Origin of the sequence: Limosilactobacillus mucosae, from assembly GCF_046939755.1 — a bacterium.
GTDB classification, from domain to species: domain Bacteria; phylum Bacillota; class Bacilli; order Lactobacillales; family Lactobacillaceae; genus Limosilactobacillus; species Limosilactobacillus mucosae_A.
The window spans coordinates 57,672-98,444 of the sequence record NZ_JBKZAY010000006.1 but is presented as its reverse complement, the minus strand read 5'-3'; the positions used below and the strand labels follow the sequence as shown (position 1 = coordinate 98,444).

Genomic DNA, 40,773 nt, shown 5'->3' with positions numbered 1-40,773 from the left:
GGTCAGTCGTAAAGTTGGCGCTGGATGGGTAGATGCCCTTTTGGTCCTTGCCTTCGGATTCACCGGCCAGCTGCTTCCACCATTCGGCAAACATCGTCATGTTTGGCTCGTAGTTTTCCAGCAGCTCCGTCGTAAAGCCCTTGCGGTACAAAATGTTGCGGTAGGCGGCGTATTGGTAGGCCTCGTTTTGCGTCAGGTCAGGGTTGGCGTATGCCTTTTCAGCATCCGCGGCCCCTGCCATCAGTTGATCAATGTCCGCACCCGAGGCAGCGATTGGCAACAGACCAACGGCACTCAAAACGGAGTAGCGACCGCCCACGCCATCTGGAATGACAAACGTTTCCCAGCCAGCCGCGTCGGCTTCGGTCTTCAAAGCTCCGCGCTTGGCATCAGTCGTAGCGTAGATCCGCTGGTTGGCACCGGCCTCGCCATACTTCTTGACCAGCAGCTCGCGGAAGATCCGGAAGGCAATGGCTGGTTCCGTGGTCGTACCAGACTTGGAGACTACGTTGACGGAGAAGTCGCGGTCGCCGATCAGCTGAACCAGATCATGCAGGTATGATGAACTCAGCGAGTTGCCGGCAAATAGAACCAGTGGGAATTTACGGTCTTCTGGCTTTTGCGAGTAGTAGAACGAGTTATGCAGAAAGTCGATGGCCATTCGCGTCCCCAGGTAGGAACCACCAATCCCAATGACAACCAGGACTTCAGAATCGGATTGAATCTTTTGGGCCGCTTTTTTGATACGAGCAAATTCTTCCTTGTCGTATTCGCTTGGCAGATGCAGCCAGTCGCGAAAGTCAGCGCCGGCCCCCGTGCCTTCGCGCAGCTCGCTGTCGGCCGCGTTGACCATGGCCTGCATTTCACCCAGTTCGTTTTCGTGCACGAATTTCTTCAGTGCACTGGCGTCAAATGATAGCTCTGTCATGATTAAACATCCCTCTACGTTTTTTTATTTTCTAACTTTTCGCTTATTTAAGCGCTTTTTTAATATAAAACCGTTTTCTTTTTATTTCAACCGGTTAAAACAAAACTGGCGAATGGTATAGCCCGTTGAAAACGTTTTACACAATGATCTTATCTAATTTTATATTTTTTTGGCATATTTTTATAATATAATTTCAATATGACTAATTTAAAGGAGTTGGGCAATTTTGAATAACCATCGCGCCCCCAAATTAGAGGATGTCGCCAAACTAGCTGGCGTTTCTAAGGCAACTGTTTCCCACGTATTGAATCGTCGCGGCTATCTAAGCCAAAAAACGATTACCAAAGTCGAAAATGCCGTCCGTCAGCTAAACTACCATCCCAACACCGTTGCCCGCCAGCTGTACAAACAAAAGACCAACATCATCGGCATGATTTTTCCGAGTGTTGACAATCCGTTTTTCTGTCAGTTGGAAGCCGAGATTGAGCATTGTCTTGATAAAGAAAACTATCGGGTTTTAATGTGCAACAGCAAGAATGATCCCGAAAAAGAAGAACGTTATTTAAAAAATCTGCTGACCCATCAAATCGATGGACTGATCATCGGTTCGCACAATCAGCATCTGCAAGGATATCAGCACCGCGAGCTGCCAATCGTTGCCATTGACAAGAATATCAACGAAAACGTTCCGGTTGTTTCTTCTGACAACTATCAAGGCGGCATGCTCGCAACACGCCGGTTAATCGCCGATGGGTGTCGGCATATTTTCCATACCAACGGTCCACTCGATTTTGATTCACCTACCCAAGAACGACGCCGGGCCTTTGAACAGGTTATGGCGGAAAACAATCTGCCAGCTATTACCTACCATCTGGACTTTACCGCGCCCTTTGAAGAAAAAGTACGCGTCTTTAGTCAGCTTTTCATTGAACATCCGGAAGTGGACGGTATCTTCGCGGCTAACGACATGGATGCCAGCCTTTTGATCTCACTTGCCAAAAAATTTGGCAAGCAGGTACCAGAGGATCTTAAAATTATCGGCTATGACGGTGCCAATACGACCCGCTTTCTGCGTCCTGAATTGACGACCATCAAACAGCCCATTAATCAAATCGCCCAGGTATCGGTTCAACTGCTACTGGCCCGCATCGATCACTGCCCGGTTCAATCAGTCGTCTTACCAGTTTCAATCGTTAATGGAACGACCGCATAACATTTTAATAATTTTTATTTCTCCATCTTAATTTGACAGTAATTTGATCCATTTCAATTTGGTAAGCGCTTGACATTCAAAATGTAAGCGTTATAATCCATTTCGTAAATTGATTCAAGTTACTTTTTTATTTGATCAATGTTTTAACCGGTTGAAACAAAGATGCTAAAAATTGATATTGGAGTGTTATTTATGACCCAAACACCTATCAAAGTTAATAATCAGCGCTATCGTCTCGGATATCATCTAATGCCTGCCAGTGGCTGGATGAACGATCCAAATGGCTTTTCATATTTCAAAGGCTACTACCACCTGTTCTATCAATATTACCCATACGCTTCTGAATGGGGACCAATGCACTGGGGACACGCTCGCAGTAAGGATCTGATCCATTGGGAAACGCTGCCCGTTGCCTTAAAGCCGACTCGTCCGCAAGATGGCTGTTTTTCCGGCAGTGCCGTCGTTTACCAAGACAAGCTCTGGCTGATTTATACTGGTCATCACGTGCTTGATGCCGAAAAAGACATCAACCGCCAAGATCAAAATCTCGCTTACAGCACCGATGGCATCCATTTTGAAAAATACGAGGGCAACCCAGTTATCGCCCACGCGCCAGAGGAAGAAAGTTCAGCTGACTTCCGTGATCCAAAGGTTTGGCAAGAAGATGATCATTTCAAAATGGTCGTTGGCAGTCGCGATCAAGCCGGCTTGGGGCGGGTACTGCTGTACGAATCACAAGATCTTAAGCATTGGGAATATGAAGGCACGGTTTCTGGTGCCAAAAGCGTTGATGAAGAAGGATTTATGTGGGAATGTCCCGACTTTTTCCGGCTCAATGGCCAAGACATTTTGCTGACATCGCCACAAGGCATCAAAGCAACCCAAGAGCAATTCCTTAACCAACACAACACCGGCTATTTTGTCGGCCAGTACTCGGCTACTGAAAAGCAGCTTGAACGCAACTCATTCACTGAACTTGATAATGGTCATGATCTCTACGCAACGCAGACATTAGTTGTTCCGGATGGTCGTCGCGTAATGGTTGCCTGGATGAATGCTTGGGATTCACCAATGACGGAAAAACCTGATGGCTGGTGTGGCGCAATCACTTTGCCGCGCGAACTGACCATTAAAAACAATCGGCTCTACCAGCATCCGGTAGCTGAAGCCCTGTCTTTGCGCGAAGCTGAAGTTATCAATCAAGAAATTGCTGAACCGCTGAATTGTTCATTAGGCCGCCACACCGAAGTCAAGTTAGACTTGGACGAATTGCCAACCGGAACAATTTTAAAGCTAGCCGATAAAAACAATGCCGGCTTTAGCATCGAAGCCGATCAAGACGGTCATCATTTGATCCTTACCCGCAACAGCGATCCCGAAAACAAGCGTTACGCCATGCTTGACGCAGCGGATAAAAAGCTAAGTCTGCGGATCTTTATTGACTCCAGCTCAGCTGAAATCTTTGTCAACGATGGTGAGGTTGTCTTTACCGAACGGATCTACTGGCAAGATAAGCCGGTACTTTCTTTGAACGGTTCGACCGGACATCTCCAAGCGTTTGAGCTGTCCTCGCAGACTAATAGCTACTAGAAATTTAAAGCAAATAAAGGAAATGATTGATTATGAGTGATGCAAATAAAAACGAACGCTCGGGGCAACTCAAAAACCCTTTCTACGTAAGCAATTCTCTTAATATTCTGTTATTCTTTGCCGGTTGGGGCATTTGGTGGTCATTCTTTCAAATTTGGCTGACCACCAAAGAAGGCTTTTCTGGTGCCCAGGTTGGTGAAATCTACTCATTCAACTCGGCTTTCACATTAGTTATGAACCTGGTTTACAGTAATATCCAAGATCGGCTCGGTATGCGTCGGAATCTGTTGATCTTCTGTGCTATTCTGCAAGTCTTTCTTGGACCTTTCTTCACTTTCTTATTCGTGCCAATGCTGCGGGCTCATTTCTTGATGGGCGCTCTGATTGGATCATGCTATCTAACGCTTGCCTACCTGTCAGCATCCCCAATGTTTGAAGCCTTAACTGAACGGGTAAGCCGTCGTTTCAACTATCAATATGGTTCCGCTCGTGGCTGGGGATCATTCGGTTACGCCGTTTCAGCATTAACAGCTGGTTTTCTGTTCACGATTGATCCGGCCCTGTTGTTCTGGCTTGGATCTGGAATTGCCGTAGTTCTGCTGATTTTACTTTTGTGCTGGAATCCAGCTCGTAACGAAAAAGATGTCGCTAAGTTTGAAAATCCAATGGTTAAGGAGCGTGAAAACACCAAGCCAGGTTCAAAGGACTTCTTAAACATCTTTAAGATTCGTAGTTTGTGGGAAATTGCAATTTTCTTAGTTTTCAGTGGTACTTTCTACACGATTTTTGACCAACAGATGTTCCCGCAATTCTTTACGCAATTCTTTAGAACTCAAGCTGTTGGTGACCATATGTATGGGATTCTAAACTCAGTCGAAGTGTTCCTGGAAGCGATCATGATGGGCTTGGTTCCGCTGCTGATGAAGAAAATCGGTGTACGGCGGACCATCTTGGTTGGGGTCACCTTTATGTTCATCCGAATCGGCGGCTGTGGTCTGATCACCAATCCGGTTGGCGTTTCGATCATCAAACTGCTGCATGCTCCAGAAACTGCGATCTTCTGTGTCGTTATGTTCCGTTACTACACGCTGCACTATGACCCACGGGTATCGGCTACCATCAACATCGTTACCGGGATCGCCGGTTCCTTTGGTCAGATTCTGCTTTCTACTCCTCTTGGTATTTTGCGCGACCACATCGGCTATCAGCCAACCTTCCTGGTCATTGCCGGCATTGTCTTTTGCGCTGGTATATACGGCTACTTTATCATTCGAAAAGACGATCAGGAAGTCAACGGCGAGAAGTTTTAAATGTGCGTCAAATTAAGGAGGTGGTGCTATAAAAATTTCTATAATTAATATCAACACCTTACAATTTCATCATTGATTATCAGAAATGCTCCCCTCATAAATTTTCTGATGGTCCACTTTGTTTTCCTAGCAGTCGAAGCATGCCCGTCTCCTTGCCGGCACGCTTCGACTTTGGCATTTTATTTTCAGCTGAGGCTTTTCAATGAGCAAATCACAACGGACTATTTCAACTACTGCATCGATCGGATATTTCATTATTTCATTGATTCTAAACGCATTTGGCAACGTCTTAACTCTCGAGACGAGTAGTCATATTCATCCAGCTATTTTAGGATCAGCATATTGGACAGCTGCTGAGGCTGATCTTGGTCATGCTGTTTTAGGCAACAATTCTTGGGTTTTATTTTGGGCCTTTTTCCTTCTAGGCGTCTTGATTGCCTTTTTAAATGCTATCTTGATGCATAAGCTCGATTGGCGACGAATTGGCGGCAATATCGTTTTTATGCTGCCATTTGCCCTTTTGATTCAATGGTTCAGCAACCTCTGTGATGCCTTCTTTCCACAATCAAACACCTTTTATTCAAACATCTGCTATATTTGCTTAAACTTTTTCGGCGTCTTTTTAATTGGAGTTGCAATCTCAATTTATCAACGGGTCAATATCGTCCTGCACGCCCAAGATGACCTCTTTCAAATTATTCGTTTTCGCTATACTAAAGGAAATGCTACCATCGCCATGTGGCTTTCCTATCTGCCACCAACAGTCATGGGCATTTTGGCCTGGATGCTTACCGGCCGAATTGAAAACATCGGTATTGGTACGATCTTTGCTTTCATTTTCCAAGGGTATTTTACCGGTTGGGCTGACCGGCACGTTTTTCCAAGATTGAAGCATCAAGCTCTAGACGTCGGCAACTAAATCCAACTCAATCGTCCAGCTGAGTTTAGTTTAAGAATGGAACCCATCAATGTCATTAATCGTTATATTTAAAATTTAAAACTGCCTCACAATTGCCGGAATCCCTCCAGCAATCATGGGGCAGTTTTTCAAATCTGATCAAGTTAGGCTTTTAAGAAGTTGGGATCTTCATAGGCCGGGTGCGGATAAGTATAGAATCCTTCACCTGCCTCAACGCCATAGTGACCGGCATCGATCATGGCCTTAAGCTTGTCGGCAATTGCCTTTTGCTCTGGCGTATCAGCATGGGAGCTGAAAATTGCCCAAACCGTCCGCAGACCAATCACGTCCATTGACATAAATGGTCCCATCGGCGCGCCGGTTGAATTCATCCAGTCTTTATCAATCGTAATCGGGTCAGCCACACCCTTTCCCCAAAGACCCAACGCCGCGTTCAGAAATGGCACGGACAGCGCGTTCATAATGTAGCCGTGCTGTTCTTTTTTCAAAACGATCGGCAGCATCTTGATTCCTTTGGCAAAAGCCACGACTTCTTGAATGATGGCCGGATCAGTCTGAGGCGTGCCGACGATCTCAGCCGTGTTAAAGACCCAGATATGGTTGGCAAAGTGCAGATGAAGAAACTTTTCAGGACGATCCACCAGTTTGACCAGCTGACTCGGTACATAGGTCGATGAGTTGCTGGCAATAATTGCTTCTTTAGGGAGAACCTGGCAGAGCTGCGCGTAGAAGTCCTTTTTCGTGTCTAGATTTTCGGGCACGGCTTCAATAACCAAATCGGCGTCCTTAAATGATGTTTCCCATTCATTGGTAATCGAGACAATGTTTTTCAAGCCGGCATCAAACTGCTCGTCGGTCAGCTTTAAGTCGTGCTTGTAAAATGGCCGCAGCGCCGCGATTCGCTTTTCGGCCCGTTCCGGATGTGGATTCCAGATGCGAACCTGGTAGCCGCACAGCGCACTTTGATAGGCAATCTGACTGCCCAGCGTTCCGGCCCCGGCAATCGTTACGTTTTTGATTGACATAATTAACAACCTCGCCTTCTTTTGATACTTCTAAATGTATTTTTATTATAAACTACTTTGTGATTTTTTGAAAGCGCTTCATAAGATACGAAATGTTGATAATCGATTGCCATTGTTGACTTTTTCTTCTTAAACCAGGTTGACAAACTTTGTGAAAAATAATTATTTTTGATATTTATCCTGACTTGCGATTATGTGATCCGCTTTTATCTTGGGGATGTCAACCACCATCGGCTAAAATCAATGGCTTGTGAGCAAACTATGCTAAAAATGCCGGCCAAGCGAATTTAATCAGCCTTTTAAAAATTTTTTGACTTTTTTCTGTTTTTTACTGGCATTTTCTAAATTATGTGTTAATATAATTAAGTACTTATTTGTTAAGTCATTCCGGCATAGCTCAGTTGGTAGAGCACCTGACTGTTAATCAGGTTGTCGTCAGTTCGAGTCTGACTGCCGGAGTAATTAGAAACAGCAGCGTCTGATTTGGCGCTGCTGTTTTTTTATTGAATCAAACTCTAAGCAGCGCCTTTCGACAAATAATCATTAGCCAACTAATCGTTCGTTTAAGAATCTTTTGATGCAACTTCTTGGTTTCAGCTATTTCGTTGGGAATTGGCCCCTTTTGTAATGTATAATCAATGCGGGATTCATTAGGATTTTCTTAATGATCAGTGCCGCATTCAAAATTCAGTATTCTAATATTAAGGGGAAAAACTCAATGCAGACACCAAGATTGCCAAAATACTTAATGCTGTCCAGTTTTGCACTTTTAACGACAACCACCAGCTTGATTTTCAACGATTCTGAAATCAAGGCTGACACTGCTGAGGATACGTCAGCTGCTTCCGTGAGTACAACCGTCAGCAATACCGTTGTCTTAAACCGTCCCGCGCAAACGGACGCCTTAAACAGCACGGTCGCCGATGCTGCCGCTAACTTCAGCAACTCTGCCGCGTCAGCAGTCGATGAGCAGAATGCCATTTCCTCAGCCAACGTCCCGACTGAGGTTACGACACCGGATACCGGCAACGTAATCCAGTCCGATGCCAGCTGGACGTTAAAAGGACTTGGCAATTACACCTTTGCTCAAGTTGATTACTACAATACCGACCAGACTGCCCAGCCAGCCGGTCAATTAACAATTAATGCCAGCGGTCAGCCGCACAGCTACTTTCCTAACGCTCAGTATGCCCGCGTCACGGTCAGTCGCGGCTCAGAAACGCTTTTTGATCAAACCTTTATCGGCGATCAGAGCTATCGATTCAATCAAACGCTACAGCTCCAAGCTGGCGATATTTTAAGTATTGAGCACGCAGAAGCCAAGACGCGCTATACGACCAATGATGATGCAACGATGAAGACCTCGGCTTTAGGTGATTTGAGCCGGTTCGTTTTCGTTGTAGCCAATAATCTTTCGTTAAAAAACATCAGTGACTATGCCTATCTGGATTCCAAGACCAAAAAGCTGATTGATAATGGCGCGTTGGCTTTTGGCGCGTCCGCCAGCGATGTTGCGACCCTGCAGAATCAGCTTGATAACCAGCAGGCTGATTTGACGACTGAACAAAGAGCCTTACTGCAGACACGACTGGATCAAGCTAAAGCACTGCTTGCCAGCACCACCAACAGCATTAACGTTGGCCAGACCATGACCTATCAAGGTTTCGTACTGTCACCTGATGCCAGCATTACGCAGACCAACAAAGAAGGCCGTTATATGGGGACCTACCATGATCGGCAGTCTTTGGGCATGGTACTGACGGATGGCGCTACAATCAAGATCCGGCGCCTTGACAACGGTTACTCAGGCAGCGTTTCAATTCAGCTGATTGGCAATTCTTCTAAAAAGATCGTGACTCAATCAGTAGGCACCGACTGGGTCGAGATTACAGCCAATGGCGATGCCGCGGTTTTCATGCGTACGCCTGAAAATGCTCAGACGACCGGGCCGCTGCTGGAATATGAGCTGGTTTCCGGAACGGCCAAGGAGCTGCCCGTCTTTACTGCTGACAGTGACCAATCTGCCGTCTTAAAACAATGGGACCAGAGCAAAGCCGCTTTTGCCTTGATGGATGCCAACAACATTGAGATTCTGATCCCTTATCAAGACATCAATACGGTTAAAAATACCGATATGAACAGTCTGATTGATCAATATGACAATCAGGTCTTCAAGCTTTACGATGAACTGACTGGCATCCCAACCAATACCATTCGCGACCAGCCAGTCAAGGGACGCTATTTTGCTTTTGCCGATCAAGATGGTATCGGCGCGGCCTACTGGTCAGTCAACTACACGGCTACCAACAGCAGCTCGATTGCTTCTTATCTGACGATCAACTGGCTGCCGCTGCATGAAATCGGCCACGGCTATGAGATCCCAGCCAGTGATATGTACATCATTGATTCATTCAATAATATTTACGGTACGCTTTATCAAAGTCAGTACAACAGCAACTTCACCACTGGAAGCTGGATCTTCGGAACTTCCAAAGACAGCACCGTGCAAAGCGTGGTGGATTCTGTACTGACCAAAAAACAAAGCTGGGCCGACCTTGGCTATCGAGAACGCCTGGTACTGTGGATGAATCTAGCCTACAACCTAGCAGGCACGGACGCGTTCAAGTACTTCAACGCTGATCATCGCACCAATGCCGTTGCTGGAAAGACAGTCAACCAGATCGGCAAGGATTGGATCAACGTCTATGCCCAGCATTATCAGCTTAACGTGACGCCTTTCTTTGAGACGATGGGCGTAAACGTTGATGACGTAACGGCGCTCAACTCATTGAACTATCCTGCCGTAGCCATGCTTACTCAAGTCGTGCCGGACGATCAATTGACGACGGTCATGCAAAAGCTGGGCTGGGATCAGGATTTTCTAAAGTCTAAGGTCGCCTTGATCACCAATGAACAGCTCGCGCCAACCGGTCTGACCAGCCACATTGTCCTAAACCTGACTGATGCCGATAAACTGATTGGCTCTTCCATCAAACTGATGAACGGTCCGCAGACGATTGTTACGATCCCCGTCACCTCAAATACCGTCGATTTGGGAACGCTGGCCAACGGAATCTATACCCTGACTACCGACAATCCAAACGTCAAGCTGACCGATCAGTACCTTTACGTTAAAGAAGATGCCACGGTCAATGAAGCCGTTGAATCATCCAGTCAGATTCTGCCAAGCATTGCCAGTCTGTTTACCGACGATACCTATCAAAAGCTGGCCGATACTGCCACGATCGAGCTTATCAACAGCGCGCGCAGTATGCTTAACGACCTGCAAAACGAGACGATCAAAAACGCCAACGAGCAGCTTTTGGAGCGCGCGGCCAGCCTGATCGACCAATGGGAATTCAATGGCTATGGCGGCTCATTCGCCTCCTATCGCTATCTGAACAATGACGGCACGCTACTGGCGACATTTACCAATCGCCAGCCGAATACCAACTATGGCAGCAATACCTATGTTACGGTGACGGTGACTGACGCTAATGGCAATCAAACCTACGAAAAGATCTTCTATGGCAACGTTGCTGAAACTGCCGGTACGACTGAAATCAAGCTTAATGCCGGCGATATCTTGACGTTTGATACTCATGACGGCATGCAGCTGGTCGAACCGGAAAGTCTTAAGGGCAGCAATTCGCGCAAGTTCGTCTATGAGGTTACCAAGAATCTTCATCTGCGGCTGATTGGCACCAATTCCAAACCAATCATCACCGCTCCAGCTACAGTTAATATCAAACAGGGGAGCACGTTTGACCAGTTGGCAGACGTCACGGCAACTGATGCTGATGATGGCACGATTACCCTGACTGCCGCGAACGTATCCGGTGTTGTAGACGTTAATACGCCTGGTACCTACTCTATTACCTATACCGTTGCTGACAGCGATGGTGCGCTCAGTGATCCGGTCACGACAATCGTCACTGTGGAAGCCGTTCAGGCGCAAATTACGATCAATTATGTTGCTGACGATCAAAACAAGGCTCAGATTGCCAGTCAAACTCTAACTGGTGGTATTGGCACCACGCAGCCTTACTCGATCAGCATTCCAGAAAACTATGAACTGGTTGCAAGCAATCTGCCTGCAGACGGCTTGCTGACCTTTAGCAAGCAGCCGACTACCTACACCGTACATTTAAAAAACGTGATGAAGACAGCCGAATCGCCAGCTGTTCCTGAATCTAATACACCGAGCGATTCTGATTCTCCAAGCCCTGCTCTGCCTGACTCGACTCCAGCTGATTCAAACAGTTCAGCGGCTGACAACCCAAGCCAGCCCGATTCTAACAGCTCGGCAGCTAAAACGCCAGCTCTATCAGACATTACCGATAATCCAGCCGATATGACTGTAATTGCTGATCAAAAATCTGCGACCAGCACCTCGACCCAACCAGCTGACCAAGCCACCGCTAATCAACAACTGCCACAAACTGGTAATCAGAATTCAGCCTTACTTGGTTTAGGGCTTTCTGCTTTGGCTGTCATGCTGGGAATTGGCGGTAAACTATTGAAACGGGATTAAAAATATTAATAATCCAGCCTGAAATGAGTATTTATTGATGATTATGGGACCTAACTATGGCATTCTGAAGTCAGTGTGATATAATTCAAACATAAATCATGACGAACGCACCTCGTCTGGTTTGGGCATGGAATGATTGCCTGCTGATGCAGACAATATCGCGACGATTGGTTGACAACCCCTGTGATAGCTGTGAGTGGACAGTTTCATTCAACCAATCCTCCCCATAATAAATAGTCGCGCAATCCATTGTCAAAATTATCAGGACCCCCCCTGGTATGAGAAAGAGCCGCTAAGAAACTCCCCTGTTTCCTAGCGGCTCTTTTGTTATTTTTAAATCAACCCCCTGCCGCATAGATTCTGAGACAGGGGGTATGTACTTATCAGTTATTTTGATCCTCATCAAGCAGCCGTGCCAGTTTTTGAGCTAGATGCTGTCGCTGCAAGGGCGTCATTTTAACCAACAGCTTATCAATCAGTGCCGGAGTGTGGTTTAAGATGTCTGCCAATACATCAGCTAGCCGTTCATCATCGGCCAGTGCCATCAATTCCTGTACCAGCTTGTCCACCTGACTGCCTGCAATCTCTTGACGGCTGACTGGCGCATCGTCTTTTGCTTCCAGTTGCGCCTGTGCCGCTGCTGCCTTAAAAAAGGCCCGGACCCGATCACCGCCATCACGAACTGCTTGACGATACAGATTCTCGTCCAACATTGAATAAATGCCTGCCACTTTAACGAACGTGCCCAACGCCAACATGGCATCGATTACCAGCTGCAAGTTCTCAGCTTTAATCTGACCATGTTCCAGCAGCCATTCAAATAGATAGGCCGTGGGGGCGGTCAAGTCGCTGGTTAAGGTTTCTGGATGGCTGGCAATCAGATAACGATTCAGATAGATGTCAGCTAAACGCAGATACTGCTGCATCTTGGTATCGTCAACTATTTCCGTCTGTTTTAGATATTCATGATAGCTGCGCAAAAAGGCATCATTAACCTGACGCATTTCCCGTACAACTGCAGCATAGCCCGGCCAAGCAGGCGTTTTTTGAATCTGATCATCCCATTGATGGAACAGGCGATAATCAAACTCCCATACTGACTTTTCTGCCATGCTGCCCTTTCTTTGGGCCGGCAAACGCCATTCTTGATTGATCTGATCTTTAAAACGAACGGCCGGTGCGATTTTTGGCTCCCGCAGATCACAAAAAGCCTTGGTACTGCTGCCCAGCGTCAAGGAAAGAATCCCCAACTGATTGAGCAGCTGGTCATCATCCAATCTTTCAATGTCGATCTTGGCCAACTCTGGCGCATAGGCACGAAAAGCTTTTTCAGCCAGGAAGTCGCCCGTCATGTTTTGATAGCTGACCTCACCGTGTGCTATGCAGTTGACGTATTCAGTAAGCTTAATCGAACTGATTCCCATTCCGGCCATCACAAACATTAAAACCTGTCTTAAAACCGAAACGGGACTGACCTTTAAAAACTCGGCACCCGGCAGCACGATTGGCATTTGCGTATTGCAATTGATACACAGCAGCATGCCATAATCCTGCATGGCTACCTCACGAATGATCCAGTCGCATAAGGACGTTTCCGGAACATATTGCGGCTTTGGAGCACTAATCAGTGTCTTTTTAAATGCAGGGGTGAGTTTTTTGCTGACAATTAGCATTTGTTAACACCACCTCTTATTTGGTTTATCAAGATATTATTACCTATTAAGAATAACGCAATTTAGGAAACATTTTCAACCGCTTTCAGCAAAATCTGTCGGATATTCTGGTAAAAGAAAGACACAATCAGCTTTTAAGCCATTTTTTATTCCAACAAAAAAGCATCAGCAGCTTCAGCTGATGCTTTTGCATGTTGCTAATTAAACAAATGCAGCTTCTCGATTCGCTCAACGGCTTCAACCAGACGCTTAGGCTTAATCAACAGACCAATCCGGACGTATCCCTCGCCGTGCTCGCCAAAGCCATTGCCAGGTGCTACGGCCACGCCTGCCTTATCCAACAGCAGATCAGCAAACGTCTCGCTGGTAAAGCCTTTTGGTACCGGCATCCAAGCATAGAAGGTTCCTTTTGGCGCATAGGCATGCCAGCCAATCTTTTCAGCAGCTTCGACAAAAGCATTGCGCCGTTTTTCGTAACGACGCACGATCTTTTGAATCTCAGCATCACGCTCCGGCTTCTTTAAGGCATCGATTGCAGCATACTGCAGTGCGGGGAACAGACTGACAAACAGGTGATCCTGAATCAGATTCAAGGCATGAATGATATCAGCGTTTCCTACTGCAAAAGCAATTCGCCAGCCTGCCATATTGAAGGTCTTAGAATAGGTGTAAAATTCAATCCCAACTTCTTTGGCGCCAGGCGTTTCCATAAAACTTACCGGCGCTTGACCGTCAAAGCCCAGCGCACCATAGGCAAAATCGCTGATAATGCCCACATGATACTTTTTGGCCCACTCAACCAGCTTGGCATAAAATTCCTTAGTTGCCACGGCACCAGTTGGATTGTTAGGATAGTTCAGATACATAAACTTAGCCCGCTTTGCCGTTGCTTCTGGAATCTTGTCCAGATCTGGCAAAAAGTCGTTTTCAGCCAGCAAGGGGAAGGTTTCAAAATTAACTTCACCTAGAGCCGCTCCCGACCAATAGTCAGGATAGCCAGGATCAGGCAACAGCAACGTGTCGCCTGGATTCATCAGCGCCCATGGCAATTCAACCAGTCCGATCTTAGAACCGCCTAGGATAACAACCTCGGTATCAGGATCAATTTGTGCACCATATTTTTCATGATAAAAGTCAGCCGCAGCCTGCTTAAATTCAGGGAGGCCTTGGAATGGAGAATACTTATGCGTCTTAGGATCAGTTACCCACTTTTGGGTGCTCTTAACGATATATTCTGGGGTTGGCTTATCAGGATTGCCCTGTCCAAGGTTGATAACGTCCACACCTTCTGCTACCTTGGCATTCACCTTAGCAACCAGATTGGCAAAAAACTGTTTTGGCAGTGTATCCAGCAGTTTTGATTGTTGAAATTCCATTATAATCTTCCTTTCAAAGTTTAGTCATATCAACACAGCAAGATTCAGTCATACAGGTCAGGACGCCGATCCTTAAATACCGGAATCGGACCCCGCACCGTCTTTAATTCATCCAGATCCAGCTCAGCAAGCGTCAGTCCCGCTTTTTCACCCGCATTGGCAATTACGTTTCCCAACGGATCGACAACCAGCGAGTGCCCGTTGTAGCTGTTTTCGGCGTCATGACCAACGCGATTGACCGCAACGACAAAAGCTTGATTTTCAATTGCGCGGGCCTTAACCAGTGCCTCCCACTGTTCAATTCGCGGCGTCGGCCATTCAGCAACGACATAGATTACGTCCGCTCCCTGCTTGGCCACCGTCCGAAACCATTCTGGAAACCGCAGATCATAGCAGATAAAACTGGCACTCTTGACGCCTTTTAATTCAAAAAAACTGCCTTGGCTGCCCGATTGAATGAACTCATCTTCATGCATCAGACCAAACAGATGCACTTTGTCATAGCTGCCAGCCAGGTTCCCGTTTTGATCATAGATATAGGTCGTATTGTAATATTGACCGCCAGCACGCACGGTGGCTACCGATCCACCCACGATGGCAATCTGATTTTCTTTGGCGGCCCGAGAAAGCGTCTGCTTGGTTCGCCAGCCATCTTGATCAGCCAGGCGTGCCAACTCAGTCAACGCATAGCCGGTATTCCACATCTCTGGAAATACCACTACGTCTGCGCCTGCTTTAGCCGCGTCTTTAACTGCTTGCGTGACCGTCTGATAGTTGCGGTCGGGATCGCCCAATGCAATGTCAATCTGTGCAGCTGCTACCTTAAACGTCATAAAATCACTCCTTAATAAAAAAGCTCGCCCCTAGTTAAAGGACGAGTTTTTCGTGATGCCACCTTTATTTGCCATCTTGTCGCCAAAACAGCCTTATCAAGTCATTGACTCAGCGAGATAACGGTCGCTTGCCGGTACTGATTACTCATTTCATCAATACGCCACTAATCCAAGACCATCTTCATTGCCAAAGTCTGCTTTTTTCCACCAGCCAAAAGCTCTCTAAATGACTTTACGCAACTACTCATCTTGGCGGCATCATTTCGATTTGATTATGAGTTAATTCTAATTATTTTTTAATTAATGTCAAGACCTATTTTAAAAATCACCAACCGCTTATCGGCAATTGCTGCTTTGCTCAATCAGCACCATTTTTGATTGATGCGATTTAAGAAGATCATCAGTCCACAGGCAATCCCAGCATAAATGGCACCCCCTGGCCCAACCGCGCTCAAACCATGCATTTTAACCAGCAGGCTGCCCGTTGCCGATCCCAGTGCAATGCCAAAATTGGAAAAAATCGAGTTGATTGAAGACGCCATAACTAAAGAAGCCGGATAGTCATGGGTGGCAATATCGATAAAATGCAGTTGAATCGGTGAATTGATCAGATACATCAGCGTGCCAATCAGCATGATCAAAATCAACGAAAACCAGCGCCAGTCAAGGCTGATCGCCAGCAACGCCAACGCAGCCAACTGAAGAATATGGACGATCGGCATTTTGCGCAGGCCGCCCAATTCAACCAGTCGACCCGAAAACTGATTGCTAAACAGCGACATCAAGCCATATAGAAATAAAAGCAGCGTAATTGCACCCGCCTTGAAATGCAGGGGTCCTGCCAGTATCGGTCTTAGATAGGTGTAGAAGGTATACGTCGCGGCTAGGTTAAACATTGGCAGCAGCATCCCGATATAGATGCGGCGATCACCAAAGATTCTAAACTGATCGCTGAAACGCTGCGATGCCCCTTGTCTGAGATCAATCGGCAGACTGGCCCGCATCGTAAATAAGATGACCAGGCTGACGATAACGATCACGCCAAACGTGGCCCGCCAGCCAAAATGCATTGAAATCCAGGTACCCACTGGAACACCAAAGACTGAGGCAATCGAAAAGCCGGAAAAAATCCAGGCAATCAGTCCCGCCCTTTTTTCAAGCGGCGCCAGACTGTTGGCAAATGTCGTTGCAATCGAGATAATCACTCCGGAAACGACTGCTGTAATTACTCGTGCGGCTACCAGCATTGAATAGGCCGGTGCGATCATAACCATTGCGTTGCCTAAGATAAAGATGACCCATAATACCAGCTCGACTTTCAACAGGCTGCGCGTTCCAATCAGCATCGTAATCAACGGCGTGCTGATTGCATAAACCAGCGCAAAGATCGTTACCAGCAAGCCCACAATGGTCACCGGCTCATTAAACGTCTTGGCAATATCAGGCAGCACGCCGACAATAATAAATTCGCTAAAACCCAGGGCAAAGGCAACCAATACCAACACCAGGCTCTGCATTCGATAACTTTTCACTTTTTTGTCCACTCCATAAATTCAAATCATTTTTAGTTTAGTCCGGTTTGGTTTAGTTAGCCAGTCCATCAATAAAAAAGATCCCTAATGCCTAAAACTTTAGACTGGGATCCGCTTAAAATATGTATCAGTTTTTGGCTTTTAAAAACTGCTTGCAGATGGCAACGATCCGCTCAGCAGCATGACCATCCCCATATGGATTAGGCGCTTGGACCATTTTTTGATAGACGGCTTGATCGCAAAGCAGCTCCTCCATTGCCTGAGCCACGCGATTCGGATCCGTCCCTACCAAGCGCAGCGTGCCTGCTTTGACGCCTTCTGGACGCTCGGTCTCGTCACGCAGCACTAGTACTGGTTTGTTTAATGATGGCGCCTCTTCCTGCACGCCGCCTGAATCGGTCATGATCAGATAGCTGCGCGCGGCCAGATTGTGAAAGTCAACCACGTCTAACGGAGCAATCAGATGTACACGGGGCTCGTCTTTAAATACCGCCTGCGCAATCTGCTGCACCTTTGGACTGAGATGCACGGGGTAAATAACTTCAATATCGGGATGACGAGCCACTTCTTTTTTAATGACCTCAAAGACCCGCTGCATGGGGGCGCCTTGATTTTCACGCCGATGCATCGTCAGCAAAATTATGCGCTGCTTGGGTGAAATCTTAGCTAAAACGTCATGGTGATAATCGCTCAGAACCGTGTACTGTAAGGCATCGATCGCGGTATTGCCGGTAATAAAAATCTGGCTAGCCGGATGATGTTCCTTTAGCAGATTTGCCTGACTGAGCTTAGTGGGGGCAAAATACAGATCCGCTAAGTCATCAGTCAGTTGGCGATTCATTTCTTCTGGATATGGCGAATATTTATCCCAGGTGCGCAGACCGGCTTCCACGTGCCCAATCGGAATGTGATGGTAAAACGCACTGAGGCTGGCCGCCATGGTCGTACTGGTATCACCATGCACCAGAATCAAATCAGGATTTTCCTGTTGCAAGACGCGTTCCATCCCCAGTAGAACCCGACTGGTAATCTGAGTCAGCGTCTGATTGGGCGCCATGATTTTTAAGTCATAGTCGGGCTTAAAATCAAACACTTTAAAAACCGTCTGCAGCATTTCACGGTGCTGACCAGTCGTCACGACGATTGATTCCAAATCAGGGGCTTGGGCCAGCTGTTTGATGACTGGCGCCATTTTGATTCCTTCTGGTCGCGTGCCAATAACCGTCATAATCTTCATTTTAGTTCAGTCCTTCCAACGCCGCGATCACGGTAAGCGTCGCGTCGTAATAGTTTTTCCTCGTCAGCGGCTTGCTGAAGATATACTTTTGACTGTCAAACAGATTGTCAAACCCTTCCCCACGATGTTGACTGACCGCGAAAAAGATCGGTGCCGAAAAGCTGGCCGACTGGTACTTGACCAGGCGCTTGCCGTTTAATGAATAGCCGGCCGTGACGTATTGTTGATGACTAAAGAAACGCAGCATCTTTTTCAATACTTTTTGAGCGCGCGGATCACCAGAGGATGCCAGCATCATTGGTACCCGGCAGGCATTAAAGTCATAGCTGCCATCCTGTTTGGTAGAAATCGTATTGGGTTTGACCGGCTTGGCCGAGTCACGCGTAATCCAGGCAAAATCAGGAACTAAGCCAGTGTGATGCTGGCGGCTCAGGTCAACCAGCCGATCCAGCATCACGTCATTAACTGCTTGCCAGCGTGAATCGCCCGTTGCCTTAGCTAAGATCTTAAACACATAGGGCATCACATCAGAAGTACGCATCAACCGCCAATATGGCGAGTCTTTGGTCACCCAGTCGCCAACCGTCAACGCCCTGGTCTGTGGATTATACTCATAAGTCAGAATGTCGCTGCTCAACTTTTGAGCCAAACCACGATAATAGTCTGCTTTTGCCGGCCACTGTCTGGCAGCTTGTGCCAATGCCATATCGATATACATATCGCCATCAGTCGCACTGTTGACGTCAGCTACCCACTGATGATGCCGATTATAATACTGCCGCCAAGACATCAGATAAGTCGGCGTCTGATGCTGATCGCCAACGTAATCACGATGCGCCAGCCAGTAATTGACAAAACGGTCAAAATCCTGCCGACTTGCCCAGCCTTTTTTGGCAGCCATGATCGTAATCCACATGCCATAGCCCTGCGACTCGGACAGTACAACCGGTTTTTGATGATTGTTGTTCGTACTGGTATTGACAAACGACTGATTGGATCTGGGGTGCATGACGTAGCTTTTTTCCCAGGTCCGATATATGTTCTGCTGTAGGTAGACTGGATTGGTTATCCGTACCCACAGCAAAGTCCCCAGATAAACCGCGGCAATCAGCCCAACGAAGATCCAGGTATATTTATTGAGCTTCATTAAAATCCCCCATCATCAGTCATCAAAACGCTTCGTCTTTACCCAAACATTGCCGTTTCGATGCAAGATCGCATCCAAAGTTACCGAGATAACTGCGTGAATGGACACGACGATAAACAGCTGTGAGTAGGTAAAATAAGAAGCCAAAGCAAGCCAAAGCTGATCGGTAGTCGCCTGGCCAAACTGTGTCGACATGGCAATGCTGATCTGCAGAACGTACAGGTTGATCATTAAGAGCCAGTTGAACAAAAGCAGCTGCGCAATCAGGATGTTGCTTTCGCCAAACGTAAACGGCACCGTCAGACTTGGCATCACCAACCGCAAAAGCAGCGTGACCACGTTGGCAAAAAAGATCACATCTGATAAGACAATTGCCGCGTTAAACCAGAAAAACGTACAGGAATAATAAAACGTCTCCAGCTTAACGCGCCAGTTGCTGCGGTCAAACAGATGTCTAAAATTATGGATCACTACTTGATAGTTGCCCTTGGCCCAGCGCAGTCGCTGAAAGTAGTAGTCATGTACTGTCTCCGGTTCCTGCTGAAAGGCCTCTGAATTGTACGCCAGCGCGATCAAACGGTTCTGTTGCATGATCTTAAACGAGATGTCGGTATCTTCCGTCAATGCTCCATTGCGCCAACCGCCAATTGATTTAACGAATCTGGTCTGAATAATGAAATTGGTTCCCGGAATCCGGCCAATCTTAAACATATGCCAGATTCCGCAATGCTGAATTCGCTGGGTTACAACGATTTCTTGATTAATACAGCGCGTCAGAAAGTTCTGCTGCGCGTTGCGGGTTTTGTTGCGGCCAAATACCGCCACATAGCGCCGCGGATCTTCCAGCGCTTTTTGTACCAAGAAATACAAGGCATTGCGCTCGGGAATGGCATCTGCGTCGTAAACGCCAATATATTCGCCATGCGCGATCTTTAGGGCATCGTTGAGCACCCCTGCCTTGCCGCCCGTGCCATGACGATTGATGATCTTGACGTTGCGGCCAAAATAACGGGGCTGCTCAATCAAACGGTACATTTCTTTTAGCGTGTCATCAGTACAGTTGTCGGCGTACAGCAGCAGCTCGACCTTGTCCTGCGGGTAGTTGAGCTCCAAAATCGCCTTGGCAGTCTGCGCGATCACGATTTCTTCATTATGCGCCGGCACGACCAGGGTAATCATGGGATAACGCTTCAATGGCAAGACATCCGCACGAATCCGACTGTGCTTGAACCAAAAACTGGTTGCTCCGCTCAGCGTAATGATCGACATCAACAGTGAAAGCCAGATTGACACCAGCGTCACGACCATCATTATTTCACTGATCATCGTCTGATTTCACCCCCAGTTCTCTGAGCCGCCGCTTAATATGCTCTTTGGGCGGCAGCTTCAAAAGGGCATCTTCGGCCTGTGTCAAGTCGTTTTTGACTGGGCCATGCGTCTCCATTTCTTCAATGCGATAGTAGATGATCCAGTTGCAGACAAACAAAATGATCACCGCCAATAAAAAAAGCAGCGTAATTGCCGTCGCCAGCCAAAAAAAGATCCTAACCATCGATCATATTTCCTTTCAGATACTCAGTGACAATGTCAGTCTCCATTTCGCGTTGCAGATGCCGATCCACCTTTTCAAACGTCATAAAGTGCGTAACGTTTTGCCGATCAATCTTTTGCGTTCCCCATTTATACTGAGCCGTGGCACCATTCACCTCGATCTTAGCGAGCAGGCGTTTGGTCTGATCGTTCAGCTGTTCCAATACGTGATCCGACAGTTCATGCGAGATAATCATAAACGTGGCATTACCAAGATAGTAAAGCGATTCAGAAGGCAGCCGGTCGATTTTTAAAACGCGGGCGATCTCTTGAAGCACCTGATTATACTCCTGCTCGTGAAACTGCTGAAACTGGGTGCTGTGCGTCCAATGTACGGCCGATACGCTGGTCCAGAGATTGACATCATCGCGATCATGAATATACAGCATGCACTTTTCGTACAACTTAACCGCATTATAGCGGGTCAGCAGCTTAGTGACGGGATCATAGTGGGCCGCATATGACTGAATCTCGCTGCGGTTTTTGTCCAGCCAGCCCCAGCCGGTAATCATTTCTCTGGCGACCAAAGTTAATGAGGCAATTACGGGAAAAGTAATCAGCAAAGCCAGTTTGATCGGGGCCGCGATCACTACGTAGCCAAGCAGCAGAATCGCACTGCCCAGCGTCGTTAATGCAATGATCAGCCAGCTGATTAAAATACTGGGAATCATCATCCCTACCAAAACACCCAATCCAATCATAACGGCCATGGCAATCATCATATTGGTCTGGTAAAGCGATGACCAAATGATCAATGCCATCGAAGCGATGATCACCATCAAAATCGCCAATTGAAAAAACAGAATCGAATGGCGGCGAAACATTATCATCCCTCCATAGTTAATTTTTCTCATTTTAAAATATAATCACATTTACCAAAAGTTACAATCTGTGCATTTAACGGTCGTTAGATAATTAGAGTCCGATTAACCTTATCAGCGATATCAAAACGGCTTTACTCCTATGATTATTTTTATAAATAAATTTTTTTGGAACTTTTGATTAAAATCGTCATAAATGCGCAACGCGTCTTTCTGATGATGATTTGCCTGCTTTCAATTGTATTTTCTCAACTAAAAACAGTTTCTGTAATCAATTCGCTTGGTTAAATTAAAAAAACTGCCAGCTACACAGCTGACAGTCCGCATTTCATTAATTATAATTGTTGGCTGAAAAATCAATGAAACTAAACTCAATAATCATTCGCATTACTTGTTTTCATTAACGGCATCCGACAAAGCCTTTCCCAGACGTTTCAGACCTTCTTCGATCTTGTCTTCCTGCATGTTGGAGTAGTTCAGACGGAAAGTACCTGGTTCTGGCTCGCCGGCAAAGAATGGATCGCCAGGCACGAAAGCAACCTTTTCCTTCAAGCACTTCTTGAACAGCTCAACCGTGTCCGTAACTCCAGGAACCTTAACCCAAAGGAACATCCCGCCCTCTGGATTCGTGTACTTGACACCTTCTGGGAAGTACTTCTTCATGCCTTCAATCATCAGATCCTTGCGCTTGCCATACAGAGCACTGATTTGGTCGACGTGCTTGTTGATATCGTTTTGGGCAAAGAATTCAACAACCGCCCATTGTGCCAGTTGGTCAGTGTGCAGATCGGTCGACTGCTTTAAAACCGTCAGCTTGTCAATGACTTTCGGATCACCCAATACCCAACCCAAACGGAAACCAGGCGCCAGGATCTTGGAGAACGTGCTCATGTACAAAACATGGTCAGTGGTATCAAATGACTTGATGGCCGGCACGTGTTCGCCTTCAAAGCGAATATCACCGTATGGGTTGTCTTCCAGCACCATAACGTCATATTCAGCAGCCAGTTCAGCAATGCGCTTCCGACGATCAGCCGGCATCGTCTTGCCAGTTGGGTTTTGGAAATTGGAAACCGTGTACAGCAACTTAGCCTTTGGGTGGTTCTTCAGCGCTTCTTCCAGGGCATCGACACGCAGCCCTTGATCATCTTGAGCCACGGACACAAACTTGGCGCCATATGAACGGTAGACATCCAGCGCACAAAGGTAGGTTGGGTCTTCCACCAGAACTTCATCGCCTTCATCAATAAAGGCCTTGCCGACCAGATCCAGCACTTGTTCAGAACCAGTCGTTACCATGACGTTTTCTACCTTTGAATCAATGCCTTCGCGTTCCTTAACGCGCTTGGTAATCAGTTCGCGCAGTTCCGTTACCCCGCGCGATGCACCATATTGCATGGCTTCGCGGCCGTGTTCATCGAAAACAGTGTCGACCGCTTTTTTCATTTCTGCGACGGGGAACAGTTCTGGCGCTGGCAGGCCCCCGGCAAATGAAATTACTGATGGATCAGCCGCCGCTGCCAGGATTGCCCCAACTGCGTCCGTACCATCTGCAGGAACCCGTTTTGAAAATTGAACCATTCCGATCACTCCTATTCATTCTTAAAAACAAATTATTAATGAATCTCATTAAATTTTAATATGGCTATTATAATAGTCGCATTTTTTTAATTCTGCAAGTCCTTTTGGCAAAAAAAATTAAGTTGGTGCTTTTTGTCAGTTGACCTCGCGACGCAGACTCTGCATCAACAGTTGCTTGGCGGCCGCCGCGACCGTCATGCCATGAGCTTTGGCATACTGCTGCAGTTCTTGATAGGCAGCCATTTCTGCTGGTGTTTTCCAAATGATTCCCGTTACTTGACCATGTTCTTTTTGCATTCTGTCACCTTCTGTTGGTTTTTGTCTATTTTAACATTTCTATGGTCCCAAAATTATCGTGATTAATTTCACAAAATCTTTTGAAATGCTTGAACCACTGCCCGGCTTTTTTTATACTTATAATTAGAAACTAGAAATGAGGGGATCAAATGGATTACTTGATCGGCGTAAATATCGGCACCACCTGCACCAAAGCGATTTTATATGACCAAGACTTTAATGCATTGGCAAGCGCGTCTCGTTCACATCATCTGTTCCGCGATGAGCCGGAGATGCTGGAAGAAGACCCCGACGAAATCTTCGACACGGTCGTTGATACGCTGCATGAGGTCGTTGGCCAGGCAGATCTGAACAATGGCACGCTGCGAGGCGTCTCCTTCTCAAGCATGATGCACAGTCTGATTGGCCTAAACCGGGTCAATAAGCCACTGACGCGCGTATTGACCTGGGCCGACAATCGCGCAGCCAAGTACGCAGCTGAAATGAAGCAAAGCGGCGAAGGATTAAAGATATATCAGCGTACAGGCACGCCAACTCATCCAATGGCCCTGCCCTATAAACTGATCTGGCTTAAAAATGAGCATCCCGAGATTTTTGAGCGCACGACTTGCTGGCTAGGCATCAAAGATTATGTATTCTGGCGGCTGTTTGGCGTTTTGAAAACTGATATCTCATCAGCCAGTGCTTCCGGTCTGCTGAATCTAAAAGAGCTTGACTGGGACAAAGAAACCCTCAAGCAGATTGGCATCTCAGCTGACCAACTGCCGCAGCTGGCCAGTCCATATGAACAGGTACGAGGACTGCGCAGCCAGATTGCCGCTAAGATCGGCCTGCCAATGGATACGCCATTTATTCTGGGAGCAGCTGACGGACCGATGGATAATCTAGGAGTTGGCGCGTTGGATCAGGGAACCACGGCTATTACGATTGGCGATACATCGGGGGCCGTCCGGGTAATTACTGATCAGCCACGTTTTGACATCGAAGGGCGCTTATTCTGCTATGCCCTGGATGAAGAGCACTGGGTCGTCGGTGGTCCTATCAATGCCGGCAATACGGTGTTCAGCTGGGCTGGTGACAAACTGTTTGCTCCGGAAAAACAGCTGGCCAATATGATGCATGAAGAAAGTCTGGATGTCGTGGCCAAAATTGCCAAAACGATTCCAGCTGGTTCAGACGGTCTGATCTTCCATCCTTTCCTAAACGGCGAACGAGCTCCAATGTGGAATGCCAACGCCCGGGGATCATTCTTTGGGCTGACGCCGCATCACACCCGAGCACACATGGCACGGGCCGTTTTGGAGGGAACCGTCTATGAGCTTTACGCAATTAGTCTAACCCTGGAAACGGTCGTCGGCGAACCCCAGCAGATTATGGCAACCGGTAATTTTGCTCGGTTTGGCCTATGGCGGCAGATCTTGGCCGATGTCTTTCAAAGTCCCGTGGCCATTCCTCAAGAACAGGACAGTCGCACCTTGGCCGCGGTAGTTATGGGTATGAAGAGTCTGGGAATGATCAAGAAAATCGATGTCATCAAAGAACATCTTAAAAAAACCGCAACCTGTCAGCCTGATCCGGCCACCTATGATATCTATCAATCGCTGGTGCCCATCTACGTTCAGCTTAGCAGCGATCTGCAGCAGGAATACAATGCAATTGCCGATTTTCAGCATAAGTACTGTCACTTTAACTAGCATAAAAAAAGAGCGCGTTTTACCGTGCTCTTTTTTATTCAGTAAGCCTATCTTCCCCAAAGAATCTGCATGACGTAATCCAAAATCGTCTTTTTTTCGTGCAGCTGTCGATGTGTAGTTTTAGGATACCAGCGCTGCACGTATTTGACTGCGGTGTTCTTAAACAGCGTTGCCATCATCTGTGATTGGATGTTGGGAACTTCACCATCCGTCTTTCGATCAGCCTCTTTGCCCATAATGTTGTAGACGGCTTCATTTTTCGCAAACCGTGCTTTTTTTACCTGTCGCAGCAGCTGTTTAAATTCCGCGTCCCGTGACTTTTTAAACAGCCAGGCCGTATACTTGGTATTGGTACCAAAGCTTTCTTCAACTGGCACACCCAACAGCACGATTTTTTGAAACGCAATCTCTTTTTGCAGCTTTGGACTGCCCAGATAGGCATGGAGAAATTCCGTTCCGCCATAAGAATGCGCAACGATATTCAAACGCTTGACGTGATAGCGTTGATGCAGCACGATCAAGACCTGTGTCAGCTGATGCATCTGCGGCTTGAACGAAACATTATAATTCCAGTCATATAGAATCTGGATCAGTGAATTTTTCTTACCCTTGAGGTTGCCCTTGACGCGGACCTGACCAGTCGGCGAGACACGCACGACCATGGCACTTTGCGCAATATTCTCATTTTGGGCGCGTTTGATAAACGTATTGAAAGTAATCGTGTTGCCGCCCTGTCCTGGGATCAAAAGCGTTGGCGTATCAGTATAGCTGAAATCAGAGCGCAGCTGATGCATGTTCAAGGACTGGCTGGGCGTTCCCCTTAATAAATAAAGCTGAACGGCCATCGCAATTACGATAATGCTAAAAACCAAGTACCATAATCGTTTTAAGACTATCTTGATCACTAGCTGCTTTTTATTCAGCATTACCATCATCCCTTATCATCAAACTAGTCTAATTATAACGCACCGTTTGTTGAGCAAAGATTAAAAAAGCTTTAGGCCGATTCGTTTTCAATGCGCTTTGAAGCTGAACGTGCTATAATTTTGCCAATAAAATCAAGTATCGTTTATAAAGGAGATGACCATATGCTGATCGTTTTGGAGAAAATTGGCTGGGGCATGTTGGCACTGACTGGTTTTGTCGGCGGCATCATCGGGTTGGCACTGCCCGTTATCCCTCAGGTACCATTTTTCCTACTGGCACTGTTTGCGCTCTCTAAGCTGTCACCGCGCTTCCATCGCTGGCTCACGAGTCGCCACTGGTATCAGCGCATGGTCGTTCCAGTATTGGAAAAATTCCATATGAAACGTCATAACAAAAAGCGCGTGTTAGTTAAGGCGGAGCAAGACTAAATAAGCAGATCGTCAAACAAAAAGGATTTTAGCTTCGTGCTAAAATCCTTTTTATCTGGACTGTTTGTTTTTAGGGGCACTGCGGCTAACCATGGTCATCGCAGCTAATACCAGGCCGAAACCGATCAAGAAGACATCAAAGTAGCCAAACCAAGTTGACCAGCTGCCCTGATATAAGATTGCTGACAAAAAAATCAGTACCCCACCCCAGAAAAAGACGTCCTTATAAAATTTTCGATTAAAACGCATCTGCCAAACCTTCTTTAAGTTAATTGTTTGATTAAACTATCTCGCAAGGATATTGTAAACCCTTTCGCTTGGTAAATGCAATTCTAATCTAGGCTTAAGCTCTTCAAAGAAAATTCCTAGCCAAACAGTCTTGCCCAAAAGCCCTTTTTCTTTCTTGGCGGTTCGGCAGCTGCCAAACGTTCTGGCTCCGTGGCCGTCTCCTTGGCAAAATCGGCGTCTTCAAGATAGGGATCAGGCTCACCAATCCACTTGAAAAAGGCATCTTCTTTGATCTCCATAAACTTGCCGCGCTTGCCATTGATACCGTCAACACAGATCTCAACCGGCAGCGCATTACGGTACTCTTCAATACTGTCGGCGCTGAAGCCGTTAAAGGTATTGAGCTTTGAGATGTCAAACAGCAGACTGTGCTTGTCAGCATAGTACTTAAAGTCCTCGGTCTGCGTCAGATACAGCTTAGCCCACCGACTCCGCGCACTTTCGCGAAAATCGTCACAGATGGCATCGGCAAAAAAGTCAGGCAATGGCAGATCCGCCATCTCATAATATTCTTTGAAAAGCTTGCGTGTATTGGCCAAAAAGTCCAACCGCCCCGTCTGTTTGTCAAAAGTCCGCCATGGCGTCTCATCGTCACTGAGCAGCGTGGCCATCCGGACGACAAAATCCTTAAAAAGCGTGTTGTTTAGCGTCTGCCGGACGTTGTAGATGTACTTGTTGGCCTCTCCTTTTTGCGCCTCGTCAATCACCTTGTCAATCTGCAGGTAGTAGGTCCGGCGCGCCGTTTCTCTCAGCATGGTGAAGCCCGAGTCATAATTCGTCGTACCAATCAATGGCGCGACAGCATGGGGATGATTTACCAGATCATTCATGGTGTCAACGATCAGATGGCGACTGTATTGATCCTGCTGGAAGAAGTAAGGCTCGATTTCATCGACCAAGACTGGGTAGGTACTGCCGGTCTTCATATAGTGCTCTAAAGCCTGAACCGTCTTCAGCTTCTTTTGCGGCGTCTCGGTTGGATAGATCGTACCAAAATCAATCAACGAGCGATCCGTATTCCAGGTCAGCTGATTGATGATTCTAAGCAGCGTTGACTTGCCCGACCCTGCCGTAGCGCCTAACACCAAAAAGTTGGGAACGTCATTGCCGTCTTCCGGATTAAGACTGGCCTTGGAGCGGATCTCCCATAAAAATGGCGCCGTAAAGCTGTATAAAATGGCTTCGTAAAAACGTCGACCATAATCAGGCGTGTAGTCGACCACATACTTGGCATAGCCCTGCATAACGGCATCAATGCTCTTTAAACCATCGCGGATCTCACTGATAGTAGCCAGCTTTCCAAATGGAATTGGGTAGGTGCCGGCGTCATTTGGCACGTACAGGCCGCTGTTGTCATTGGCCAGATTTCGCTCCATTGGCCGATCATACAAAAACGTGGTGTACTTTTTCTCGGCAGAGCGTTCCTGGGGCGTCATATCAGTCATCAGCGTCTGCCGTACCCGTTTATAGATTTTCTCACGCGTTTTAAGCGTTGGCTTGGCAGCTCGTGGCGAGACCGAGTCCTTTTGCAGGTTGAAGATGGCATCCTGCTGATGAATTGAACGTTCCAGCTCATCTTTTACCAAGGCCCGATCAGTCGTAATGTCGCGCATGGCCTTAGTGATTTCCTGACCAACGATTCCCCGATCGATCTGCTGCTGAACGTCATGTGAGATCAGTTCGGTCATATCGGCAATTGCAATCTGGTCAGTCGTTTCATTGCCAAGAATGATCACGTTGCCGACGTCTTTACCAGCTTTTTGATCCTTTTTCATGGCATCCAGCTGTTTTTGCGCGGCACTAAGCAACTCAGTTGAAAAATAATTTTTTAAAACTGGCTTAAGATCGTTCTTAAACCGTTGCATAAAATTAGCATATAAGGGACTATTATCAAACACCAGTATTTCTTCAAGCTGATTATGGTGCTCATCAAAAGAAGCCGCGGTCAGGTTGATGCTGCCCAGGATTACCCGCGTGTTGGCGCCAGTGTCGTCGCTAAGCAGATAAAAGCGTGAATGAATGGCTTGGACGGGGGCCTGCTCAACCGTGTACAGACCATTCAGCACGTTCAATTGATTCTGCCCGCTCAAGGCCTCAAACAAACGTGCCGGCTGCTTATTGGCGGCGGCTAGCAGTGCATTCGTCAAAGCACCTTTCGTGGCCGTCTCGTCAGCGGTCTGTGGCGTTGTCTGTTCTGGAGCGCCTAAGGCAATCTCAACCTGGATAAAGTCGCTGAGGTGCTGATTAAAAAAGTCGGCATCCAGCTCCCCGGTAACCGCCGTCAAGCGACTGAAGCGGCGGGTGTCAAACAGCTGACGAATCGTCAAGCGTGGCACCTCTTGATTATTAAAAACGTAGTGGACCCGTCGTCTCTGACTGGCCGAATTTTGCGTCGTCGTACTCATAAACTGGTTCCTTCTTCGTCATCGTTTTATACTATGTTCCATTTTGCTGTATTTTTATAACGTTTGCAAGTTTTGCCCCTAAAGAATGATAAGTAAATTTATGTGCACTCACCAGGATTTTATTTTATGCAAAAACAAAATTACTCAAAAAATATGTCAATTCTATAATATGTGCACTAATTGTAAAAATTGTTTCATGAAACCGTTTATCTATAACGTTAAAAATTTCAAATTTTTTAGTTAGATTTAAAAAGAGGGGGTGCCGGAAATTTTAAATATAGGCGAGAATATCAGAGCCTTCCGTAGAAGCCTCGGGATAACTCAAGAAAAACTTGCTGAAGAAAGCGGTTTGTCTGTCAATTTTATCTCACGACTAGAGAGAACAAGTGATCAAAACGTCAGCATCAAAACGCTTAACAAGATTGCCCACGCCATGCAAATCTCAACTGCACAATTGGTCGAGGACAGTCAGCGCGACCGCGAAACCTCTCTTTCAGTTAATCAGTTAATCTACCAGCTAAAATCGATGGATCCACAGCAGGCTGATAAAGCGGCCTATGCGATTTTGCAGTTGATTGATGCGATTAAAGACACACAATAAAAAAACAGTCGGCGGAATTTCTCGTCGACTGTTTTTTTAATTGCTTGCCGTTACGGCTCCAGTTGCATAATTGACTACGATATTGTTTTGAACGTTAGGCACGAAGACATTAAACTCAAGACTGCCATCACTGGACTTGGCTTCAATATGCGCGCCTGATGGAACCAGATTGGCACCATCATAAATATCGGTTACCCGATAGCGAACCTTTTTGTTTTGATCCAATGCCTTTCTGACCAGCCCTTCATAATAATTCTGCCCAGTTGAATTCTCGTTGGCTGCCTCATTGGCCCAGGCCGTCTGCGTGGCGATGTTTTTAGGATTCGACTCTGAGGCATCAAACCCTGAAATCCCGCCAACCAGCGCATAACCCAGCAGGTGGCCACGATCATAGGCATGCGATGGGCCATTGGTAAGATTCGTCGCCTGCAAAAATCCTGCTGGTTTCCAACTAGTGGCGCCATTGCCGGTCTGGTCACGACTGCGGTACTGACGCGTCGTCTTGTTCAGCCAAGCCTCGCCTCGCCAAGCACGACCGCGGCTGTCAGTGTAGTTGACGGCATATGGTGCACTGCTGACACCGGCATTCAGCTGGGTCTGGTTATTGTTAACAATGTATGCACCATGCCCATTCCAAGTCAGACTGCCGCCCAGCTGCTGTTTAACGCCTTCTGACAGAACCGAAGCTGCCTTGGTCTGACTGGGCGTAATCAGTGTACTGGAACCATGCTGACTACCAGTTGAGCTGCTGGCCTTGTTAACCAGGCCGCTCAGCTTTTCTTTTAACTGACTGGTCAAAACGGCTGAACTGCTGGAATTATTGGCAGCCGTGGCTGAATTGCCGGTCGGCGTCCCTGGCTTGATCAGACTGCTGAGGGCGAACAAAATTACGAAAGCCGTCAGCCAATGCAGGACTTGACGCGTTTTCTTCTTCATTTATTTCTCCTTGCCTATCAAATGATTATTAGTATTGCAGTTTCTCGTGCTTAAATGCTTCTTTGACCATCCTGCCCAACAGTTTGGTACTCTCAGTCAGCGAGATCTGCGCCATCTGTTCGTTGGCCTGCGTCAGCTCTACAGTATTAATCTCATCAGCCGTCTGCATGCGCGCGTCGGTTTGTGACTGCAGCTGACGACAGGCCGCCATGACCGTCTGCTCGAAGTTTTCTTCCATCATTTCGTAGCGCTGATAGTTCTGATCGCCCAGCGCCGCCAGCGTATGCGTCAACCAATACATATTCTGCAGATCAAAGTCGCTGGTCGTGTTCTTATATGGTGCTGGCGTGTCGGTTACGTTGGCGTAAAACGGCACCACAGCATTAAACGTATTGGGACCAAACGCCAACCAGTGCACTCCAGCAATGGAGGCTGGTACATGATTTCTGATCTGCAGCATGTGAATTTCAAGATTGCGGTTTAACGCGATCGGCCGATATTTGTGCTGATCATTTGCGGGTCCCTGGCCATATGGATCAAAGTCGGTATGCTGAAAATGCATGCTCATTGCCTGCTTGATGTCTTCAATTGCTAATTTGCGTTTTGGATGGCAGACAAACGGCAGTTCCTGGTCAGTCGGGAGTTTTTGTTCCTCATCGCTCAGCAGCTTTTGAACGTACCAAGCGCGCGGATAGTTATAGCGGGCATCGCTGGCCGTACGACTGCCAAAGATCTCGCGCAGGTTCAGGCCGTGTTCGGGATTCAGGTGATAACGATTGATAAAAGCCGGCAGATCAGCGGCGTACATGGTTGCGTCGCTCTCAAAATCATAATCGGTAATATTGAACTGATTTGGCGCGATTACATAGGCATCATCCGGAATCTTTAAAGCGGCCCAGTGATGACCGCCAATCGTTTCAAAATACCAGACCTCATCATGATCACTAAACGCAATGCCATTGGATTCATAAGTACCATATTTTTCCAAAAGATGGCCCAGCCTTTTGACGCCTTCGCGAGCCGATTTGATATATGGCAATACTAAGGTAACAAAATCCGCTTCGCCAATTCCGCTGTCAGAATTGTACGGATCGGCCCCTAGTACGCGGGCATTGGTCGTAGCCGTTTCGGTCGCGGTCATGGCAACGTTGGCAGCATTAATGCCACCAGCCGCAAAAATACCGGCACTATCGTCGGCATCGGGTACGGCCGTATACTTGAGCGGATTTTCCGGCAGCTCAAGCGTAAAGCTGGTCGTCTTAGAGGCATAGTGGCGCGGCTGCTCTTCGGGCTTGACGACAACAAAGCGCTGTGGATCAAACGCATTGCCATAGTCTTCTTGACGACAGATCAAAGTTGATCCATCAATCGTGGCTGCCTTCCCAGCCAAAAAAGTCGTACAGGTATGTTTCACTGCGATCCCTTCCTTAATTCATGATTACTAAAAATTATAGCATACTGTCCCAGCTAAAAAGCGTCTGGCCAATTGACCAGACGCTGATTTAATATTAATTAACGTTTATTTAAATGATGCTCATTTTCAAAATCAGCTTCTTGACCGGCCTCGGGTTCTTCATGCTTGCGGACCCGAATAAAGTAGATCAGCGACATGATTACCAAGAAGACTACCCCGACCGAAACTGAAACCCGGGTATCCGGATTGATAAACATGAATGCCAGAATAATCAGCAGGGCTGTCGTGGCAAAATAGTTGTAGAACGGATACAGTGGCATCTTAAACGGGTGGTTCTTCATCAGATCGGCATTTTGTTTTCTAAACTGCAATTCAGAAAGCAGGATGACGAACCAAGGTACCATCCCAGGCAGAACCGAGGCACTGTAGACGATGACGAACAGATTGGAAGCCGTTTTGCTCATCTGCGTCAAAATGGTGTTAAGGATAAAACCAACCAAAATCCAGCCGGCAATCGTTAAAATCGCGACGTTTGGCACCACCCGCTTGGACAGTTTAGAGAAGAATGGCGAAACTTCATGATCAACCGACAGCTTAAACAGCATCCGGCTGGCACTATAGATTCCTGAGTTGGCACCTGACATTGCTGCCGTCAACACGACAAAATTGATCAGACCAGCAGCTCCCGTAATCCCGACTTTTTCAAACGTTTCAACGAATGGCGAGCCAACCGCGCTCAGCTGATTCCAAGGATAGATTGAGACAATAACGAAAATGGCGCCAATATAGAAAATCAAGATCCGCCAGATCACGGATTTAACCGACTTAACGATGGCTTTTTGCGGTGAGGCCGTTTCCCCTGCCGCGATCCCCAGCAGCTCGATTCCTTGATAAGAACCAGCAATCACTGCCAAAGAGAAGAAGAAGCCTTTCCAACCGTTCGGGAAAAAGCCGCCGTGCGACCAAAGATTGGACAGACCGACTGGATGCCAGTTGTTGCCCAGGCCAAAGACAATGACCATCAAACCAACCACGATCATTAAGATAATCGTAACAACCTTAACCATGGCAAACCAAAATTCCAATGATCCATAGGCCTTTGCCGAAACCAGATTGGCCAGCGTCAGGATAGCGATCAGAATAACACCGGAAAGCCAGTCTGGCAGATTAGGCCACCAATAGTTCAAATACTGCGACATCGCAATGACGTCTGAGATCCCGACAATAATGAACTGAAAGACGTTGCTCCACTTAACCAAATATCCCGACAATGGATTGATGTATTTGGTACCATAATCGGCAAATGATCCCGTGCCTGGATTTAAATAGATCATTTCCCCCAAGGCACGCATCATGGCATATAAAACCAGACCCACTACAGCATAGGCCAACAGAACAGATGGACCGGCCCATTTAATGGTTGAGGTGGCCCCCATAAACAAACCACTGCCGATCGTCCCACCGATAGCAATCATTTCCATCTGCCCAGTCGTCATTGACCGGCGCAGATGATTGTTGTTCTGCTCTTCCATAAAAAAACTCCTTTATTTTTAACCAAACAAAAAGCCGATCGAATCCACCTATCTCAATCCCACTTAAGACATGGCAAGTGGTTGAGCGGATTCGATCAGCTGTTGGCTGCATTATTGATATCCAGATTGAAGAACTCAACCACTTTAGTTTGTTGTGGTTGAGGTGGAGGTTAGCTGAATTAGACACATTTCCCATTGCATATTTAGCATTTCAACTTCCTCCTTAAAACTTAGTACGCTATTAGAATAGCATTAGAAAACAATTTATGCAACTCATTTATCCATGTTTAAGAAATTAGCGACGAATCTGGCCGTTACCGATGATCTGATACTTGATCGTCGTCAACTGCTCCAGCCCCATTGGCCCTCTGGCATGCAGCTTTTGCGTGCTGATCCCAATCTCAGCCCCAAAGCCAAATTGACTGCCATCCGTAAACCGCGTTGAGGCATTGATGTAGACGCAGGCTGAATTGATTCGGTTCAAAAAGGCCTGTCCGCTTGCCAGATTATCGGTAATAATGGCTTCTGAATGGTGGGTACTGTGGGCATTGATGTGCTTGACGGCATCATCAAACGAGTCAACGACCTTCACCGCCATGATCAAGTCATTATATTCAGTATCCCAATCGGCTTCTGTGGCTGGCTGCATTTCAACGATGGCCCGTGCCCGCTCATCACCGCGCAGCTCGACACCATGAGCCTGCAGACTCTTGGCCAGAACCGGCAGATAGGCAGCGGCAACGTCTTTGTGAATCAACAGCTTTTCGGCCGCGTTGCAGACGGATGGCCGCTGCACCTTGGCATTGACCACGATTGCCTGCGCCATTTTCAGCTGTGCGTCCTTATCGACATAGATATGGCAGTTGCCAGCACCGGTTTCGATTACCGGAACCGTTGCCGTCTTAACCACGCGCTGAATCAAACCGCGGCCGCCCCGTGGAATCAAGACGTCCAGATAGTCGTTAAGATGCATCAAGTCGCCAGCCGTTTCATGACTGGTATCAGTTATCAGCTGTACGCTGTCTTTTGGCAGATCCTGGTCTGACAGCGATTGACGCAGGACATTAGCCAAAGCGGCATTGGTATGCAGTGCTTCCTTGCCACCCCGCAAAATTACGGCATTGCCGCTCTTAAACGTCAGAGCCGCGGCATCAACGGTAACGTTTGGCCGTGCTTCAAAAATGATCCCAATGACTCCCAATGGAACGCGTTTTTGTAGAATCTGCAGTCCATCAGCCGTATACCAGCCCTTGTCGATCTTGGCAACCGGATCAGGCAGCTGCGCGACGGTCCTTAAGCCGGCCGCCATGTCTTCAATGCGCTTTTCATTGATCAGCAGCCGATCGGTAAACTTCTTGGGCATATCAACCGCTTGCTCCATATCAAGCTGATTAGCCGTGATGATTGCTTCTTTAGCGGCTAACAGATCCTGGGCCATCTGCAAAAGCGCCTGGTTTTTGGCCGCCGTATCCAGCAGCATCAGTTCCTGTTCGGCCGCCTGAGCACGCTGGCCCATTTTAATCAATGTCTCGTTCATTTAAATTTCCTCCTTTTCAATTGTTAATGGCTTGATTGAATGACGGCCAAAATGAGTGCCAATTGGCTGACCATTGACTACTTTTAAGATTACCCGCGGATCCTGACCGTTGCACAGAACCATTTGCCGATCCGCGTTTAAAATCGTTTCAGCAGCTCTAAGCTTGGTGACCATTCCGCCTGTGCCAAAGCGCGTTGACGAACCGGTCGCGCTTAGTCTGATTGCCGGGGTCAGTTCCGTAACGTTTTCAATCAGCTGGGCATCGGTATTTTTATGTGGATCCTTGTCAAACAGACCGTCAATGTCCGACAAGACGATGAGCAGGTCCGCCCCAATTCGCGTGGCTACTAAAGCCGAAAGCTCATCATTGTCGCTGAAGGTCGTGTGATGATCCAGCTCATCAACGCTGACGGGGTCGTTTTCATTAATGATGGGAACGATCTTTTGCTGCAGCAAGGCCTCAATCGTGTTTAAGACGTTGGTGCGATTAAGCGGGTACTCCAGATTGTCGCGCGTCAACAAAAGCTGCGCGATTCGCGTCTGATAGTCCAAGAAACGCTGAGAATAGATGCGCATCAGCTCGACTTGTCCTAAAGATGCCAACGCCTGCTGCTCAGCAATGGCTGCCGGCCGCTGCGTTTTATTCAGGCTGGCCAGCCCTGCTCCCATAGCTCCAGAAGATACCAAGACGACCTGATAGCCGGCATTGTTCAGTGCAGACAGCGAATAGGCCAGGCGATCAATTGAAGGCAGATTGATCCGCCCATTTTTCATTACCAGACTGCTGGTCCCTACTTTGACGACCAAGCGTCGAATCATTTTTGCTCCCATATTTTCACCTCTTAATAAACAAAAAGCACGCCTTTAATCGAGACACCAGTGACGGCGGTACCATTCTCGTTTAAAGACGTGCTTTACTCTTTTAAAAAAATATTTTCAATGTAGCCAACTCGCGACAGGATTTCGGATACTTGACCGCCTTTGCAGCTACCGGCGATTCTCTGAACGATCCTTAATTGATTCGCGATGATATTATCTGAACTATAAAATGCTTTTTAACAATTGTCAAGCAAACGGCTTAGTAAATTGCTGAGTGGACAACGCGTTCAATATCGTCAACAATTTGTTCCGGCGTTAAGTGGTACCATTCGTAGAGCACTTCCAACGGCACATTATCGGCAAATTCACGCGGCGCGCCAAAGTTTAAGACTTTCATGTTGGTTGGCCCATAGTAGCGGTCGATCGTTTCGCCAAAGCCGCCGCTTAAATTACCGTCTTCAATCGTAACGACGATATCATGATCCTCTTGCAGATAGTGCAGGTCACGCTGGTCAATGCTGGTAACGGACTTAGGATTAATCAAAGTGGCATCGATATTGAGCTTTTCCTTCAGCTGACGACATACTTCTTCACCCAGCTGCCAGAAACCGCCCACGGCCATGATAGCAACCTCGCTGCCATGATGAGCGATATCGTAGTCGATGGAAGCATAGCTGTCTTGAGAAGGCGTGCCGTGCAGCAGTTCATGTTCTGGCTGCCGAATCACCACTGGCGTATCGTTTTGCTTTAAGGCCCAGCGCAGCATCGAAATCATTTCTTCCAGATTGGTTGGCGCCAGATACTCAATGTTTGGCAGACTGCTGATGTAGGAAATATCAAATGTGCCTTGATGAGTGGCCGATCCCGAAGAAATCGTGCCCCCACGAACGATCATGACAATTGGATATTCATTTAAGGCCACGTCATGCACCAATTGATCATAGGCCCGTTGCAGGAAGGTACTGCTCTCAAAAAGAACCGGCCGCGCGCCGCCAGCTGCCATCGCCACCGCTGTCGTTACCGAATCTTGTTCAGCAATGCCAACATCAAAATAACGATCAGCATGGGCGGCTTTAAAGCGTCCGAGATCAAACATCCCAGGAATCGCGGCATTAATGGCAACAACAGGCTTACCAGCTTCAACCTGGGCGTTAAGCTCATCAATCACGGCCGCGCTGTAGCTTTCTTTTGGCGCCGTCTGCTTGCTTTCGCCAGTCTGCAGATCAAACGGTGCCCGCCAATGGTATTCTCTTTGATTGTCGATAGCTGGCTGATAGCCCTTGCCCTTTTGCGTATTAACGTGCAAAACGATTGGATGGTCGATGTTTTTAATATCTTTAAAGACATCAATCATCGTCTTTAGATCGTTGCCGTCTGCCACATAGCGATAATCCAGCCCCATGAACTTAAAGATGTTGTTGGCCGATTGTCCCTGCGTGTCGCGTAATTCCTTTAAGCCGCGGTACAAGCCGCCTTGATCCTCATCAATCGACATCTGATTGTCATTGACCAAAATGATCAAATTGCTCTTGAGCTTGGCCGCGTTGTTCAAGCCTTCAAATGCCAAGCCACCGGAAAGCGAGCCATCACCAATAACGGCCATCACGTTTTCATGACTGTCAGGATTTACCAGGTCTCGAGCCTGCGCCATGCCAACTGCCAAGGCGATTGACGTGGAAGTATGCCCCACCTTAAAGAAATCATGAGGACTCTCACTTGGATCAGTGTAGCCGCTGACATCTTCATAATGATCAGGATCCAAAAATCCCAGTTTGCGACCCGTCAGCATTTTATGTGCATAGCTTTGATGTGAGACATCCCAGATCACTTTATCGTGCGGTGAGTCAAACACATAATGAAACGCAATCGTCAGCTCCATCACGCCCAGGTTGGGACCGACATGCCCGCCGACTGCACTGTCACGTTCAAGCACCAGCTGCCGCATTTCTTGAGCCAATTCCTTGAGCTGATCCAGGTTCATCGATTTGATGTCTTGGGGCTCGTTGACTTCGTTTATCAGGAAATCCGGATGTTGATTCATTTCTTCCACCTCTCAAATTTACAAACGATCTTCTCAGTTATCTATTTTACAACACTTCATGAAATAAAGAAAACGGTTGATAATACTGAAGTTTAGATCGAAAATCAGGTAAAAATCGTATTGATTGAATACTAATCGCAAATCTGGAATTTTTATCTAGTTTTGAAATAAAATATCCCCGATCTTAATACGATTTGATAATATTTATCGATCGATTCTGAATAATAAGCAGAATTTTCTTTACTATCTGCTTTAATACTAGTTAAAGTTGGCTCCACTAAGTAGATCTGATTCTGCTCGTTTTTCTTTCGAGTATACTTTTATGCTTTTCTAATTGCATCATAAATCCTTTAATTTGACGGCTGCCAAAAAGATTCGTAACATTAAGTAAGCCATTATTTTAGAAAGGAGAAGCAGGATTGTCAAACCAAGCCATCGAAAAGCTGTCACCATTTAAAGCCCTGACCAATGAACAGGCTCAGCTGGTCGATGAGGTGATTTTGTTTGCCAAGCAGCACTTAACGCAGAACTTTCCCGCGGTCTACACGATCCTGGGTGATGCCGGCACCGGTAAGAGCGTTGTCTTGTCGCACCTGTTTGCTCGTCTGCAGCAGGCGGCCCGGGTTCAGTCAAACAGTCCTTTTTACGGTACGCACAACTATTTTTTGGTCAACCACCCAGAAGTTCTCAAAGTCTACAAGCAGATTGCCGGACCGATCAAAACCTTGTTAAAAAAAGACTATCAGCGGCCAACCTCGTTTATCAATCAGCTGGACAAAAACAACGCCAATGCCGATATCGTAGTCATTGACGAGGCGCATCTATTGTTAAGCAAACCTGATCACTATAATAATTTCTACCACGAAAATCAGCTGCTTGAGATTATCAAGCGCGCCAAGGTCGTTATTTTGGTATTTGATCAGTATCAGGTTCTGCGTATGAAGAGCTTTTGGACTTTAGACCGCTTAAACGATCTGATCGCGCCTTATCCACACCAAAGCTATCAGCTCAGGCACCAGTTTCGCATGACGGCTTCTGATGATCTGATTGATTGGTTCAACCAGCTGACCAACGGCTTGATTGAGCCCCTGCCTAAAAATGCTTGCGATCACTATGATTTTCGTATTTTTAAAGATGCAGAAAAGATGCGGCAGCTGATCGTCAAGCGCAACCAGGAAGTCGGTCTGTCCCGAATTCTTTCGACGTCTGGCTATCCCTCAACTTTGGATGGCGGTAAGCATTATATCCGTGAAGGCAGCTTTAAAATGCCCTGGGACCAGTACAACTTTACCGCCACGCCCTGGGCTGAGCTGCCGCAAACCATTGACGAGGTCGGTTCAATCTATACCTGCCAAGGCTTTGATCTTAATTATGCCGGCATCATCATTGGGCCAGTAATCAGCCAAAAGCCTGGTACCAATCAGCTGCAGGTCAATCTGGATCGCTTTACCGATACCGAAGCCTTTAAAAAGCGTGCCGACTTGACTGATCCCGACCAGATCATTCATTATGAGAAACGAATGATCCTAAATGCTTTAAACGTAATCTTAAAGCGCGGCGTTAAAGGTACCTATCTGTATGCCCATGATCCGCTGCTGCGCCAAACGCTTTTTGAGCTGGGTCAAGTACTGAACGCCTAACCTATAGAAAGAAGATGCCCCGATGCCGCAAAAACTACATCTTAACAGTCGCTGGCTGACGATTCTGGCCGGAATCTTTGCCATAATCGTCTTGCTCAAGGTTGGGTTTGACTACTGGCCAGAAATCAAGCTGCTGATGCATCCGACCCACGAACACCGCGTCATGCTTACTGAGATGATTCGTGATCACGGGGCCAAGGACTTTCTACTTTTAATGATGGTAATCGCGCTGTTCAACGCGATCCCAGGCATGTCGATTGCCGCGGTCTGCATACTGGCCGGCGTCTGCTATGGACCATGGATCGGCCTTTTGATCAGCTGGAGCGGCAACATTCTGGGGAATCTGGCAGTTGTCTTGCTGTTTAGCCGCGTGAACCTGTCACAAATCAAGAAGCATCAGCTGCTGCAAAAACTGCTTGATCAGCCTCATCCCCGCCTTGGCTTGATTATTGGCTACATGATTCCAGCTATTCCCAATGCACTAGTCAACTACTCAGGGATTCGGCTCAATGTCTCACTGACGCAGATGCTGCCCTTGATCGCCCTGGGAATGCTGCCGTGCTCATTTATCTACGCGTTTGGCGGCAACGCGATCTTTAGCGAAAACCTTGCTCAGCTGGTGATTTTCGCTGTCTTGGTTATTATTTTGGCGCTTGTTTCAATCATTGCCCATCAGCATCATAAACACGCCAACCGCCGAATTAAAGAAAAACAGCTGAGCGAATAAAACGGAAATGCGACCCAGCGTCCATTCCCGCTTTATTTTTGCCAAATTATCTTGAATTAAGGAGTTTTTTATGAGTTCGCAATCAAAACGGACCATCTGGATTTTGTTGGTCTGTCAGTTTCTAATCTGTCTTGGCATGAGTCTGATCTTCCCCGTCATGCCATTTATCAAAAAAGAG

General features: G+C 47.1%; 33 protein-coding genes, 1 tRNA gene and 1 other annotated feature (1 of these 35 cut by a window edge). Of the genes, 12 read left to right on the top strand and 22 right to left on the bottom strand.

All coding sequences use genetic code 11. The features are described 5' to 3' along the window. Positions 1-928 (bottom strand): glucose-6-phosphate isomerase (locus ACLUWI_RS03765; protein WP_412146204.1); only part of this gene is annotated, 928 nt, incomplete at its 3' end. A gap of 226 nt (positions 929-1,154) precedes the next feature. Here ACLUWI_RS03765 and ACLUWI_RS03760 point away from each other — a divergent pair. The 4 genes from ACLUWI_RS03760 to ACLUWI_RS03745 all read left to right on the top strand — a co-directional run bounded on the left by ACLUWI_RS03760 (position 1,155) and on the right by ACLUWI_RS03745 (position 5,960). Beyond that, positions 1,155-2,141, top strand: coding sequence for a LacI family DNA-binding transcriptional regulator (locus ACLUWI_RS03760; protein ID WP_412146203.1), 987 nt, complete (start codon positions 1,155-1,157; stop codon positions 2,139-2,141). 192 nt (positions 2,142-2,333) lie between these two features. Beyond that, positions 2,334-3,731 carry a glycoside hydrolase family 32 protein gene (locus tag ACLUWI_RS03755; protein WP_412146202.1) on the top strand — a complete coding sequence of 466 codons (1,398 nt, stop codon included), beginning with the start codon at positions 2,334-2,336 and terminating at the stop codon, positions 3,729-3,731. 32 nt (positions 3,732-3,763) lie between these two features. Continuing rightward, positions 3,764-5,041, top strand: a complete 1,278-nt coding sequence (locus ACLUWI_RS03750; protein WP_412146201.1) for an oligosaccharide MFS transporter — start codon at positions 3,764-3,766, stop codon at positions 5,039-5,041. Between the two features lie 202 nt (positions 5,042-5,243). Next, positions 5,244-5,960 carry a fructose permease gene (locus ACLUWI_RS03745; protein WP_412146200.1) on the top strand — a complete coding sequence of 239 codons (717 nt, stop codon included), beginning with the start codon at positions 5,244-5,246 and terminating at the stop codon, positions 5,958-5,960. Positions 5,961-6,103: 143 nt separating this feature from the next. On the opposite strand, the gene ACLUWI_RS03740 is transcribed toward ACLUWI_RS03745, so the two are convergent. Further along, entirely contained in the window at positions 6,104-6,985 is an 882-nt protein-coding gene (locus ACLUWI_RS03740) for a 3-hydroxyacyl-CoA dehydrogenase (RefSeq protein ID WP_169462460.1), read from the bottom strand. A 386-nt stretch (positions 6,986-7,371) separates the two neighbouring features. Between ACLUWI_RS03740 and ACLUWI_RS03735 the strand changes: the two genes are divergently transcribed. Both ACLUWI_RS03735 and ACLUWI_RS03730 read left to right on the top strand, forming a co-directional pair. Beyond that, a tRNA-Asn gene (locus ACLUWI_RS03735) sits at positions 7,372-7,444 on the top strand. A gap of 259 nt (positions 7,445-7,703) precedes the next feature. Beyond that, positions 7,704-11,519 carry a putative mucin/carbohydrate-binding domain-containing protein gene (locus ACLUWI_RS03730; protein WP_412146199.1) on the top strand — a complete coding sequence of 1,272 codons (3,816 nt, stop codon included), beginning with the start codon at positions 7,704-7,706 and terminating at the stop codon, positions 11,517-11,519. A gap of 383 nt (positions 11,520-11,902) precedes the next feature. Here the strand turns inward: ACLUWI_RS03730 and ACLUWI_RS03725 are convergent, their stop codons facing one another. The 11 genes from ACLUWI_RS03725 to ACLUWI_RS03675 all read right to left on the bottom strand — a co-directional run bounded on the left by ACLUWI_RS03725 (position 11,903) and on the right by ACLUWI_RS03675 (position 23,606). Next, the gene (locus ACLUWI_RS03725) at positions 11,903-13,192 is read right to left on the bottom strand and encodes a hypothetical protein (RefSeq protein ID WP_412146198.1); all 1,290 of its coding nucleotides are present in this window, start codon (positions 13,190-13,192) and stop codon (positions 11,903-11,905) included. A 197-nt stretch (positions 13,193-13,389) separates the two neighbouring features. After that, positions 13,390-14,568 (bottom strand): pyridoxal phosphate-dependent aminotransferase, encoded by a 1,179-nt coding sequence (locus ACLUWI_RS03720; protein WP_412146197.1) that lies wholly within the window; start codon positions 14,566-14,568, stop codon positions 13,390-13,392. Between the two features lie 44 nt (positions 14,569-14,612). Then, positions 14,613-15,401 (bottom strand): carbon-nitrogen family hydrolase, encoded by a 789-nt coding sequence (locus tag ACLUWI_RS03715; protein ID WP_412146196.1) that lies wholly within the window; start codon positions 15,399-15,401, stop codon positions 14,613-14,615. A gap of 34 nt (positions 15,402-15,435) precedes the next feature. Continuing rightward, positions 15,436-15,666 (bottom strand) — a binding site (T-box leader). A gap of 97 nt (positions 15,667-15,763) precedes the next feature. After that, positions 15,764-16,933, bottom strand: coding sequence for an MFS transporter (locus tag ACLUWI_RS03710; RefSeq protein WP_412146195.1), 1,170 nt, complete (start codon positions 16,931-16,933; stop codon positions 15,764-15,766). 127 nt (positions 16,934-17,060) lie between these two features. Beyond that, a complete protein-coding gene (gene wecB / locus ACLUWI_RS03705; RefSeq protein ID WP_412146194.1) occupies positions 17,061-18,170 on the bottom strand; it encodes a non-hydrolyzing UDP-N-acetylglucosamine 2-epimerase in 1,110 nt (369 codons plus the stop codon). 1 nt (position 18,171) lies between these two features. After that, positions 18,172-19,317 carry a glycosyl hydrolase family 8 gene (locus ACLUWI_RS03700; protein ID WP_412146193.1) on the bottom strand — a complete coding sequence of 382 codons (1,146 nt, stop codon included), beginning with the start codon at positions 19,315-19,317 and terminating at the stop codon, positions 18,172-18,174. Between the two features lie 15 nt (positions 19,318-19,332). Then, the gene (locus ACLUWI_RS03695) at positions 19,333-20,643 is read right to left on the bottom strand and encodes a glycosyltransferase family 2 protein (protein ID WP_412146192.1); all 1,311 of its coding nucleotides are present in this window, start codon (positions 20,641-20,643) and stop codon (positions 19,333-19,335) included. Further along, the gene (locus ACLUWI_RS03690; protein ID WP_412146191.1) at positions 20,633-20,869 is read right to left on the bottom strand and encodes a hypothetical protein; all 237 of its coding nucleotides are present in this window, start codon (positions 20,867-20,869) and stop codon (positions 20,633-20,635) included. Before ACLUWI_RS03690 ends, ACLUWI_RS03695 begins: the two co-directional genes overlap by 11 nt. After that, positions 20,862-21,731, bottom strand: coding sequence for a hypothetical protein (locus tag ACLUWI_RS03685; protein ID WP_412146190.1), 870 nt, complete (start codon positions 21,729-21,731; stop codon positions 20,862-20,864). The genes ACLUWI_RS03690 and ACLUWI_RS03685 overlap by 8 nt, the downstream gene beginning before the upstream one ends. Positions 21,732-22,115: 384 nt before the next feature. Further along, the gene (locus tag ACLUWI_RS03680; RefSeq protein WP_412146189.1) at positions 22,116-23,309 is read right to left on the bottom strand and encodes a PLP-dependent aminotransferase family protein; all 1,194 of its coding nucleotides are present in this window, start codon (positions 23,307-23,309) and stop codon (positions 22,116-22,118) included. Positions 23,310-23,444: 135 nt separating this feature from the next. Beyond that, on the bottom strand, positions 23,445-23,606 hold the full coding sequence (locus ACLUWI_RS03675) for a hypothetical protein (protein ID WP_412146188.1): 162 nt from the start codon (positions 23,604-23,606) through the stop codon (positions 23,445-23,447). A gap of 149 nt (positions 23,607-23,755) precedes the next feature. On the opposite strand from ACLUWI_RS03675, the gene ACLUWI_RS03670 reads away from it, so the two are divergent. Next, positions 23,756-25,300 (top strand): gluconokinase, encoded by a 1,545-nt coding sequence (locus ACLUWI_RS03670; RefSeq protein ID WP_412146187.1) that lies wholly within the window; start codon positions 23,756-23,758, stop codon positions 25,298-25,300. Between the two features lie 47 nt (positions 25,301-25,347). Here ACLUWI_RS03670 and ACLUWI_RS03665 read toward each other — a convergent pair whose 3' ends face one another. Continuing rightward, positions 25,348-26,226, bottom strand: coding sequence for an alpha/beta hydrolase (locus ACLUWI_RS03665; protein ID WP_412146186.1), 879 nt, complete (start codon positions 26,224-26,226; stop codon positions 25,348-25,350). Positions 26,227-26,388: 162 nt separating this feature from the next. Here ACLUWI_RS03665 and ACLUWI_RS03660 point away from each other — a divergent pair, with 162 nt between their 5' ends. Then, positions 26,389-26,655, top strand: coding sequence for a DUF454 family protein (locus tag ACLUWI_RS03660; RefSeq protein WP_412146185.1), 267 nt, complete (start codon positions 26,389-26,391; stop codon positions 26,653-26,655). A 51-nt stretch (positions 26,656-26,706) separates the two neighbouring features. Here ACLUWI_RS03660 and ACLUWI_RS03655 read toward each other — a convergent pair whose 3' ends face one another. After that, positions 26,707-26,904 (bottom strand): hypothetical protein, encoded by a 198-nt coding sequence (locus tag ACLUWI_RS03655; RefSeq protein WP_412146184.1) that lies wholly within the window; start codon positions 26,902-26,904, stop codon positions 26,707-26,709. 116 nt (positions 26,905-27,020) lie between these two features. Continuing rightward, the gene (locus ACLUWI_RS03650) at positions 27,021-29,348 is read right to left on the bottom strand and encodes an ATP-binding protein (RefSeq protein WP_412146183.1); all 2,328 of its coding nucleotides are present in this window, start codon (positions 29,346-29,348) and stop codon (positions 27,021-27,023) included. Positions 29,349-29,607: 259 nt separating this feature from the next. Here ACLUWI_RS03650 and ACLUWI_RS03645 point away from each other — a divergent pair, with 259 nt between their 5' ends. Then, positions 29,608-29,949 (top strand): helix-turn-helix domain-containing protein, encoded by a 342-nt coding sequence (locus ACLUWI_RS03645; RefSeq protein WP_045025376.1) that lies wholly within the window; start codon positions 29,608-29,610, stop codon positions 29,947-29,949. 36 nt (positions 29,950-29,985) lie between these two features. Here the strand turns inward: ACLUWI_RS03645 and ACLUWI_RS03640 are convergent, their stop codons facing one another. The 6 genes from ACLUWI_RS03640 to ACLUWI_RS03615 form a co-directional block, all read right to left on the bottom strand. Then, on the bottom strand, positions 29,986-30,885 hold the full coding sequence (locus ACLUWI_RS03640; protein ID WP_412146182.1) for a DNA/RNA non-specific endonuclease: 900 nt from the start codon (positions 30,883-30,885) through the stop codon (positions 29,986-29,988). 28 nt (positions 30,886-30,913) lie between these two features. Further along, positions 30,914-32,299: a C69 family dipeptidase gene (locus ACLUWI_RS03635; RefSeq protein ID WP_412146181.1), complete on the bottom strand. Its 1,386-nt coding sequence runs from the start codon at positions 32,297-32,299 to the stop codon at positions 30,914-30,916. Positions 32,300-32,397: 98 nt separating this feature from the next. Next, complete coding sequence (locus ACLUWI_RS03630) at positions 32,398-33,831, bottom strand: amino acid permease (RefSeq protein WP_412146180.1); 1,434 nt, start codon at positions 33,829-33,831, stop codon at positions 32,398-32,400. Positions 33,832-34,126: 295 nt separating this feature from the next. After that, positions 34,127-35,368: a glutamate-5-semialdehyde dehydrogenase gene (locus tag ACLUWI_RS03625; RefSeq protein ID WP_412146179.1), complete on the bottom strand. Its 1,242-nt coding sequence runs from the start codon at positions 35,366-35,368 to the stop codon at positions 34,127-34,129. Further along, entirely contained in the window at positions 35,369-36,199 is an 831-nt protein-coding gene (proB, locus tag ACLUWI_RS03620) for a glutamate 5-kinase (RefSeq protein WP_412146178.1), read from the bottom strand. A 247-nt stretch (positions 36,200-36,446) separates the two neighbouring features. Beyond that, a complete protein-coding gene (locus ACLUWI_RS03615) occupies positions 36,447-38,228 on the bottom strand; it encodes a 1-deoxy-D-xylulose-5-phosphate synthase (RefSeq protein ID WP_412146177.1) in 1,782 nt (593 codons plus the stop codon). 419 nt (positions 38,229-38,647) lie between these two features. On the opposite strand from ACLUWI_RS03615, the gene ACLUWI_RS03610 reads away from it, so the two are divergent. The 3 genes from ACLUWI_RS03610 to ACLUWI_RS03600 form a co-directional block, all read left to right on the top strand. Further along, a complete protein-coding gene (locus ACLUWI_RS03610) occupies positions 38,648-39,868 on the top strand; it encodes a DUF2075 domain-containing protein (RefSeq protein ID WP_412146176.1) in 1,221 nt (406 codons plus the stop codon). A 22-nt stretch (positions 39,869-39,890) separates the two neighbouring features. Continuing rightward, the gene (locus ACLUWI_RS03605; RefSeq protein ID WP_412146175.1) at positions 39,891-40,595 is read left to right on the top strand and encodes a TVP38/TMEM64 family protein; all 705 of its coding nucleotides are present in this window, start codon (positions 39,891-39,893) and stop codon (positions 40,593-40,595) included. A gap of 70 nt (positions 40,596-40,665) precedes the next feature. Continuing rightward, a protein-coding gene (locus tag ACLUWI_RS03600; protein WP_412146174.1) for an MFS transporter crosses the window boundary here: on the top strand, positions 40,666-40,773 show its start. It continues 1,089 nt past the right edge of the window; the window shows 108 of its 1,197 coding nt (coding positions 1-108); the start codon lies at positions 40,666-40,668; its stop codon lies beyond the right edge, outside the window.

Excerpts from the sequence above, each read along its gene's own strand:
- ACLUWI_RS03755 (WP_412146202.1), top strand. The coding sequence starts at position 2,334 with ATGACCCAAACACCTATCAAAGTTAATAATCAGCGCTATCGTCTCGGA.
- ACLUWI_RS03750 (WP_412146201.1), top strand. The coding sequence starts at position 3,764 with ATGAGTGATGCAAATAAAAACGAACGCTCGGGGCAACTCAAAAACCCT.
- ACLUWI_RS03745 (WP_412146200.1), top strand. The coding sequence starts at position 5,244 with ATGAGCAAATCACAACGGACTATTTCAACTACTGCATCGATCGGATAT.
- ACLUWI_RS03740 (WP_169462460.1), bottom strand. The coding sequence starts at position 6,985 with ATGTCAATCAAAAACGTAACGATTGCCGGGGCCGGAACGCTGGGCAGT.
- ACLUWI_RS03730 (WP_412146199.1), top strand. The coding sequence starts at position 7,704 with ATGCAGACACCAAGATTGCCAAAATACTTAATGCTGTCCAGTTTTGCA.
- ACLUWI_RS03725 (WP_412146198.1), bottom strand. The coding sequence starts at position 13,192 with ATGCTAATTGTCAGCAAAAAACTCACCCCTGCATTTAAAAAGACACTG.
- ACLUWI_RS03720 (WP_412146197.1), bottom strand. The coding sequence starts at position 14,568 with ATGGAATTTCAACAATCAAAACTGCTGGATACACTGCCAAAACAGTTT.
- ACLUWI_RS03715 (WP_412146196.1), bottom strand. The coding sequence starts at position 15,401 with ATGACGTTTAAGGTAGCAGCTGCACAGATTGACATTGCATTGGGCGAT.
- wecB (WP_412146194.1), bottom strand. The coding sequence starts at position 18,170 with ATGAAGATTATGACGGTTATTGGCACGCGACCAGAAGGAATCAAAATG.
- ACLUWI_RS03700 (WP_412146193.1), bottom strand. The coding sequence starts at position 19,317 with ATGAAGCTCAATAAATATACCTGGATCTTCGTTGGGCTGATTGCCGCG.
- ACLUWI_RS03695 (WP_412146192.1), bottom strand. The coding sequence starts at position 20,643 with ATGATCAGTGAAATAATGATGGTCGTGACGCTGGTGTCAATCTGGCTT.
- ACLUWI_RS03690 (WP_412146191.1), bottom strand. The coding sequence starts at position 20,869 with ATGGTTAGGATCTTTTTTTGGCTGGCGACGGCAATTACGCTGCTTTTT.
- ACLUWI_RS03685 (WP_412146190.1), bottom strand. The coding sequence starts at position 21,731 with ATGTTTCGCCGCCATTCGATTCTGTTTTTTCAATTGGCGATTTTGATG.
- ACLUWI_RS03680 (WP_412146189.1), bottom strand. The coding sequence starts at position 23,309 with ATGGTTCAATTTTCAAAACGGGTTCCTGCAGATGGTACGGACGCAGTT.
- ACLUWI_RS03675 (WP_412146188.1), bottom strand. The coding sequence starts at position 23,606 with ATGCAAAAAGAACATGGTCAAGTAACGGGAATCATTTGGAAAACACCA.
- ACLUWI_RS03670 (WP_412146187.1), top strand. The coding sequence starts at position 23,756 with ATGGATTACTTGATCGGCGTAAATATCGGCACCACCTGCACCAAAGCG.
- ACLUWI_RS03665 (WP_412146186.1), bottom strand. The coding sequence starts at position 26,226 with ATGCTGAATAAAAAGCAGCTAGTGATCAAGATAGTCTTAAAACGATTA.
- ACLUWI_RS03660 (WP_412146185.1), top strand. The coding sequence starts at position 26,389 with ATGCTGATCGTTTTGGAGAAAATTGGCTGGGGCATGTTGGCACTGACT.
- ACLUWI_RS03655 (WP_412146184.1), bottom strand. The coding sequence starts at position 26,904 with ATGCGTTTTAATCGAAAATTTTATAAGGACGTCTTTTTCTGGGGTGGG.
- ACLUWI_RS03650 (WP_412146183.1), bottom strand. The coding sequence starts at position 29,348 with ATGAGTACGACGACGCAAAATTCGGCCAGTCAGAGACGACGGGTCCAC.
- ACLUWI_RS03640 (WP_412146182.1), bottom strand. The coding sequence starts at position 30,885 with ATGAAGAAGAAAACGCGTCAAGTCCTGCATTGGCTGACGGCTTTCGTA.
- ACLUWI_RS03630 (WP_412146180.1), bottom strand. The coding sequence starts at position 33,831 with ATGGAAGAGCAGAACAACAATCATCTGCGCCGGTCAATGACGACTGGG.
- ACLUWI_RS03625 (WP_412146179.1), bottom strand. The coding sequence starts at position 35,368 with ATGAACGAGACATTGATTAAAATGGGCCAGCGTGCTCAGGCGGCCGAA.
- proB (WP_412146178.1), bottom strand. The coding sequence starts at position 36,199 with ATGGGAGCAAAAATGATTCGACGCTTGGTCGTCAAAGTAGGGACCAGC.
- ACLUWI_RS03615 (WP_412146177.1), bottom strand. The coding sequence starts at position 38,228 with ATGAATCAACATCCGGATTTCCTGATAAACGAAGTCAACGAGCCCCAA.
- ACLUWI_RS03605 (WP_412146175.1), top strand. The coding sequence starts at position 39,891 with ATGCCGCAAAAACTACATCTTAACAGTCGCTGGCTGACGATTCTGGCC.